Origin of the sequence: Gracilibacillus phocaeensis, assembly GCF_900626275.1 — a bacterium.
Lineage (GTDB): Bacteria > Bacillota > Bacilli > Bacillales > Amphibacillaceae > Gracilibacillus > Gracilibacillus timonensis.
Genome location: NZ_LR131144.1, coordinates 1,295,725 through 1,353,395 on the forward strand (window position 1 = coordinate 1,295,725; position 57,671 = coordinate 1,353,395).

Sequence of the window (57,671 nt, forward strand, 5' to 3'; positions counted from 1 at the left end):
TTTGCGCAAAGGCGGAGGCAACCATGGTAACAATAATAACCAGCCATAAGGAGTCATTAACCGGATAAAAATATTGAAAGATAACGGCTACTACACTTGCTAACAAAATTCCCCCAACAGCCCCTTCAATCGTTTTATTTGGACTGATTAACGGCCATAATTTATGCTTGCCAAACGCCCTGCCAAAAAAGTAAGCGCCTGTGTCCGTTGATAGTATCACTAGAATAGCATAAAAAATATAAATGAGTCCATTTTCAACCCCACGTGTCTGCGTAAAGTAATAGAAACCCAAACCAACATAGATAGAAGCCAAGAGAAGAAATCCTGCGTCCTCGAAGGTAAATTTATTCTTAACAAGTACCGTGTAGCTTAATAATAATAAGACGAAGAACATCAATAATTCAGTTTTTGAGGTGAAAAACAGGTGATCACTCTGAAAAAGTAACGCCCATAAGAGCAGGACCCCTATAAAGGTGGGAATAGGATACTTTGTCATGCCGCGCATATGCAATAATTCCAAAAATCCAATCGTCGCTATAACATACATAATGACTTGAAATGGTATCCCGCCAAAAAATACAAAAGGAAAGAAAAACAATATGGCAATGATTGCTGTAATGATTCTAATTTTCATGCTAATTATTCACACCTTATATTCCGCCATATCGGCGTTTTCTTTGTTGGAAGTCCTCAATAGCTTCGGCAAACTTTTCCGGCCCAAAATCCGGCCACAATGTTTCTGTAAACCAAAGTTCCGAATAAGCAGATTGCCACAGCAGGAAATTACTCAGCCTTACTTCCCCACTTGTTCGAATCAGCAGATCGGGATCTTGATAATTACGCGTAAACAAATGTTCACTTAATGTATGTTCTGTGATATCTTCTACTTTATACTTTCCATCTTGTACTTCCTGGTAAATCTCTTTAATAGAATGAATCATTTCTCCTCGACTTCCATAATTGATCGCAATGTTTAAAATCAATCCGGTATTTTCCGCCGTACGTTGTTTCGCATTGACAATCGCTGCTTTTGTTTTGGAAGGTAATAAATCCACCTCACCAATCGTTTCGATTCTCACATTTTCCTCTATTAATTCTGGTAAATAGTGCTGCAGAAAATCAATTGGCAGTTTCATAATATACTCAACTTCTGAAGTTGGCCGTTTCCAATTCTCTGTCGAAAAGGCGTATAAGGTTAAAATATGTATTCCTGTGTGACTGGCTGTTTTGACAATTCGTTTGACATTATCCATTCCTTCTCGATGTCCGGCAATCCGAGGCAGCCCTCTTTTTTGAGCCCATCTGCCATTTCCGTCCATGATAATGGCCACATGCCTTGGTATATTTACTGGTTCAGACACAACTAATTCCTGATTTTCTTTTATTCTCTTAAAAGGAAGTTTAAACAAGCGCATAAGAGTTCCTCCATTTTCAAAAAAGCCATGCTTATCTATTTATAATATTCGTTTATCTGCGTATTTTCTCGGTGCAAACGTCCGTATGATCCTCACAATGGAAGGCTACTAGGAAAACGGACACGAACTCCCGATAAGTATCGCTTCATCTCTGCATAAGACACCTGCGTATTATGTTCTTCTGCCTAAGGGATCGAGTGGTGCGATAGGACCTTCTTCATCACCGTACACCTCGTCTGTCACTGGCTGACTCACTAGATAAGTGGAAAAACCCTCTTCTTAGTAAGAGGGCTTTTCCGCTTATCCTTTATTCTACCTTGTTTCTGCTCAAACTTCCATAATTTCTTGTTCTTTTTCTTTTGTTAAATCATCAATTTTCTTGATGTACTTATCCGTTTCGTTTTGTACATCCTCTTGATAGGCCCTTAAATCGTCTTCTGTAAGGTCGCCTGTCTTTTCATCTTTTTTCAATTGATCATTAGTATCACGACGAATATTGCGGATTTGCACCTTCGATTCTTCGGCATACTTGCCGACGATTTTTACTAATTCTTTGCGTCGTTCTTCTGTCAAGGCTGGGATAGCAAGACGAATGACATTTCCATCATTTGCCGGCGTGAGTCCTAAATCGGCTTTTTGAATAGCTTTATCCATATCAGAGATAGAAGATTTGTCAAATGGTGTAATCACTAAGAGACGTGCCTCAGGAACGGAAATAGAGGCTAACTGATTTAAGGGCGTTAAAGCACCATAATATTCCACCTGAATACCGTCTAATAAAGCTGGATTTGCTCGTCCAGCTCTGACTGTTGCTAAGTTTTTCGAGTAAGCCTTGGCAGCATGTTCCATTTTCTCACGGGTTTCTTTCAATAACTTTTCAGACATGATTAACTCCCCTTTATAATAGTTCCTATTGTTTCGCCCATTACTGCCTTTTTGATATTTCCTTTTTCAGAAATCGAGAAAACAAGTAATGGAATGTTGTTATCCATACATAAGGAAGAGGCTGTGGAATCCATGACACCTAGTCCTTCGTTAAGGATATCCAAATAGGATAATTGTTCATATTTCTCAGCTTCCTTGTGCAGCTTCGGATCAGCAGTATATACACCGTCCACATTATTCTTCGCCATTAAAATAACATCTGCTTCCACTTCAGCCGCCCTTAACGCTGCGGTAGTATCTGTTGAAAAATATGGATTTCCTGTTCCAGCAGCAAAAATAACGACACGTTTCTTCTCCAAATGACGAATAGCTTTCCGCCGAATATAAGGTTCAGCTACTTGCCTCATTTCAATAGAGGTCTGTACTCTGGTAGGGATGCCAACATTCTCCAAGCTATCCTGTAAGGCAAGTGAATTCATTACCGTTGCTAGCATCCCCATATAGTCAGCATTAGCACGATCCATACCCATTTCACTACCAACTTTTCCGCGCCAGATATTACCTCCGCCGACCACTACAGCTACCTCTACTCCTAACTCCACAATATCTTTTACTTGTTCAGCAACAGACTGAACGATTTTTGGCTCTAAACCAAAACCTTGCTCACCACTTAATGCCTCTCCACTTAGTTTAAGTACCACTCTTCTATAATTAGCGATTGCCATAATTACCTCCACTTATGTAAATTATTCTAAAACGTACGACCTGTTTCAATACTTCACAGTGTAAGAAAAGCATCTAGTGCTGGGTGCCCAACGCCTCTATCTTTGCGTTGGAATAGTCTCTATTATTATGCAATAAAACGCATATCTTTTCAAACAAAAGGGACACCGTGTGCCCCTTTTTTGTTTGAAATATAGAAAGGAGCAGGCAACACAACTTATCCATTCCAATGATGCGTGTTATTGCCCTTCCAGTCATTTATTACTTCTTGTTCACTTGGCTCATTACTTCATCTGCAAAATTATCCTCACGCTTCTCAATTCCCTCGCCTACTTCATAACGAACGAAAGACTGTACAGTTGCGTTATGATTAGCAGCCACTTGTTTTACTTTTTGGTCAGGATCTTTTACGAAACTTTGATCTAATAAACAGATTTCTTCAAAGAATTTGTTCAAACGACCTTCCACCATTTTTTCTACGATATGTTCTGGTTTTCCCTCGTTTAAAGCTTGAGTCTTTAGTATTTCACGTTCATTTTCTACGTCTTCTGCAGACACCACATCACGTGATAAATATTTCGGATTAATAGCAGCAACATGCATCGCTATATCCTTCGCTATTTGCTCATCGGTTGTACCTTCTAGAACGGTTACGACACCAATTTTTCCGCCCATATGGATATAAGCGCCAAATGCATCGTTATCCGTTTTGTTAAAGAGAGTAAAGCGACGTAGTGAAATCTTTTCACCAATCTTCGCAATATTGGAATTGATAAAGGCTTCTACATTCTCGCCTTCACCCTGAAATGGTTGTTGAAGTGCTTCTTCTACGGTTGCCGGTTTTTCAGATAAAATGTGTTTTGCCAAAGCTTCGGCTAGGTCCTTAAACTGATCGTTTTTAGTAACAAAATCTGTCTCACAGTTTAATTCTAATAAGACAGCTTCATTCCCTGAAACCTCGGCATACGCTGCCCCCTCTGCTGCAATGCGGTCTGCTTTCTTAGCGGCTTTAGAGATCCCTTTTTCACGAAGGAAATCGATTGCTGCTTCCATATTACCATCTGTTTCTTGAAGTGCTTTCTTACAATCCATCATTCCAGCACCTGTTTTTTCTCTAAGTTCTTTGACTTGTTGAGCTGTAATTGCCATATTAACTATTCCTCCCTTGAGTTATCGAAATACTGCTGAAAAAAAGGTGATAAAAGGTCCCCCTCTTATCACCAAACCTTTGCTTACTCTTCTACGGCTTCTGTTTCTGCTTCTTTTTCTTCTGTCACTTCTTCAGCCTCTGCTTCTTCTGTCACTTCACCTTGTTTAGCTTCTAAAATAGCGTCGGCCATTTTACCAGTAAGAAGTTTTACAGCGCGGATCGCGTCATCGTTCGCAGGGATGACATAATCAATTTCATCCGGATCACAGTTTGTATCGACAATACCTACGATAGGGATGTTTAATTTATGCGCTTCTGCAACGGCAATTCGTTCTTTTCTAGGGTCAATAATAAACAGCGCATCTGGAATCTTGTTCATTTCCTTGATTCCACCTAAAAATTTAACTAGGCGCTCTTTTTCTTTTAGAAGACCAACGACTTCTTTTTTAGGCAATACTTCAAAAGTGCCATCCTCTTCCATTTTTTCGATATCTTTCAAACGATTAATTCGTTTGCGGATCGTTTCAAAATTCGTCAATGTTCCGCCCAACCAACGTTGGTTTACAAAGTACATACCGGAACGGATCGCTTCTTCTTTCACGGATTCTTGTGCTTGTTTTTTGGTTCCTACAAAAAGCACGGTTCCGCCATTTTCAGCGGTTTCTTTCACGAAGTTGTAAGCTTCCTCTACCTTTTTCACTGTCTTTTGCAAGTCAATGATATAAATGCCGTTACGCTCTGTGAAGATATATTTCTTCATTTTTGGATTCCAACGGCGTGTTTGATGTCCAAAATGAACACCAGCTTCTAGCAATTGTTTCATGGAAATTACTGCCATGGTTATTCCTCCTAAATTGGTTTTTTTATCCTCCATTTGTGTCATTAGATACAAGGACTCGGATAGAGCACCACTTGTATCTTCCACAAACGTGTGTATTTAACACCGTCATTAAATATACCATAAGGAAAACATGCAATCAAGTGATTTATTTATTTTTGGAGAAAAGTTGGATAATTCGTCGTTGAGCTGTCGAAATAAAGCCTTTTCATTGCCTAAAATCCTAGTGAGGGTAGTGCAAAAGAAAAACCAACCGAGCAACTCTGCCTGTGCTTTTATTACTAGCAGGAGGGCGCCTTTCCGGTTAGATTGTGCTTCTCTCCCTCGTTGGAACCGTGCTGCAGAACTACCGCACACAGCTCTCCTCCATCTTCCTTCACAGCTTCTGCTATCCTTACAAGTTTTGTGTACATGATAGATATCCTGCTACCTCTGGGGTTTTTCGGGGCTCTATTTAACCTCCTAATTGTCGTTTCGATGGAAGTTGGTTTATTGGTATAATAGCTCCTTTTTATAAGGTGAGAAAGGATAGATTTTTGGCTGCGATAGGTGTTTAAGCTACTTTGATTTGGAAATAAACATCACTTCCATACAAGAGGCCGCTAAGGTGTATGATGCAAAGTAGCTTCGCAATTATTTTGAGAGAATGCGTGTGCTAAACAACCGCTTCGCCCAAGCCTTTCGCTTTTACCCACAGGGCATAAGTAAACAAGCGACTCAAACAAAGAACACCTTCATCGTGTTTCCTATACTTAGGCACAGCTCTCCAGCTAACTTGAAAAAAGAAAACCACTTGAAAAAGAAAAACACTTTTTCAAGTGGCTTTCTTTGGGGAAGCACCATACGTTCCTATTTACTTTGGCTTAGTGTTAATGCATCGAGGTTATTTATGATTAAACTTCAGCAATAACTCAATCTCTGTTTTTCCTTTGTTTAACTTTTTCGCTATCCCCTCTATGGTATAACCTTTATCTTGTAGGTGAAGGGCCTGGGCAATAAGTGACTGCTCGAGTTTGTCTTCTACCTGATCCACTTCAGTGATAGGCTGATAATCTGCTGTTAGCGTTTCGACAGCTTCATCAGGCTGTTCTGTTTCCTGATGAGGTGGTTGTTCGGCATTTGTGACAATTGGCTCCTTAGTACGACTGGAGGATTGTTCCGCTTCCAAACGCTCGATTAACGCCGCATTCTCTTCTTTAATTTCTACTAAATACAATGCTAAAGTATCCTCCAGTGAGCGAGACTGTTCCTTCATACGAAGTTCTGCTTCTTCTACTGCGTCTACCTTCTTCTTCCATTGCTTTATAATGATAAAGGTTACCAGGTGGATCAAAAAACTAATTAATAACAAAAAATAAATCATAGTCCGCTCCTATTTCATTAGATCAATCGTATGTCCTAAATAAGGGTGAGGCAACTGACTTGTCACATTTGCTGACTCGTCCCTATCTTCTCCAAACATCATTTGCTCGGATGAGACATCGTTCTGTTTGACTCGTTCGCTATTCGTCTGCTTTTGTACCTGTGTCCGCTTCTGTTTATCTTGCCAGGTAATTTGCTCTGTCAATTGCTGCTGCTCTGTTTGGGGTTGTTGTTGAAGCTGTTGCTGTATTCTGCCTGCTTCCTGTGTTCTCGGTAAAGCGATCTGCATTTCCACTGCTTTCCAGCTCATCGTTCTCCCCTCCTAATAAATAGCTTCTTTTATTTGCTTTTGCTAACGTCATGGTTTTATCTATAGTATACTGATATTACCTGCGACAAGCAAGCGTACTATGCTGTTATTCTAGCGATTGGTCATTCGTGATTTATTGCGTTGCGTCTTACCCTCTATTGCATGGATCACAATTTCTTTTTGCTTCAAATAGGCCTGGAAATGTCGATTTCTTTGTTGTAAAATACGTTTATATTTATCAAACGCTAATTCCACATTCTCAAAAGCTTCTTTGGTCACAATCAACTTTCGCTCTACCGGCTCGCTTCTTTCTGATTCTATCATGGCTAATTCTGTTTCAACATCCAATAACTGATCGGCTATTTTGTTCATCGTATTTCTTTGCTTCAAAAGCATAATTCGTTCTTTTGCTGGCAAATCTCCATCTACCTTTTTCTTTTGCTGCAACATATCACCTAGCTGCCTTACTTTGCGCAAATTGGCATTTAGTTCTGTTTCTTCTTTTTTTAAAGCGGTTACAAAGTCGTGGGATCGCCCATTGGAACGTATCACAATATTGGTCTTTGTATTAGCTGGATTTCCAAGAGTTGCTACCTCCATAGACTTTCCAGCAATACATTCGCCGCCAATAATACTTCCGGACGTACAAAAAATACTGCCTCCTGCCGTACAGAAGCTATGCAGGATATCCCGCTTCACCCTCAGATCTCCTCCCGCTGTAATCTTTGCCTGATTAATATAGCTTACCTCGACACTTCCCTCAGCGGTAATCACTGCCTTTTCCATGCCTGCGATACCATTATAGATTAGAATATTCCCACCAGATGTGATCTCTGATGCTTCTACCATTCCATAAATGGTAATATCACCTTTTGCCTTGACTTGATAGCCAGCAGGAACATTACCGGTAATAGTAACGGCTCCATTAAAGTCGATATTACCAATCTTTAAGCTGAGATCGCCATCCACTTGATAGCGCGGGTAAACATGCAGGCTGTTCTTTCTGACCGATAGCTGTCCAACAGATGTGGAACGAAACGTCTGATCTTGTTCAACAAATACCACACCATTTCCTGCCTTGCAAAAATAGGGTTTGCCCCGTTTTTGTTTTATAGCCTTATGGTATACATCAATTCCTTCTTCACCATTAGTGGCTGGTTCCAGTTGAGCTAGTACTTCATTCTCCTCCACCATAGGGATTTTTTTGACATCGCGAAAATTGGAGCGTTCTGATTCTAGCATCACACTGGATGTCGTGTGTTTCATGATTAATTTTCCATTCTCTCCATCAATAGGTGGTTTTCCTTGAGCAATAAGCAGCTGCCCTTCTGAGATAAGTTGACTTTTCCAATCAAGCTGCTCTAAATCAATGATGCCATATTTTATTCCGGCCTGTTTAATTAATCCATAGATATCTTCTGGCAGAAGATTATCATCACTATTTTTATCTTGCAAGCTGATTTTTGCGCTGAGTCGATCCTTTGCTACCTTAATGATTAACTTCTCCTGTCTATTAATCATAATCGTGTACCGTCCTTCTCCTTATTTTTGGAACAAACGACGAATTTTCGTGATAGCTTGCTTATGTATTTGGGAGATGCGTGAGGTTGTTAAATTTAATACCTTGCCTATCTCGGTGAATGTTAATTCTCTATCATAAAACAAATCTAGCACGAGCTGTTCCTTCTCATTTAACTGCTGTATACACTTCGCTAATTCTTGATAATCTTCCTGCTGCAGCACATGGGCATCTGGCTGCATTTGTTTATCATCTGGAATCAAATAACCGATCGATTCGCGGTTTTCCTCGGTAGTTGTTTTACTTTTTTCTTCCATTGATAATAAATGGGCAAAAAAACTATCCTTTAGTGTTTCTTCCACTTCCTCTTTCGTGATCTGCAGATAAGCAGCAATTTCCTCATTCGTTATTTCATGCTGCCGTTCTTGTTCCAGCCGTTCCATTGTTTGTTCCAATTTCTTTATTTTATCCCTTGTCGTTCGAGGAAGCCAATCTTCTTTACGTAAACCATCAATAATGGCACCTTTAATACGAAAAGAGGCATACGTATCAAATTTCAGTTCCCGGGTCGGATCAAACTTTAAAATGGCGTCATATAGACCAAACAAGCCTAGGCTGTGAATATCATCTCTATTTACACTTCTCGGAAGATTACTAGCAATTCGCTGCACATGATAATTAACAAGATACATATAATATTCAATCAATCGATTGGTATCTTCTTCTCGTTTACTATGAAGCCAGTTATCCCAAAGAGTCTGCTCAGAAGTTGTGTCTTTTACCATCGAATCACCTTCTTTCCGTTTTGCTTGTTATAGTACGTAACTTCTTATATTTGGCTGACGCCCCCGTGAACGGTGCGTATATCCATTATTCCTGTTTCAACATGGAACTCAATCGTTCTCCCTTTACTCCCACCTACATCTTGGGCGATCACCTTCACTTGATGCTCTCTCAGTTTGTTTTGTACGGCTTCAATATTTCTTTCTCCTATTTTTAACATATTCTGTTGAGGCTGCATGGAAAACATGTGAGCACCACCAGCGATTTTGGCTTTTAAATGAGCACGGCGCGCCCCCTTATCAAGTAGTTCCTTCATTAATAGATCAATAGCTGTATCGGCATACTTCATTTTGTTTATCGTAGGCTTCTTGGTTGTTGTGGAATTTGGAAGCATGACATGCGCCATTCCTGCCAGTTGTTTGTTGTAAATTACTACGCCTACACATGAACCTAACCCGGAGGTCTTTAAGCTATTAGGTACTTCTGTCACTTTCAAATCGGCAATGCCAACCTTTATAATCGTCTTAGTCAAGGTCATTATTCTTGAACTCCTAGTGATTGAAATATTTTCTCAAACGACTCCAGTTCAGGTAATAATAAAAAATGGCCCTTTACGGTGTCGTCCTGTTGATTGTTCTCTTCAATAGATGTATCAATAATAATGGCGTAGTCACTTTCTTGTGAGATTTCTACCAGACCCTGCATTAAAATAGCTGCTGCCATATCAGATAATAAGGTAGGTACCGTTGGCTGCATATTAATAGCGGTGAAATCTGATAAGGCAGACAAATAAGAGCCAGATAGAATATTTCCCACTTCTGAAACAGCGGAAAGCGCCATTTCATCGCTAGATACATCTTTCACTGGTACACCAAGGAGCTTTTCTGCGAGCGCATTAGCCTCTTCTGGTTTCAGAACAAAAAACATACTGCCTGGTGCTTCTCCTTGAATACGAAGACATACACTTACAATTTCTTGATCCGGCCCACCCACATATTCCATTAATTCATTAAAGCCTACAATTTTAATAGCTGGCACCTTCATATCAATTTTTTTGTTCAATAAGCCAGATAAAGCAGTTGCTGCATTTCCCGCTCCAATATTGCCGATTTCCCCCAGAACATCTAAATGATACGATGATAACTTATTGATATCTACCATAGGCCAGCTCCTCATTGCCACTTACCGACACTAATAACCCCATATCCATCACTTTTTCCATCTCTAAGATCATGATTAAACGCTTATCGATCTTGGCTACTCCCTTCATATAATCGACATCAACAGTACCGATTACTTGAGGGGTAGGTTCCATTTGTTCGGTAGGGATGTCCATCACATCATATGCCGCGTCCACTATTAATCCAGCCGCATAATCTTCCATATGAATGATGATAATCCTGGTGCTTTCTGTGGCTTCCAATGGAGACTGCATGCCAAAGCGCTCTCGCAAATCAACAATTGGTGTAATCACCCCGCGCAGGTTAATCACCCCTTTTACACAAGAAATAGTTTGAGGAACCCGTGTGATCGGTTGACTGCGCTCGATGGCAGCTACCAAATCGACTGGTATCGCATATTCTTCTTGCTCTAGCTCTACAATGATATATTTATTTATATCTGTCTGATTCATCATGCTCAACCTCCTAACTTATGAGTGAATTGCTGTCTATGATTAAGGCTACCTGTCCATCTCCCAAAATCGTCGCTCCCGATATAGCAAAGACATTTCCTAAAAACTCACCTAATGACTTGAGAACAATCTCTTGTTGGCCAATAAAGGTATCGACCATTAATCCGGCCATCTTATCACCTTTGCGGATGATAACAACAGAATAAAGTTCCGATTCTTCTTCATCCGCCGGCACTTCAAATACCTTTTTTAAATCAATTAATGGTACTACTTTGCCGCGGAAGTCCATCACCTTCTTATGGTGTGCACTGAGAATATCCGAGCGTTGTATAATAGCTGTCTCAATAATGGATGACAGTGGAATAGCATATTTTTCATCTGCTACTTCAACAAGTAACGCTGAAATAATCGAGAGAGTCAATGGTAATTGAATCGAAAAGAGAGAACCCTTTCCTGCTTCCGATTCGATCGTTAATACACCGCCGAGCGATTCAATTGTATTTTTCACCACATCTAAGCCGACTCCACGACCGGAAACATCACTAATTTGATCAGCAGTAGAAAATCCACTTGATAAAATAAGCTGATAGATTTCTTGATCAGCCATTTGTGCAGCATCTTCCGCTGTTATAACTTGGTTAGCTATTGCCTTATGGATTACCTTATCTTTATTGATACCCGCACCATCGTCAGAGATTTCGATAAAGACATGATTGCCACTATGATAAGCCTTCAATAATAGTTGACCAGTTTCAGCTTTGCCTGCCTCCACTCTTCTTTCTGGTGCTTCAATGCCATGGTCTAATGAATTACGAATTAAATGGACTAACGGATCGCCGATCTCATCAATGACGGTTCGATCCAGCTCTGTTTCTGCTCCTTCAATTTGCAAATCAATCTGTTTGCCTAAATCCTTGGAAAGTTGGCGAACCATTCTAGGGAATCGATTAAATACTTGTTCAACCGGAACCATGCGCATATTCAAGATAATATTTTGCAGATCATTGGAGATTCTTGACATTCGTTCGACGGTCTCTTGCAATTCGCTGTGCCTCAAGTTATGAGAAATCTGTTCCAATTGCCCTCGATCAATCACCAATTCTTCAAATAAATTCATTAAAGCGTCCAATCTGTCAATATTGACACGGATCGTTTTATTGGCGGTAGGCTTGGCCATTTGTTTTGGATTCTTAGCAGGAGCGTCTGCACTTTGTTCTGATGGCTGATTGGATGGCTCAGCTTCCAGTTCCTGCTGATTTCCATCTTGTTGATTGGATAGTGTAAATTCTCGAACGGATACTTCTTCGATCTCTGATACCTTCAATATCTTTTGTTCTACAAGGTCTGGAGTCTCTTCAGTAATCACCAACACATGAAAAGACAGATCAAATTTCTCATCCTCTAATTCTTGCACCGTTGGATCTGATTTGATGACTTCTCCAACTTGTTCCAACACCTCAAATACCATATAGACACGTGCGGCCTTCAACAGGCAATTTTCATTCAATTTCACAAAAACCTCTAAGTTATGGCAGTTTTTTTCTTGGGACTGGGTCAAAATAGCTTGTTCAAACTCATCGACTTGTTGAAACCAGGTCAGCGGCTGCTCGGCAGCTACTGATAAGGATTGGTCTTCGGGCACTGAAATGGGTTCTTTATTTTCAATCGCTTGCAGAGCAGTAACTAATGCTTGGACATCTGCCGCTCCATCGCCACCTTCCGCAATGTCTAACACCATCCCCTCTAATTGATCAACAGCTTGAAAAATAACATCAATCATGTCCGTATGAATCGATAACTGATGGTTTCGTACAGCGTCCAGCACATTTTCTAATTTGTGTGTCAAATTCGCAATATCTTGATAGCCCATGGTTGCTGCCATTCCCTTTAAAGTGTGGGCGGCACGAAAAATTTCGCTGATCGTATCCATATTATTCGGTTCTTTCTCCAGTACTAATAACTGATCATTTAATGATTGGATATGTTCTTTACTTTCTTCAATAAACACTTCTAGATAATCATTCATTTCCATATCTTTCACCTCTGTTTAGGGACTTTTTGTGCTAGTACCTCACTGATATGATGGATATCTGCTTGATAATTGATTAAACCTGTCTTTACGGCAGCTTGAGGCATACCGTATACAATACAAGTTTCTTCTGATTGGGCAATAGCTATCGTTTTAGGGTGTTTCTTCTTCAAGGTAATCAAGCCATTTGTCCCGTCACTTCCCATTCCAGTGAGTACGACAGCAATCGGATGACAAGAGCGTAAGTTGGCTACTGATTCAAATAGCATATCAACGGCGGGCTGATGTCCATTAACCGGATGACCTAGCTCGACCTTCGCCGTCCAATGGCTTCCTGTACGGACCACACTAAATTGTTTACCACCTTGTGCCAGGTAGACATGACCTTTCTCGATCACATCGCCATGCTCCACTTCTTTCACCTGCAACTTGGATAATTTATTCAGACGCTCGGCTAGTGATTTGGTAAAACCGCGAGGCATATGCTGAACAATCACAATCGGTGCCTGTAGATCGGCAGGCAGCTGGCTGATCACATCTTGCAGTGCTCTGGGACCTCCAGTAGAAGCTCCAATGGCAATAATCGGATCCGTCCCTTGGATCGCCTTAACGGAAAAATTATTTTTGCTGGAACTTGGCTGTCTAGATGGTAGCAGACGCTGCTGCTTCACTTCCACTGCTCGTTCTGCCTTCATAACGATTTCCTGTTCGATCTCTTTAATATTTAAGGAAATCGATCCCGACGGTTTAGCGATAAAATCAACGGCACCATGTGACATGGCTTCCACGGTTTTGTCAGCGCCAGCTTTGGTGAGACTGGAGAGCATGATCACCGGTGTTGGTCTTACTCGCATCATCCCTTTAAGTGTTTCGATTCCATCCATTACAGGCATCTCCACATCTAACGTGACCAAATCCGGTTTCCATTGTCTCAGCTTTTCCAGCGCATCCTTTCCATTTCTCGCTGTACCGCATACCTCTAAATATTCTGAGGTATTCAATATATCGGTAATCATTTTTCTCATGAATGCTGAGTCATCTACCACTAAGATCTGTTTCTTTGTCATCGCTATCTACCTCTCTTTGAATAAACTTTTAAATCGTTGAATAAATCCTGTTGCTGGCGATATCGATGAACCCTTGATCGGTTCGTCCAAATAGTGATTGACGATGTTCTCCATGGCCTTAGCTGCTCGTGATCGGTGATTATGTAGTACAAACGGTTGTTGAGCAATAACGGCTTTAGTGACTGCCTCATCATCTGGTATCGATCCTAGTGGTACCATGCGTTGTTGTAAGAATTGCTGGACAACTCGGCTTAAACGGTTTAACGTCTCTAGTCCTTGTCGTTGACTCCGTACACGGTTAACGATGATATGAAAGCTTAAAGGTTGCTCCATTAAGACATGTTTGATCATCGAATAGGCGTCCGTAATCGACGTTGGTTCCGGTGTCGTAACAAGTACACATTCATCAACCGTTAATATATACTGAATGGTTTCTCGCGTTACCCCTGCCCCCATATCAAAAATGATATAGTCGTATACCTTTACAACCTCGGTCAACTGTTGCATGAAGAAATTTAAATTGGCTTGATTTAATTGAAATATTTGGTTTAAGCCACTGCCTCCTGAAATATAATGTAGTGCATTTGGTCCTATCTCTATCATATCAAAAATCGAGACTTTTTGCTCAAATAATTTTTCGATTGAGTATTTAGAACTAATTCCGAGTAAAATATCGATGTTCCCCATTCCGATATCTAAATCAAATAACAAGACTTTCTTCCCTCTTTGACTTAACAATAAGGAAAAATTTAAGGCAATATTCGATTTGCCGACTCCTCCTTTGCCACTTACCACAGCTATCGTTTTCGCTTGTTGGGATGGCGGAGAGGTATCCATTAACTTTCTGCGCAATTGTTCTGCTTGATCGCTCATTTGTTTTGTCCACCAATAATTAAATCAGCTACTTGATCGATTGTCGCCTCTTCAATATCATCTGGCACATCCTGACCATTGGTAATATAGGCAAGTCCTAAATCATGACTCAGACACAAGTTTAAAGCGGCACCGTACGTCGTCGTTTCATCTTTTTTCGTTAATATTGCTTGTTTAATGGGTATCTTATTAAACTGTTGATATAGTTGTTCAATATCACTTGCTCTTGTGGTTAGCGATAAAACCAAATAAGTATTAACCTCATGCGTTAGATCGACTATTTTTCCAAGTTCTTCAATATAATGATCATCTCGAAAGTTTCTGCCTGCTGTATCTACAAAAATATAATCATAGTCTTTAAATCTTTCCTTCGCTTTTTTATAGTCTTCTAATTGATAGGCGACTTCAATGGGAACATCCAATATCTTGGAATAGGTTTTTAATTGTTCGATTGCTGCAATTCGGTACGTATCCGTCGTAATAAATGCCACTTTCTTTTTTTGATTTAAGACACACTCTGCGGCTAGCTTTGCGATAGTAGTTGTCTTGCCGACCCCAGTCGGACCTACTAGATGAATGATTTGCTGATCAAAGGCAGCTCCGCCAAAATTTCCTTTTTGAGCTAGACGATTCTTAATTTCAAAACCTATCTGTTGCCAAAGTTGTTCCTGTTCTATTTCATTAGCGCCCTTCCGTTTTTCAACGGCAGCAATCAACTCATAAGCAAGTGCTGCCTCTACCTCACTATCTAACAAATATTGATAGGCCTGTTGATAGGGCTCAGGAAATACCATGTCCTGTTTCTGTTGCTTGAGCATACTTTTCATTTCCTGTACTTCTTTCAATAGATGATCTTGAACCGGAACACTGGTTTTGCGCTCAGGCTGCTTTCTATTTGGAGACGGTGCCTTCATTGGTGTCTTTCGCGGCAGAACAGGCTGATCAACAGCTGCCAGCACCTCAATCTTTCGCTTTTTGAACAGCCCTAAAAAACCACCCTCGTAAACAACCTTTGAGTTTAAAATTACCGCGTCTGCACCTAATTCTTTTTTAACCATTTGCATCACTTCCGGCATGGTTGTTCCCTTCATTTTTTTTACCTTCATGCGACGTTCACCACCCCAATACTTTGGATTTCGGCCGTTGGTTCCAATTCATTATAAGAAAGTACTGTAACGTGAGGATAAAAACGGTCAAGTAATTGCTTGAAATACATTCTTATTGTTGGAGAACAAATGATGATCGGTGTGTCCTCTTGCAGACTCATATTTTCTACGTTTTGTGCTACCGATTGAATCACTTGTTGTTGTGTATCTGGATTCATCGCTAAATAACTGCCATACTCCGTTTGCTGGATATGGTCGGCGATTAGTTTTTCCACTTCTCCTGAGACAGTAATCACTTTGAGCTGTGGTTTGCCTTGCAGGACATCCTTGGTAATTTGAGCAGATAATGATTGTCTCGTATATTCACCTAATAAATCGGTATCGGTTGTCATTTTGGAAAAGTCCGCCAAGGTTTCAAAAATAACTGGAAGATTCTTAATGGCCACTTGTTCACGAAGTAATTTGGCAAGCACTTTTTGGATATCACCTACAGACAATGGTTCTGGTGTGACCTCATCAACCAAAATCGGATTGTTTTCTTTTAAATGATCGATTAGCTGCTGTGTCTCTTGACGTCCCAGTAATTGGTGAGCATGCCGTTTGATCAATTCAGTTATATGCGTGGATACAACCGATGGTGGATCTACCACTGTATACCCAGACATTTCGGCATCATCTTTGACCTCTTCTGTAATCCATTTAGCAGGTAAGCCAAAGGCAGGTTCGACCGTATCGATCCCCTCTAGGTCATCCTCTTCCATCCCGGGGCTCATCGCCAAATAATGATCAAGTAATAATTCCCCCGTTGCCACTTCATTTCCTTTTATTTTCAAACGATATTCATTAGGATTTAATTGAATATTATCCCGAATGCGAACCACTGGTATCACTAAGCCTAATTCAATCGCCAGCTGTCTTCTAATCATCACGACACGATCCAGCAGATCCCCGCCTTGATTAGTGTCTGCTAGCGGGATTAATCCATAACCAAATTCAAATTCAATCGGATCCATATTAATTAAGCCAATCACATTCTCCGGTGATTTCATTTCTTCTGAATCAGACTCGTCCAATTCTTCGATCGACGACGTTTCTTCCTGATTGGATCGTCTCGAGAGGAAGTAGGCACTACCAATAAGTACCAATGCAATCGCACTTGTAAGCATGAAGTTGATCGGTGTCACACCTAACAAAAAGATGGTACCACCAGCAATATAAAGCAGGGTGGGATATTGTAAGAGCTGTTTACTCACATTGGCACTTAAATTCCCGTCGGCAGCAACCCTTGTTACTACAATCCCAGTCGCAGTGGAAATAAGTAATGCAGGTATTTGACTTACCAGCCCATCTCCCACGGTTAAACGCATGTAGGTATCAATCGCTTCACCAAAGCTTAACCCCATTTGTGTCATCCCAATGATCAAACCAAAAATAATATTAATGAGCACAATGATAATCCCTGCGATCGCGTCTCCTTTAACAAACTTGCTGGCCCCATCCATGGCCCCATAAAAATCGGATTCATGCTCGATTTTTTCACGACGTTCTTTCGCTTGTTGTTCATTAATCAGTCCAGCATTTAAATCGGCGTCAATACTCATTTGCTTACCAGGCATGGCATCAAGCGTAAAACGGGCAGCAACTTCGGAAACACGTTCACTACCTTTGGTAATCACGAGAAACTGAATAATAACGAGAATGACAAAAACAACAAAACCAACTAATGGATTGTCACCAATGACAAAGGTACCGAATGTTTCAACAACGCCCCCTGCATCTGCTTCTGATAGAATGGAACGGGTAGTAGAAACATTTAACCCCAGTCGATACAACGTCAATAAAAGCAACAAAGAAGGAAAAACAGAAAACTGTAGTGTTTCTGTTGTATTCATGGCTACTAATATCACGATTAACGCTAGAGAGATGTTGGTCAAAATAAGTATACTTAACAGCCATCCTGGTAAAGGGATGACAAGCATGATGATAATGGATATAACGCCAAACAATACAGACAAATCTCTAGCCTTCATTTTCTTGCAACTCCTTTAAATATAACAAGCAGTCTATCCTTATACCTTTTTTTGCACACGGTAAACATATGCCAATATCTCGGCAACGGCTTGGAAATATTCTTCACTAATAATGTCATTAATCTCTACTTCATCGTATAATGCTCTTGCTAAAGGGCGATTCTCCACCAACACCACTTGATGGTTTCTCGCAATATCTTTGATACGCATGGCCACAAAATCAACACCTTTAGCAACAACATAGGGGGCTTCCGCCTTATTCTCATCATATTTTAAAGCAATGGCATAATGGGTAGGATTGGTAATCACGACATCGGCATTGGGTATTTCACTCATCATACGCTGCATCGCCATCTGCCTCTGCTTCTCTTTTATCTTAGACTTGATTAACGGATCCCCTTCGATATTCTTATGCTCATCTTTGATATCATGCTTGGACATGCGATTCTGCTTTTCGAAATCAAAGCGCTGATAACTGTAATCCAACACAGAAATAATTAACAAACCAATCGCACTGGCCAGCCCCATTTGTATCGTCATTTGGCCAAAGAATGCCAATGCTCCCTGTACATCTTTGCCTGCCAGCATCATCATTTCATCCCGATTGATCCAGATAATTGAAAAAGTAATGGTAGCAATCACCACAATTTTTAACATGGATTTGACTAACTCCACCAAGGCTCGGGCCGAGAAAATCCGCTTTGCCCCTTGGATCGGATTAATCTTATTTAATTTCATTTGTAAAGGCTCTGCCGAGAACAAAAATCCAATTTGCATGAGGTTAGATCCCAATCCGGCTATGATGGCCGCTAGCATAATCGGAGCCAGCGCCCAGGTAATTTGTGATAAAAAATCTAACAGCATTTGTTGCACTTCGGTAATCGTTACCTCGTGATGAATATACTCGGTGAACGAATCATGATAAATACCAGTCATCGATGTCTTGAGCAGATTCCCTGTTACAAACAGAATAATAAAGACAAAGAATAAGAGAATCGCCGTATTGACATCTTGACTCTTAGCGACTTGCCCTTTCTTCCGGACATCCTGCCGCTTTTTCGGGGTCGCTTTTTCGGTTTTCTCACCAGCGAAAAATTGTAAATCTAATGATAATCGCACGACGCTAACTTCCTCCCATCAAGCGCATCAACTCCTGCATCGCTTCTAGTGCAAATTGGAACAACTGCTTTACAATCATGATATAAAACGAGATAAAAACAAATAAGGTAATAAAAGATACCAAAATCTTTAACGGTAAACCTACTACAAATACATTTAGCTGTGGAACGGTTCTGGCAATCATCCCTAAGGCCACATCCACCAGGAATAAACAACCGACAATCGGAATAGCAAGTTGAAAAGCCATCAGAAACATTTCACTAAATATCTGCAGAATCACATCGATATTATCTAAACGAAATAACTGGTCAATGGGCAATTCACTAAAACTGTACATCACACCTGTTAACAATAAATGATGGCCATCCACCGTAAACAAAAACAGAATCGCTATCGTATAGAAATACTGACCAATTAATGGGCTTTGTGCCCCGGTTTGCGGATCGACCACATTCGCGATCGCAAACCCCATTTGAAAATCAATAAAGCCCCCTGCAATTTGAACGGCTGCCAAAATAAGAAAGGCAATCAAACCTAATAACAGGCCAACGACAGCTTCCTTTAACACGAGCAAGATAAACATACCATCTATCGCTATCTCGGGAAGATCCATCATATAAAACATAATCCAGGCAATAAAAACCGCCATACCAATCTTTAAAATGGTAGGAATGTTCCGATAAGAAAAAATAGGAACCGTAGCAAAAAAAGCTGTCAGGCGAACTAAGATAAGAATAAAGGCGGGTAACAGGTTCATATTTACAAACTCCAGCATCGCCTATCTCACAAACTGGTTCATATTTTGAAAAATTTCGGAAGCGAATTCCACCATGGTGGTCAGCATCCATGGTCCGAAAAATACAATCCCTAATAATACAGCAACAATTTTGGGTATGAAGGCCAAGGTCTGCTCCTGAATTTGAGTCGTTGCTTGAAAAATACTGACTAGTAAACCGACAACTAATGCAAGTAACAAGAGGGGGCCAGTCACCATCAATATTGTATAAATCCCTTTTTCTGCTAATGAAATAACGTTCTGCCCACTCATTTGTTACCATTCCTTTCCATCGCTGTCATAACGGCAAAAACCCATCTAGTAGGGAGCGGGTAATAAGATACCAGCCATCCACTAATACAAAAAGTAAAATCTTAAACGGTAATGAAATCATGACGGGCGGAAGCATCATCATCCCCATCGACATCAGAACACTCGCAACGGCCATGTCTATGACCAGAAAGGGGACAAAGATCATAAAACCCATCTGAAAGGCTGTCTTTAACTCACTAATAGCAAAAGCTGGTACCAAAGTGGTCAGAGGCACTTCTTCCAACGTATCAGGTCGTTCCATTTCTGCATAATTCATAAATAAGGCAAGATCCTTTTCCCGGGTGTGCTGTGCCATAAATTCCTTCATTGGCATACTGGCACTATCATAAGCCTCTTCCAGCGTGATTTCCTCATTAAAAAGAGGCTGCAGTGCTTGCTCGTTTACTTCTTGAAAAGTCGGCGCCATGATAAAAAACGTCATAAACAGTGCTAAACCTATCAACACTTGATTTGGTGGCATTTGCTGTGTGGCCAAGGAGGTTCGCACAAACGATAGTACAATAATAATTCTGGCAAAACTGGTCATTAAGATTAAAATACTGGGTGCAATTGACAAGACCGTTAAGAGCAGTAACAGTCGTACAGAAGTTGAGATATTACCGGCATCCGTACCGGAAAAGACATCAATCAGATGGATGATCATGATCTTGTTTTCTTCCCTTCCAGCGCGCAAATGCCTGGCTTCTATCGTCTTTCATTTTTACTAACTCCTTATTAAATACGGCCGTGAAAGGTTTCGACTGCTCTTCTGATTTCCCGGCTTGTTTATTTGGTTTCACCAGTTTTGTTTTTATCGTATCCCACGAACCGAACTCTGCTGGTTTTTGCTCTAATTGTTCAATGGTTTCCTTGTCAGTAATCTCCATTAATACCTCAATCGTGTCACTCACCCCGACTGCAAAATAACGCTGGCCAATTTTTATCGTTTGTACGGATTTGTTTGGTCCCAGTGAGATACCTCCATAGTTTTCTAGCACTTGACCTTGTTGCATAAATCCTTTTCTCTTCTTAAGAAACTTAGAGATAAGGAAGATCAGTCCTAATACGACCGCTAAGGCTATGACTAGGCGAAACAGGCTGCCAATGAAATTTGTGTTGTTATCTCCTATGAGATCCTCCTCTGGCTCATTTACAAGGGGCTCTTCTTCATCATTGTTGGATGGATCTTGTTCTTGCTCTTGATCAGAGCCCTGATTATACGAGTCGCCGACCATAGCCTTTGTTTCGATCGTAAAACAAGACAAGAACACAGCAATGATAAGAAGGATACTTACATGTATGATTAGATGGTTGGTGATTCGCTTCACTTGATTACCCCATTACTTTAGAAATAGCTTCAATCACTCGATCGGCCTGAAATGGCTTCACAATAAAATCTTTGGCACCAGCTTGAATGGCGTCAATGACCATCGCCTGCTGTCCCATGGCAGAACACATAATAACCTTTGCTTCTCCATTTAAACCTTTAATTTCTTTTAAGGCAGCAATACCATCCTTTTCTGGCATAGTAATATCCATGGTAACGAGTTCAGGTGTGAGTTCCTTATATTTCTCGATGGCCTCTTGCCCGTCTTGAGCCTCGCCGACAACCTCATAACCATTTTTCGTCAATATATCTTTGATCATCATCCGCATAAATGCTGCATCATCTACTACCAATACTGTTTTTCCCATTTCCATCTACCTCACTTATTCTCTATTTTAGTTGTTTTAATCGATCTTCTTTATTTACTATTTCCGTAACACGTACACCAAAGTTCTCATCAATAACAACTACCTCTCCTTTGGCGATTAATTTCTGATTAACTAGTATATCTACTGGTTCGCCGGCAAGTTTGTCCAGTTCAATAATAGAACCAGAGGTTAACTCTAAAATCTCTCGAACCGATCGCTTCGTTCTACCAAGTTCTACGGTAACCTTTAAGGGAATGTCCATCAGCAAATCAAGGTTCCGTTGTTCAGGAGACGGTGTGCTTTCCCCCTCAAAATTGGAAAAAGCGGCACTTTGTACCTGTGATGCTGGATCGTTCTGCTGGGCTCCCATTTGTCTTGGATGTTTTACCGCTGCCTTATCTTGCTGTGGCATTTCATTGGTTACAGTCACCTCGCTGCTTATTTCTTCTTCAACGGCTGGTGCGGACTCTGGTTCGGTTGCCGATTTCTCCGCTGTTGGTGGCTCCGTTTCTTCCATCATTGGCTCTTGCGCAGGATTCAATAATTCATTGACTAATTCCTTGGCAAACGTTACGGGTAGTAATTGCATAATAACCGAATCAATTAAGGTGCCAACTTTTAATTGAAAGGAGACTTTAATTAATAGATTATCGTCTGGATTTAACGATGGCGCCTCTTCATTTGCAACATCCATAATCGAGGTAAATGGCGGTGTGATGTCTACTTTTTTATTGAATATCGTCGACATGCTCGTTGCCGATGTCCCCATCATTTGATTCATCGCCTCTTGAACGGCACTTAAATGAATATCGTTTAACTCAGTGGAAGCTGGCTTGCCTTCACCACCTAGCATCAAGTCTGCTATAACTGCAGCATCCTTCGATTCCAACACAAACAAGTTTGTCCCGGTAAAACCCTCGGTATATCTCACTTCAATACCAACATAAGGTACTGGAAACTCCTTTTCCAAATCATTCTTGTTTATGGTATGAATGGTTGGTGTTGTAATCTCTACTTTTTGATTTAAGATCATTGACAAGGTTGTTGCGGAACTGCCAAACGATATATTCCCGATTTCACCCAAGGCATCGATTTCTAGCGATGAAAGGTATTGTTCAGTGGAAGGAGTGTTGTCATCGTTTTGATCTTCCTCATCTGTTCCATTTAATAACGCATCAATCTCATCTTGAGATAACATTCCATCGTCCTTCATATTAATCCCCTCCCTTTATTTCATCTAACACTTGCACAGCCATTTTTTTCTTTTTCTTTCCGGGCTGTACCAAGAATTTTGCTTGTTGATCCACAAACAAGGTGAGTTCTTGATCAATCGTTTGATTCAACACAACCGTATCCTGTCGATCTAAAAATAGAAAATCTTCTAAACTAATCGTTGTTTCTCCGAGTAAGACCGTTAAGTCCACGTTTGACTGTTTAATATTGGCGGCTATGGAATCATACTCCTCTGGCTTTCTTTCTTTATCAGTATCCTTTTGCATCCAGTAGTGTGCCGATAATTTAGGGATAATTGGTTCTAAGACGACATGCGGTATACAAATATTGATCATGCCGCTGCTATCACCAATCGTGGTATCCAGTGAGACAACGATGACTGTCTCATTCGGTGAAACTAACTGTAAAAATTGTGGGTTCACTTCAAAATCTTCCAGGATAGGGTCGATTTCCACAACGGACATCCAAGCCTCCTGGAGATTATCTAGTGCCTTTTCGAATAACTGAGACATGATCGTTGTTTCGATTTCGGTTAAGTTATCAATTTTATTGACACTATTCCCTTGGCCGCCTAGTAAGCGATCCAACATGGCATAAGCAATATTTGGATTAAACTCAAATATAATGCGGCCATCTAGTGGTGCAACACTATATACGTTTAAGATCGTCTTGGTCGGAATCGAGCGTATAAATTCTTCATATGGTATTTGATCTACCGAAGCAACAGCTATATGAACATAAGTCCTCAGCTGTGCGGAAAAGTAGGTAGACAGTAAACGGGCAAAGTTATCATGCATTCTACTGATACTTCTAATTTGATCTTTAGAAAATCGTAACGCCCGTTTAAAGTCATATACCTTTACCTTTTTTTCTTTTTCTTCTTCTTTTAATTGATTGGCATCCATTTCCCCAGATGATAAGGCGGAAAGTAGTGCGTCAATCTCATTTTGTGAAAGTACCTCATCTGCCATTCCGTTCACCTCCATTTCGGAGCTATCTCTATTGAATTACTTTATTAATTACCAAGACTTCAACAATGTTCCCTTCTTCCATATGGGTATTCATTGCTGTCTTCATCTCCGATTCCACCTCTGCCAGATTATGTTTAAAATCCTCCGCAGTCATGTTCACAGCCAGCTTGATAAATTCATTCTTGATTTGAAACTCTCGTTTTTCAATCTCTTCTAAACCATCCCTGGTATCAGTAATGAATTGGAATTGTATTAATACAAAATTACCATCCGGTAAATCGGTACGAATCTCTTCGGTGGTATAGGAATTCTCCACCATATCATCGATGTTCATCGCTTTTCCTGTATCCGATTCTTTGTTTAAAACGAAAAATATTGCCACTACTCCTGCAATGGTGATGACAAGCAGCATTGCAACTAATGTTTTGATTATTTTAGGACTCATGCTTTGGTTCACCTGCCCTTTGTGGAAGATGATATAAGCCAATCTCTTTATAGAAATCGGTCACCTGTTGTTTTACTTCCTGTTCTGACTCCTTCACAAAAACTTTCTTGTTGTTAACAAGTGTAATGGTCGTATCGGGTAATGATTCGACCCTTTCTATGTACATAGCATTGATCGTCAAACGTTGATTGTTTAATTTGGTTAACGTAATCATAGATTGGGAGGGTGAAGGTGCGATAGCCCTTCCCCCTCTTCCCCCTTTTTTTAAACTATCGTTTTAGGTTGACAAGTTCTTGCAGGATTTCATCTGAGGTAGTGATGATTCTGGTATTTGCCTGAAAACCACGCTGTGCCGTGATCATTTCGGTAAACTCTTCGGATAAATCAACATTCGACATTTCTAAAGCTCCGGAAACAAGGCTGGCCGTACCACCTGATTCCGGCTGAAAGAAGATACTGTCATTTTCTCCTGTTTCTATCTGACCATCATTCTGAGACTCTTGAAACATGTTTGCCCCGACTTTATCGAGACCACCCGCATTGGCAAATTTACTTAGTGCAATCTGACCGGCAATCCTTGTTTCCCCATTCTCTAAGTAAGTCACTAATCCATTTCCTTGTATGCTGATACTGTCCGCTCCATCTGGTATATTGATAATGCCCACATTTCCATGATCGATATCATCAATCGAGGATGGCTCCTCTCCTGTGGTAGTAAAACCCATTAAATATTGACCATTTGGATTAACAATATTTCCATCATTATCTAAGTAGAGATTTCCTGCTCTAGAATATTGCATTTCTGTATCACCAAGGTTGTCGACGGGCAGGTTACCCGCTATGTTTCTAGCAAAGACGAACATACCATCTCCTTCTAATTGCAGGTCTAACGGTCGTTCGGTTGTTTGACGATTACCTCCCGTATGGATGTTATCCACTGTACCTAATTGTACCCCTGTACCTACTTGCGACGGATTGACACCACCTCGAATATCAGTCGGTGCACTAGCGCCTGATATGGGTTGACTCATCATATCCTGAAAGGTGGCCCTGCCTTTCTTAAAACCAGTAGTATTGACATTGGCAATGTTATTTCCAACCACATCAAGCTTTGTTTGGAAACTTTTCATTCCTGAAATACCTGCATACATTGAACGTAACATAGATTCCCTCTCCTTTTTCTACTCCATTACACTGCCTCAGTCAATCAGCAGTGAAAGGCTTCCCGAATGGGTCCGGCCTAATCTAATAGAATAGTTCCGTTTATATTTGTGAAGATCTTACTACTCATTTCTTGTTTACTCATCGCCGTGATCACTGTCTTATTTTGTGCATTAACGATTAAACCGGCATCATCGAGCAATACTAACGATTCTTTTACCCCTTTTTTCCTTGCCTCTTCTAGTTTGTCATCGATCTCCTGCCACTTCGTCTCATTGATGTCAATGTTTCTTGCCTGTAGACGCTCGCTGGCATGTTTACTAAGTTGGAGCGTCTGTTCCGACTGTAGCATCTGCTTAAAGGACGCTGACGACGATTTAGCTTTTGGTGGAGTGCCTGGCAAAATAGGAGGATGATAGGCATGAATTTTATTCTCCATCGTCGGGCTCCTCATGCTCTTCCGTTAGATCGGAAATCTTGAGAATTTCGTCGGTATATATCTTCGTCCCATTTTCTAATTCAATCACCGCATACCCTTGATTTTGCGAGATCGAACGCACGACACTATCTACTATTTCCTTAGGCTCTGCTACCTCGCCTGTCTCCTCATCAATTTGATAATAAGAGACTTCTTTGCCAATCAAATGACTGTATTGAATCACTGGGGAGACCATTTGGTTTTGAACCAGCATTTCCATAGAGTTGGACATATTCATCATTTGTTCCAATGAAGAAAAAGTGGCCATTTGTGATATAAATTCCTTATCATCCATTGGATTTAAGGGATCCTGATTTTGCAATTGTGTCATTAAAATTTGTAAAAATTCATCCTTGCCAAGTTGGCTGGAGGGCGAAGACTGCGCCTGATTCTTCAAATAATAAGACGGATCGATTGCTGTCATCCTATTCACCTACACTTTCATTTCCATTAACAGTTCATGAAAATCTATTTCGTTATCATCAGAAGAAGCCGACTGCTCTTCATGATCTGAGCCTTGCTCACCTTGCTCCTCTTCATATGACTCCTGCTCTTGGGTGAGTTCATCACTAGATGGCGTCAGAAAAGTTTCTTGTTTTTCGACAACGACTTGTTGCGGACTAAACAAATGGCGTAATTGCTGGATATTCGTTTCCAATAACTCTTTCGCTGCTTGTGAATGTACTAACATTTTCACCGTCATCTCACCATTCATTTGTACTAATCGTACCGTGATCTCTCCTAAGTGCTCTGGCTTTAATTGTACGGTTAATTGTCCATCACCATTGGCTAACTGCATAAAATTACTTTTTTGCATCACTCGCTGAAATTGCTGAATTAATTGTTGCTGCACGGTTCGTTCTTCCGATTGGGTTTGCTGCAAGTGGATCACGTATTGTTGTACCTTTGATGATGATTGACCAACTTGAGACTCCATGATTCGCGGTTGTTGGTCCACCCAATTTGTATGCTCTAAGGCCTTCTTCACCCATTTACTGATATCCTGTGCCGTGATCTCTTTGGCATAGGAACGCTGGAGTGAGGAATCCTGTCGGTTTTGATAGTTGGTTATTAGCCTTTCCCAGATCTGTTTTTCTTGTTCTGTTAACTTAGAACCGATAAACAGTTGCATCCCTTGTTGGTTCGCAGGCTGAAGTTGTGACCACTGTTTCAATAATTGCAACATTTGTCTAGACGATTCAAAGGAAACTGGCTGATCTCTCCATTGATGGAGAAATTGTATGATCTTGGATCCGATCACCTCTAGATCCGCTTGGTTCTTTTCTGATACAAGTGTCATGGTTGGAAAAACAAGATCCTCTGACTCGATAGCTGGCGTTTTCGTCGGTGCCAGATTGGTTGTCTCAAATGACTCGGCCCATCTTTGTAGCTGATCGGTAAGTTGAACTGCCGATCCCTCTATTCCTTCATTAGCACGGAACCATTCTTCCATCTTTGACAGTAATTTATCTTGAGATATCAAAGCTTGAATCGCAGAGCGGAAATCTTCTACATCCGGTAAGTTGATACTCTCCCGACTTGTTTGTCCTGGATAGAGGCTCTCCAGCAAAGATGACCATTTTTCCTCATGGATGTGAGGATCATCGTCTCCTTCCTCTTGAGAATTCATTTCTTTCAACAAGGAAAGCAGTAAATCCTTTACGGTAGAAATGGGGGCTGCAGGTGAGTCTTCTAATGGCTTTTCATTGGTCGGAAGGAATATCTGTTGACCACCAAGCACTTCACGAAAGCTCATCACTTTGTCCGGTACGGCAGACGGCAGCGTTAAGAATTCCCTCATACCTAGTTGTAAACCTCCATTGAATACTTCCATCGGATTCATCATGTCACCTCCTTTCAAGCAGATTTTTAACACGATAGGCAGCTCTATTCTGCCGCTAACATACTGGCATAATTGGCAGCTACTTCTGACTCCATCACCGCCATGATCTCCCCACGTGCTTCTGCGTCCATCAAGGTCAATAGGGGAATAGCTACCTCATCAGCAAGATTTTCAATAATTGGAGCTGCTTCTTCAGGTTTCATAGCTAGGAAGGATTCAGATAATTCTTCCAGATTGTCATCCTCTTCTTCTGGTGTTTCTTCACTGTTGCCCAGTTCCACACTCTCTACCGATGCCTCTGCTAATTCCTCTTCTAAATCGGTAACGGTACCTTGACTTGTCTCCAGCTCTACTTCCAGTTCCTCTACTCTTGCTTGCAATTGTTCAATCGATTGATCTCTGTTTGTCAGCTGGTGTTGATAGTAAGCTTCGTCGTCGGTTGTAACATATTCACTCAAAAATGGAACTTTATTAAGCGTCTCTTTTGTATGTTTCATCACATCTACGCCCATTACCGATAAAATAATCACCGTGATGATAGCTGCAAAAATCAATGGGACAACAATCACCATCAACCATTGAAACATACCTGCCTTTTTCTCTTTCTGTTTAGATGAATTCTTTGCCATATCTTCACCTGTCCTTACCTATGCATAAACTGCCGCAGTGATATTTCGTCCATTACGAAAGCTTCCTTACGTTTTTCCATTTGATGAAAAGCCACCTTCTTTTTCTCAATTAACTTGTCGATTTTCTTGACCTCGATATAATCTTCCGCTACTCGCTCTTGTAACGACTGCATCTTTGTTCTCGCTTGATTTACCTGTTGTTGCAGCGTGATAATAGATGGCGTTAAGAAATCCAAATATTGATGATAAGAGCGTAGTGTCTCAATCGGAACAGATTGGGATAATGACTGCTTATATGCCTGTTCTATATCTTCTTTCTGCTTTAATAGATCATACAATTGTTCAGCGCGTTGTTCGAAATCTGCTACTGCTTCTCTAAACGCTAATTCTGTTTGATCTTTTTCGTTATCCCTTATCCGTTTGATTTTTTCATAACCATGCCACTCTTCCATCTGTCACTACCCTTTCTCTAACAATTTCTGCATTTGTTGGAGCACTTGATCTGGCTCTGCCGTTTCCTCTACCTCTTGTTTAAGAAAATCCATGATAGCTGGCTGCAGTTGAATAGCTTGATCGACTAATCGATTGGAGCCCTTTTTGTATGCCCCAATTTGGATTAATTCTTCATTGTCTTCAAATGTCGCTAATATCTGTCTCAAAGATTGTACAATCTGCAGTTGTTCCTTCGAGACAATCTCATTCATTACCCGGCTGACGGAGTGTAAGACATTGATAGCTGGGAACTGACCTTTTTCTGCGAGCTTCCGATCCAATATAAAATGACCATCTAAAATCCCACGTGTCGTATCGGCAATCGGTTCATTAAAATCATCGCCATCCACTAACACTGTATAAAACCCTGTAATCGAACCCCTCTCGTTCGTTCCCGCCCGCTCTAGCAAAGACGGCAACAGCGCAAACACGGATGGAGTATATCCCTTGGTGGTTGGAGGCTCTCCTATCGCCAGCCCGATTTCCCTTTGTGCCGTAGCTACTCTTGTGACGGAATCCATCATTAAATTGACGCTATACCCCAAATCCCGAAAATATTCACTAATCGCAGTTGCCGTATAGGCTCCTTTGATTCTCATCAGGGCGGATTGATCAGAAGTAGCCACCACCACAATCGACTTTTTCAATCCTTCTTCGCCAAGATCTTTCTCGATAAATTCTTTCACTTCTCGTCCTCGTTCGCCGATTAAGGCAATCACATTGATGTCTGCCTCACTGTTACGAGCAATCATCCCCATTAATGTGCTTTTTCCAACACCGCTTCCCGCAAAAATACCAACTCTCTGACCTTTACCTACAGTTAGCATGCCATCAATCGCCTTTACACCAATGGGAATGGTCTCACGAATCCTTGGCCGCTCCAAAGGATTGGGAGGTGATTGTTCTGTCGGATACTCTATTAATCCTTTCGGCAGCGGGGCGCCATTCAAATAAGCACCAGTGGAATCAACTACTCCGCCAATCAACGGGCGTCCAATCTTGATTTGCAAGAGCTGTTTCGTCGCTTCTACCAAACAACCTGAGGCAATATCATGCACACTTGTGTAAGGCATAAGTAACACCTTTTCTTGATAAAATCCGATGACTTCTGCTCGAATGCTCTGTCCCATCTTTTTTGTATGGATCAGACAGACTTCCCCAATCCGAGCTTCAGGACCCCTTGCTTCAATTAACAGTCCAATCACTCGGTCTACCTTGCCATATCGTTTGTACGTGTCTATTTGTTCTAGTTCACTCCATATTTTCGTGAGATTCACGTGTCATTTCCTCCGATATTTGAAAAAGACGTTTTCTGATTTCATCAAGCTGACTATCAATCGAGGCGTCCACTTTTCCTGATGGTGTTTCGATCATCACTTGATAAGGATTTTTATCCTCCGCTGGGTAGATCATAAAATCTGTTTTATGATGAACGATCGCCTCGAGTTCATCTTTGTTCTCGATAAATAAAGGATATACACTATTTGGAACAAACAATTTAATTTGTGGATGGTCCTTTACCTGAGCAATTAATGACTTTGCCACTGGAATAAATTGTTCTTTATGAGACTTGAGTTCCTCATGCAATACTTTTTCTGCCACTGCTAATGCAATCTGCAGAATTGTCTCATCGCTTTTCACTACGATCTCACCATATTCTTGCTTTGCTATTTGCAACGTATCGTTTGCTTGTACAAGCAGATCTTGATATTGCTGTTGCCCATCTATCTCTCCTTGGGAATAGCCGTGCTGATAGCCCTCCTGCTGCGCTTGTTCTATGTATCGGGATCGTTCTTGCTCCCATTGAGCTTTTTGTTCTTCGATCGCTTGATTGGTCTCTTCTTTTTTCTGTTTCATATGTTGTTCTAATCGATCAAGTTCTGCCTGTTTATTGGTGATTTGCTTCTCCAAATCCATCGCCGTGTCGGCAGAAGACTTTACGGATGATTCGGGTTTTACCTGCACCTTTTTCAATTGAATTTCTCTTGCTGGAAGGGAAAAATTAGACAATAATATCATCTCCTCCACCACGCGCGATCACAATTTCACCAATCTCTTCCAACCTACGAATAACTGATACAATTCTTGATTGGGCTTCTTCAACATCTCGCAAGCGAACAGGTCCCATAAACTCCATTTCTTCTTTAAATGTTTCTGCCATCCTAGTAGACATGTTTTGGAAGACAACGTCCTTCACTTCATCACTTGCTACTTTCAAGGATAGTCTTAAATCATCATTTTCCACTTCACGAATCACTCGCTGGATAGCTCGATTATCCAGAACCACAATATCTTCAAATACAAACATTCGTTTCTTAATCTCTTCTGCCAGTTCTGGATCATCAATCTCTAAGGAATCCAAAATTGTCCGTTCTGTACTGCGATCCACTCCATTTAACACTTCAACTACTGCTTGAATACCACCTGTTTGTGTATAATCTTGAGAAACCGTAGTTGACAGCTTTCTTTCCAAAACTTGCTCCACTTCGGCAATGATTTCCGGGGATGTTGAATCCATAATGGCAATCCTTCTAGCGATATCCGCCTGCACCTCCGGTTGTAATTCCGATAATATTTGAGCCGACTGTTCGGCGTCTAAATAAGATAAGATAAGGGCAATCGTCTGTGGATGCTCATTTTGTATAAAATTGATGATTTGATTAGGCTCTGCCTTTCTAGCAAAATCGAACGGCCTCACCTGTAAGGAAGAAGTCAGACGATTTAAGATATCTTGAGCTTTCTCTTCTCCTAATGCCTTTTCAAGTACCGTTTTCGCATAACTGATACCGCCCTGTGAAATATAATCCTGCGCCATTGCTATCTCATGAAACTGTTCAAGAATCTCTTCTTTTTGACTGCCTTCCACCTTCTTCACAGAAGATATTTCCAGCGTCAATCTTTCCATTTCCTCTGGAGTCAAGTGTTTAAAAATCTGGGCAGAAACATCTGGGCCTAAAGAAATTAATAAAATAGCTGCCTTCTGTTTTCCTGTTAACACCTTTCTTTTAGCCAAAAATATTAACCTCCCCTAATCTTCCGTTAACCAAGATCTTAATAGTTTCGCAAATTCTTCTGGTTTTTCCTTTGCATATTTCTCTAACTGTTTCCTTCTCATACCTTCATCTGAGTCATCTGTATGAGTAATCGGCGGAACGTCTTGCTCTTGTGACGCACTTTCTGTATGAGCAACTGGTGTCGTCGTTTCTTCCATTATTTCTTCATATTCCTGTTTCCTGCTCCTTCTCCACATCCAAATGACAAAAATAATCGCTAATAGCACGGCCCCTCCCAGTATGTATAGCCATGTTGGAATGCCAGGTGCCGCTGCTGTTGCTGCAGGAGTCTCCGTACCTTGAAAAGGTTGAAAAACAATCGAAACCTTCTCTTCCGGTTGGAATTCACCATATGATTTATCAATGGAAGTAGAGATAATCGAATTCAGAATCGAAGCCACGCTTTGTTCAACGGCCTCCTGTTCTTGTGCCGTTAGTTGTTCCACTTCACCATTCTCCAGAAGACGCTGATTATCAATTGCTACTTGAATACCTAAGTCCCTAATCTTATATGGACTCTCAACAATATCACGCTGGATGCGGTTCACTTCGTTATTTACGGATTCTTTGACTAATTCATAGTCACCCACATTGCCATTTTGACCGGCCGGATAATTGGCGATCTCACCCTCGCCAACCCCTGCAGCTCCTTCCTCCGGTTGTTCACCGGTAAAGGACTCCGTTATGGTTTCCACGCTAACTGGCAGTGTATCATCGTCCTCATTAACAGGCTCGACTAGTTCCTCCACACGTTGTTCTTGTGTAAAATCAATATCTGCCGTAGCGGAGATAGCCACCTTATCCATACCAATCATGGAACCAAGCATGCGCTGAACATTTCGTTCCATATCTTGCTCAATATCACCCTTGATCTGCTGTTGTGACGTATAGGTAGAATCTGCTCCAAACGTGCCTTGATTGTCCAAGTCGACATACTCAAAGTTTTGATTCATGATCACTATGTCGTCGGTAGATAGGTTTGGCATGGACTTCGATACAAGATGATACAATGCATTAACCTGACTTGGTTCAAATTGATAGCCCGGTGCCGTTTGAATAACAATCGACGCCGATGACGGCTGTTGCTCCTCTGCCATAAACACTGGCTCTGGTGCCACATTCAAGTTCACCTCTGCCCCATTAATTCCATCAATTTGAGAAATAAGGTTGGCAATTTCCGTTTGCATGGCATCGGTTCGCATCACTTCAAATTCGTTATCTGTCACTCCCCACGAGCTATTCTCAGCAAAGAAAGAGTAGTCGATATTGCCACTATCCGGAATGCCCTGAGCAGCAAGATCTACTAACAGGGAATCTGCCATTTCTTCAGGCACTTCCACTCCAGTGCCGGCCTCGGTAATCTGGTAATCTACATTCCTAGCGTCAAGTTCCTCTGTGATTTGTCCCACTTCTTGCAGGGATAGATCATTATAAAGAACGACACGATCATTTTTTGATGTTGTAAGCACCGTCCCCAAGATAATCACTGCTAATACTAAGCCTATTCCACCAAATAGGAATATTCGTTGCTTGTTAGAAAGTGACTGGTAGGACTTAGACAGTCGTTCCTGGGTCTGTTTTAGTTTTTCCTTCATTTTCTGCCCCCAAAATCATTTCTTACACTTGCATTCTCATTACTTCATTATAAGCGTCTACTGCCTTGCGCTGTACTTCTACCCCTGTTTGCAGGGTGATACTAGCTTTTTGGGCAGTAATCATGACATCATGTAAATCATCTATTTCGCCCGACGCTAACGCCTGCGTTTTTTGATCAGATGCTGCTTGAGCTTGGTTGATTTCTTCAATTGCCTGTTTTAACTGCTGAGTAAAGGCCTGCTGAGACTCTCCTACAGTAGGAGAAGCAGCAGGTGTCGATTGTAGTTTGGTTTGAATATTGTCTAGTGAATAGATGTTCATTTTTTGTCACGTCCTTCATTATGTATTATTTACCAATCTCCAGTGCCTTCATCAACATCGTTTTGGAGGCATTGATCGATGTTACATTTGCCTCATAGGATCTGGTGGCACTCATCATATCGACCATCTCTTTTAAAGGATCAACATTTGGCAAGGCAACATACCCTTCTTCATCCGCATCTGGGTGGTTTGGATTAAACACCATCTTAAACGGTGCCTCATCCTCCGTTATTTGCGATACTTTCACTCCATTATTCACTACTCGGCCGGATCCTTGTGCTTGAGAAAGGGTAGAGGCAAAGGTTTGACCATTTTCTCCTAAGACCGTCATTTTCCTTTGATATGGTTGATATTCACCATCTTCGTTTACTGTTGCTCGAGTGGTATCCGCATTGGCTATATTAGAAGAAATCACATCCATTCTCAGTCTCTGAGCAGTCAACCCACTTCCACTCGTATTCATTGCCTGGAATATTGACATGTTAATTTCCTCCTCTAATTACGCTTTGCATACTACTAAACTTTCCATTAATTCTATCTACTAATGCCTGATAATAGATTTGGTTCTTGGCCAATTCTGTCATCTCATGATCAATATCCACATTATTCCCATTGTGATTATAAGTAGTGTTATTATTGGTAGTGATACGAAAGCTCTCTTGGTCTGATGCAAAAGGCAGATGACGTTGATCCGTTCGTTTGGCTTGAAAAGGTTGTGACATTTCCGAGTTTAATATATCTTGAAATGCGACGTTTTTCGATTTGTAATTGGGCGTATCCGCATTCGATATATTATTCGCGATTGTTTTGTTTTTTAATGAAGCATAGTTTAATGAATGTTCTAGTTGTTGAATGGTACCGCCAAATAAATTCATCATTTGAGTCCTCCATGTTTATTTCCGTCTAAGACTAATGTAATAAAACCATTTATCAAATATTGTAAGGGAAAAAAGGTTTATTGTCTATGACTATTCGTCATATTTTTACGAAAACATTACATTTTTTTATCAAATCGACACTTTTTCACCATGATTCGCAATAAAACAACCTTGAAAATATGACTTTATTCCTAATGTATTTAGAAAATCATGTATAAAGTAGGGGGAAGTTTTCAGGAAGGTGATTTCTAATGAATAGCTTTTGTTTGGTAAAATATAGTGTATTTTTAATCGAGCTTATCCATATTATGATAATGGTTGTTGATCTATTTCAAAATCAAAACATTTCAATGGCTATTGCGCTTCCATTAATAAGATCAACCGGGCAAATTCCGCCGGCCCCACGGTGGCGAGAGCGTTCTTTGCTCGAGTCGCTTGTTGACTTATGCCCCGCGGGTAAAAGCACAGCATATTCTCAGAGCGCTCGTTTAGCACAAAAAAACGGTCAAAGGCAACGACCAAAAGTGATTACTTTACATAATCCGCCTTATCGGCACCTGAATTCGTTTAAGGTCAAAATCGTTCCAAAATCTATTACGGCAAGACTGATATACTTTTTAATATCATTAAAAAACGGATGAAAAGGCACTCGATTTCTTTGCCTTTTCACCCGTTTATTGGGAACAAACAGAACCTTCACCTTTTACAATCGTTCACCTAGGACTGTTGTTCGATCGCTTCCTGAAATTTATCATTTAAAATTTTAATATAGGTCCCCTTCATCCCCAATGAGCGAGACTCAATTACACCTGCGCTTTCCAGTTTACGCAGTGCATTGACAATAACTGAGCGAGTGATGCCTACACGATCGGCGATTTTACTTGCCACCAGCAATCCTTCCTTATCTTCTAGTTCCTCGAAAATATGGGCAATGGCTTCTAGTTCACTATAAGAAAGAGAACGTATCGCCATTTGTACAATAGCGGCACTTCGGGCTTCTTCTTCAATAGCTGCAGATTTTTCATGAAGAATTTCGATCCCTACCACCGTGGCAGCATACTCTGCTAAAACGAGATCATCCTCACCAAATCCTGTTGATAAACGGCTGAGTATCAGCGTTCCTAGCCGATCACCACTGCCTATAATCGGCACAATGGTTGTTAAGCCTTGTGCGAATAAATCCTTATTTTCCACTGGAAAGGCAGTGTGTTGACTGTTAATATCCAGATTGGTTGTTGTTTTCGTAATTTGAAATAAATTTTCCGTATACTCTGTTGGGAACTGCCTTTCTTCTAACATTCGTTTCATACGTTCATTTTCAATTTGCTGATTAATAGAAAAACCCAACAATCTACCGGTACGGCTAACGATAAATATATTCGACCCAATAACGTCTCCCAACGTATGGGACATCTCACTAAAGTCTACCGGATTTTCCTTTGCCTTTTGAAGTAGTGTATTAATTTCCCTTGTCTTTTCTAATAGCTTCATCTTTTCACCATCCAGTTTATAAAATAAATTGACTGAGGTCTTTATTAGTAGCAATCGACTGCAGTTTTTCATTCACATAATTTTCGGTTATTTCTATATTGCCAACTCCGATGTCTGATGCTTCATATGAAAGTTCTTCCAACAACTTCTCTAAAATCGTATGCAATCTCCTTGCCCCAATGTTATCCGTCTCTTGATTCACTTGATAGGCTATTTCTGCTAAGCGATCGATTGCTTCAGCTGTAAATGAAATCGTGATACCTTCTGTTTCTAGCAAGGCTTCATATTGTTTAAGCAAAGCATTAGACGGCTCACGTAGAATTCGTTTGAAATCATCCACCGTAAGCTTTTCGAACTCAACCCGGATCGGAAAACGTCCTTGTAGCTCTGGAATCAAGTCAGATGGTTTCGACATATGAAAGGCCCCAGCAGCAATGAAAAGAATATGATCGGTTTTTACCGGGCCATATTTCGTGACAATGGAGGAGCCTTCTACGATTGGCAAGATATCACGCTGTACACCCTCGCGAGACACATTGGCAGATTGTTCCTGTTTTACCGCTACTTTATCCATTTCATCAATGAAGATAATCCCCGATTGTTCTGTTTTCTCCAAAGCTTGTTGAGTCACTTGGTCCATATCGATTAGTTTTTGTGCTTCTTGATTCGTTAACACTTCTCTTGCTTCCTTGACAGGGAGCTGACGATTTTTCTTTTTCTTAGGGAAAAGCTGCCCGAAAGCGTCCTGCATATTCATGCCCATTTGTTCCATTCCGGACCCCTGCATCATGTCAAACATATTAGGCGGCTGTTCTTCCACTTCAATCGTTATAACACGATCTTCTAGCTCTCCTAAATCTAATAAACGCTTCGTTTTCTTTCTCTGTTCCTTAATGGAATCCTGCTCTTGGGTATCATCATTTTCTGTATCCTCTTGCTGATTAGGGTTCATAAAAATTTCAAAAGGATTCTTGGATGAGTTTTGCTTCTTTTTGGAGGGGACTAGTATTTCTACAATTCGTTGGTTTGCCTGCTTCTCTGCCTTATCCTTCACCTGTTCTGCTGCTTCTTCTTTGACCATTCGGACAGCGGTCTCCACCAAGTCACGAACCATGGATTCCACATCACGTCCCACGTAACCAACCTCGGTATATTTGGTTGCTTCTACCTTGATAAATGGGGCTCCGACTAATTTTGCTATCCTTCTGGCAATTTCAGTTTTACCTACCCCTGTTGGGCCGATCATTAGTATATTTTTGGGAACAATTTCATGGCGCAGTTCTTCCGTCAACTGCATACGGCGATAACGATTTCGCAAAGCCACCGCTACCGATTTTTTGGCTTCTTGCTGACCAATGATATATTCATTAAGTTTGGTTACAATCTGTTTTGGTGTTAAATTCATCGACATCTCTTTCACCTCGCATTATTGGATTTCTTCTACTATTAATTGATCATTGGTAAAGACACAAATCTCACCTGCTATTTCTAAAGAAGCCTTGGCAATGTCTTTCGCTTCCATCTCTGGTGCATGCCGTTTCAATGCTCTGCCTGCACTTAGCGCGTAGTGACCGCCCGAACCAATTGCCAAGATACCATCATCTGGTTCAATCACTTCTCCAGTACCAGAAATTAATAGCAGCTCTTTCTTGTCCATCACAATTAGCATCGCTTCTAATTTTCGTAAATATTTATCATTTCTCCAATCTTTGGCAAGTTCTACTGCAGCCCTTGACAGGTTACCATCATGTGTTTCCAATTTAGCTTCAAAACTTTCAAATAAGGTAAACGCATCAGCTACTGATCCTGCAAATCCTGCGACCACTTGATTTCGAAACAAACGCCGTACTTTCTTGGCGGTATGCTTCATTACCACCTGATTTCCAAATGTCACCTGACCATCTCCGCATATAGCAGATTTTCCGTTATGCTGGATAGCGAATATGGTGGTTGCATGAAATGAGTCCATTTTTTCATTCCTCCTATTTATGTGCCCTTGGATGTGCCTGATGATAGACATTCTGAAGCCGGTCACTCGAGACATGTGTGTATATTTGTGTTGCTGATAAATTGGCATGCCCCAATAACTCCTGAACGGCTCTTAGGTCCGCCCCATTGTCAAGTAGATGGGTCGCAAAGCTGTGTCTCAATTTATGTGGGTGCAAATCAACGGTTAATGCTGCATCCTCTACGATACGATTCATAATCATTCGAACACCCCTGGCACTTAATGGGTTTCCCTTCGCATTCAGAAATAAAACATTGCCTGGCTGGCTATGTTTACCAATCAATCCATCCCGGCCATGCTCCATATATTCAAGCAACGATTGTTGGGCGAATTGTCCGAAGGGGATATACCTTTCTTTGTTACCTTTCCCTGTTACCAATATCGTTTGCAGATCCATATCCACACTTGCCAAATGTAATTGCACACACTCACTCACGCGAATACCTGTACCATATAATAACTCTAATAAGGCTTTGTTTCGTATTCCAATAGCGTTATCAGTAGTAATAGAATGGAACAAAATGTCCAATTCTTCGGCATACATAATATCAGGGATAGCTTGATCTGTTTTCGATAATGGTAATTGAGCAAATGGATTAGTCTGCACTATCTCTTCCCTCATAAGGAATTTATAAAAGGAGCGCAAACTAGAAATCTGACGGTTTACCGATCGTTTTGATAACCCTCCATGGTACAATTCCGTTAAATAAGTTCTTATCATCAAATAATCTACATCTGTTAATTCTTCCATCTTTTCTCTGGTCAAAAACTGAAAAAAATGTTCAATGTCTCTTTGATATGCTTGTATCGTCAGTTGGGAAGCATTCTTTTCAATCTGTAAATATTCAAGGAATAACTTCCAGTATTTATCATAATCCATAGGTCACCTCTTAATGCGTTAAAATAGTAACACAATCCTAGCTAAACTTCAATCAACTTCATTTTTCACCATATGCCTTGTTATTATTCTAACATGCATTGCCAGATAATAAAGCGTTCTTGCTTAACTTCACAAGATTGTTAATAGTTGAACAAACAAGTGATCAGCTATGTGTTGGAGGATATTATAAAAAGAATGATGTGTGCATTTTCGCTTAGGCCGCTGAGCTGTGATAGATACGATTATATACCTTCTCTAAAAAAAAACGAAACCCCGTTGCAATGGGGCTTCACTTTGATTAACCTTGTTCTTCTTCTTTATAGTCACAGTTCGAGCATTGTACTTGAACCTTTTTCTTGCTTTTCTTTTCTACTAGCATAGAATCACACTTAGGACAGTCTCTACCCACTGGTTTATCCCATGAAATAAAATCACATTCTGGGTATTTATCACACCCGTAAAAAGTTCGTTTCTTTTTGGTTTTTCTTTCTACAATATTCCCATCTTTACACTTGGGGCATTTAACCCCAATTTCTTTTAAGATCGGCTTGGTATTTCGGCATTCAGGGAAATTGGAACAGGCCAGGAATTTACCATATCTGCCCATTTTATAAACCATTTCATGACCACATTTTTCACAGGTAATGCCGGCAGGTTCATCACGTATTTCGACCTTCTCCATTTCTTGATGCGCCTTTTCCAGACGTTTATCAAAACCTTGATAGAATTGATCTAATATGCTAATCCATTCGGTTTTTCCTTCTTCAATGGCATCTAAGTCATCCTCCATTTTCACAGTGAAGGCAACGTCAATGATTTCCGGGAAAAACTCTTCTATTAACTTCGTGACGATTTCTCCTAATTCAGTCGGAATGAATCTCCTATTATCCAAGGCTACATAACCACGGCGCTGAATGGTATCTAACGTTGGTGCATAAGTAGATGGGCGACCAATACCTTTCTCCTCCATCGTTTTTACCAGTCTTGCCTCCGTATATCGTGGAGGCGGCTGAGTAAAGTGTTGATTTGGTGTGATTTTACTCGTCTTCACTGTTTCTCCAACCTCTAAGTTAGGCAACCATTTATCCTTCTTCTTATCTTGGTCATCTGAGCTTTCAATATAAACGCCCATAAAACCTTTGAACTTAATCTTGGAGCCAGAAGCCCGAAACTCTACACCATTGTTCGATAAATGAACCGTCATCGTATCCATTACCGCAGGCGCCATTTGACTGGCAATAAATCGTTCCCATATTAGCTTATATAATCTAAACTGATCTCTGGATAAAGTTTGTTTTAATGAATCAGGAGATCGAAGGGCATTGGTTGGCCGAATCGCTTCGTGTGCGTCTTGCGCCCCTTCTGCATTTTTCGCTTTTCTCGACGAACCACTATATTCTTTTCCATAATTTTTTTCAATATATTCTTTGGCTTGTGACTTGGCAGTATCGGAAACCCTGGTCGAATCGGTACGCATATAGGTAATCAACCCTGTTATACCGCCTTCTCGCTTGCCTAGATCTATCCCTTCATATAATTGCTGTGCCACCATCATCGTTTTTCTAGCGCGAAAATTCAATTTCCGTGCCGCTTCCTGTTGTAAAGAGGAGGTGATAAATGAAGGAGAAGGATTCCGTTTTCTTTCCCTTTTATTTACTTTATCAACGACAAACCCTTTATCATCCATCGTTTGAAGGATTTTATCAACATCTTCTCTTGAGGAAAGCTTCTTTTTCTTACCATCAACGCCATAAAAACTTCCCTCAAAGTTTTGCTTGCCTTTGAGAAAATCAGCGTCAATACTCCAGTACTCTTCCGGCTTGAAGTTTTTGATTTCGTTTTCGCGATCAATGATCATCTTTACAGCAACCGATTGCACTCGTCCTGCACTTAATCCTTTTTTCACCTTCTGCCATAACAAAGGACTGATGTTATACCCTACTAAACGATCCAAAATTCTTCTGGCTTGTTGTGCGTCTACCAAGTCCATATTTATCGTTCGAGGATGTTTGAATGATTCTTTTACAGCGTCTTTAGTGATTTCATTAAAGACAACCCGACATTCACTATCCACATCCATATTTAAACTATGGGCCAAATGCCATGCAATTGCCTCACCTTCGCGATCGGGGTCGGCTGCGAGAAATATTTTGTCCGCTTTTTTAGCTGCGGTTTTCAGTTCCTTCAATACCGGCCCTTTTCCGCGGATCGTAATGTACTTTGGTTCAAAATTATTCTCTACGTCTACACCCGTTTGACTTTTTGGTAAGTCACGGACGTGTCCCATTGATGCCTTGACTTTATACTTTTTTCCTAGATATCTTTCAATTGTTTTTGCTTTTGCTGGTGATTCCACAATGACTAGATATTGTGCCATATATTCCATACACTCCCAAGAGGTAATATCAATTCTTTTTTGCTTACATTTCAATGCGTGTTCAAAAGCTGATAGAAAGAACCAAAAAGTTCCCCACATTGTCCATGCAAAAATTCGATACGACATTTTTATTTGACTTTTTGAACAACCTCAATAAATAAGATAAATCTTCCCTATTATTAAATACTTTACAAGCATTTGTCAAACGAGAAAACTATATTTATTGGATTATTTTTATTTTTCTTCAGGAAAACGAGGGAATTGTCGGCACCTCTATCCAAATATCCATGCTGTCTTGAACAAGTTTTGCCCCGTCTTTAATCAAGCGATTACAGCCATTACTTGTTTCCGTTAAAATAGATCCTGGCATTGCAAATACTTCCTTCCCTTGTTCTAATGCCTGATCTACCGTAATCATCGTCCCGCTTTTTTCCTTTGCTTCCACGACTAGTGTCCCAAAACCTAAGGCACTAATTAATCGATTTCTTTCAGGGAAATAGTATTTTTGTGGTGAAAAGTCAGGGGGATATTCGGATACAATTAAGTTTTGCTTGGCCAATCGATGAAAAAGGGTCGTATGCTTTTGAGGATAAATATGCTGAAAACCTCCTCCTAAAACAGCAATGGTCTTGGCATGATTGTCTAATGCCAATTGATGCGCCAAACCATCAATACCTGCTGCCATCCCGCTGACAAGGAGAATATCTTTTTTTAATAAGGGTAATAATACCTGCTGCATGGTTTGTCTGGCAAACCTGGAAGGGTATCTTGTTCCAACCACGCTTAAGTTAGGGTAATGTTGGAGAAGTGATTTATTTCCATGAAGATATAAAACGAGAGGAGGATCTGGTATTTGCTTTAGATAAGAAGGAAATTGAGGGCTCCATATCGTTAGAATCTGATATTGCCGAGCAAATCGGACAATTTTCTCCTTGATATCCTGATTGTTTAATCGCTGTAATAAATGATGGGCTCGTTCACTGGACAGTTGCAACCGTTCTTGCCACTCTGCTGATTTCCACTGATAATAAACAGTTAATGCTGGGTCTTGCTCTAATATTTGCCTGATCATTTGACGATTGTTATAGCAAACATAATGCAAGTGAAGTAAGCGCCATTCTCTTTTATCTATGCTAACCACCACACTTTCTTTATAATTTTGTTCCTCATTAGGTATATGCTTATGTGGAATTGGTTACCACATAAGCTTTTCGTACGTGCTTATGTGGTAACCAATCCATGCTCATTTTAGTGTGTTTTACATTTATCGTAAAGACCTTTTTCCTGAAGCACATTCAGTAACGTTTCTCCCATTACAGCAGGGGTCTCAGCCACTTCAATACCACAGGCGTTCATCGTTTTAATTTTTTCTTCTGCTGTACCTTGACCACCGGATATAATCGCACCAGCATGCCCCATACGCTTACCTGGAGGTGCAGTACGCCCACCTATAAATCCGACAACCGGCTTTGTCATATTGGCTTTCACCCACTCGGCAGCCTCCTCTTCAGCGGTTCCACCAATTTCGCCAATCATAATGACAGCTTCGGTATCTGGGTCCTCATTGAAAGCCTTTAATACATCGATAAAGTCGGTACCATTCACTGGATCGCCCCCAATACCAACGGCCGAGGATTGACCAAATCCTTTTTCGGATAATTGATGAACTGCTTCATAAGTTAAGGTACCAGAACGAGATACCACACCAATGTGTCCTTTCTTATGAATATAGCCCGGCATAATACCGATTTTGCATTCTTCTGGGGTGATAACGCCTGGGCAGTTCGGTCCCACTAGACGGGTCTTTTTCCCTTCCATATAACGTTTCACTTTTAACATATCCATTACAGGAATATGTTCCGTAATACAAATGACAATATCCAATTCGGCATCAACAGCCTCCATAATAGCATCAGCAGCAAACGGGGCAGGTACATAGATGACCGATGCATTCGCACCTGTAGTCTGAGCAGCCTCCTCCACCGTATTAAATACGGGTACCCCTTCGACTTCTGTACCGCCTTTCTTTGGCGTAATTCCTCCGACAATCTGGGTACCATATTCTAGCATTTGTTTCGTATGAAAAAGTGCAGTTGAACCAGTAATCCCCTGAACAAGCACCTTGGTATCTTTATTGATAAAAACACTCATGTTAATGGATCCTCCTTTTTCTCTTGAATGATGAATGGTTATGCCTGATGCACAAGTGCAACAATTTTCTCGGCACCATCTGCCATTGATTCTGCAGGCGTAATATTAAGACCGGAATCTGCAAGGATTTGCTTGCCTGCTTCTACATTGGTACCTTCCAAGCGGACAACTAAAGGTATCGTCAAGCCAACTTCTTGAGTTGCCTGTACTACCCCTTCGGCAATAACGTCACACTTCATAATACCACCGAAGATATTGACAAAAATCCCCTTGACATGGTCATCTGAAAGGATGATTTTGAATGCTTCGGTTACCTTTTCAGCCGTTGCACCGCCCCCAACATCAAGAAAATTAGCGGGATCTCCATTATAATGTTTGATAATATCCATGGTAGCCATGGCTAAACCGGCCCCATTTACCATACAACCAATGTTACCATCTAAAGCAATATAGCTTAGGTCATACTTGGAAGCCTCAATTTCTTTCTCATCTTCTTCATCTAAATCACGAAAAGCCGCGATATCTTTTTGACGGAAAAGGGCATTATCATCAAAATTCAGTTTGGCATCTAGCGCCAACACCTCTCCATCACCTGTCGTTACTAATGGATTGATTTCGGCAATCGAACAATCCTTCTCGACAAATAGCTGATATAAGCCCATCATAAACTTAACCGCTTTCGATAAATAATCAGCGGGAATATTTATGTTAAAAGCAAGACGTCTTGCTTGATATGGTAACAGCCCAGTAACAGGGTCGATCACTTCTTTAAAAATTTTCTCTGGTGTTTCTGCCGCTACTTCTTCAATTTCAGTACCGCCTTCTTCTGATGCCATCATGGTGACACGTGAAGTAGCTCGATCCAATACCACACCGACATAGTATTCCTTTTGAATGTCACAACCGGCTTCGATGAGCAAACGCTTTACTTCCTTACCTTCTGGACCGGTTTGATGTGTGACTAAGGTTTTTCCCAGAATTTCATCTGCATATGTACGCACTTCATCTACATTTTTGGCAACCTTCACACCTCCAGCCTTACCTCTTCCGCCGGCGTGAATTTGCGCTTTCACTACACTGACAGCTGTTCCTAATTCCTCTGCAGCTTGTACAGCTTCATCGACTGTAAAAGCTACTTTTCCATCAGGTACAGCGACACCATAGCTACGCAATATCTCTTTGCCTTGATATTCATGAATATTCATCTTTCATCCTCCCATCAATTAATCACTGCATTCTCATTGTATAAAAAGATGCAGGTCATTGTCTAGAAAATACTACAAATAATTATGATGTCGAATGTTACTTATCACTTCGATACTTGTTTGTCCACTTGATAAATATAAGCAAATACCTCTGCAACTGCTTGATATAGCTCTTCTGGTATCTCTTCGTTTATGTGCAGCTCCGATAACAAAGCGACTAAAGTGGGATCCGACTGAATCGGAACATTATTTGCCTTTGCCCGCTCCATGATCTCTTCTGCCAGATAACCTTTTCCAGCGGCCACTACTTTGGGCGATTGATCGGTCGCTACATCATATTGCAAAGCTGCTGCCTTTTTACGATAGTTATCTTCTGTCATATCCGATAATCCACTCCTTCGTTAGGATACGTTTGCCGCTCCGTTCTAGCGGGCTGTGCTGGGACTGTTTGAGAAATTGGCTTATGGGTGACCGTAGTCAAGCGATAATCTATCATCTCCAGTTTATCCTTTAATAGTGGCTTAAACTGCTCCATTAACGGCTTAATGCGTTCTTCGTCATTGTAGACGGTTAGATGAACCATTCGCTTTTGAACCGACATAGCTATCATTGTTTCTCCCAAACTGCGTAGTTGTAAATGAAACAGAATTTTACAAAAATCGGGATCGATTTCGTCGCTACCCTTGCGCTTTTTCCCTTCAAATTGCAGCTTGATATCACCAGCCAATCCTAATCTGTCACCAGGGATGTACATCGGAATTTGCAATAGCCCTTGTGCAGGATCATGCGTCATATGAATTTGCAAACCCGTTAGACTTTGAACTAACCGCTGTACTTGATTTCCCGCTACGTCCGGTTGTTGCTGCTGCAAAAGCATAAGCTGTTGTTTCACGGATAAATCTTGTTCCCTGTACGCTGTTTCTTGCAGGGATGTTTGCTGCAAAAATGGTCGGATGACTTGTAACATCGTTTCTTTTGTAAAACCACTGTTTGCTTGAGCCGCCATTTTCAATTCTTGAACCATAGTCTGTTGATTGGGAGTTAATGACGACGTTTCTATCCCTCTTATCATGGTTGCCATTTGTTCGTTTTGACGAGAAGGGGCTGGAGACTGCAACAACCACTCGACAAAAAAACGTTGCTGGTCTGCTGGCAGGCTTTGCTGTAAATGCTGCAAAACTTGTCCAAAACGTTGCGAGGGGTCACCTTGCTGTAAAAGTCCTGTCGAAACAAGTATCGAACGACTCGATAACGCACCCGAACCAGGCTGTTGCAGAGACTGAGCGATTTGAGACTCGTCCTGTAAGCCACTCGATTGGACAAAATGCTTTAGTAAATTTATCATGGTATCTTTCGTAGCAGAGAGAGACGTAGGGTACGCTTGATCCATTTGTAATAAAAAGGTACGCAAGATTTGCTGATCTCCTGCTGATAACTGATTTTGGCTAAGGCGCTGCAGAATTGAGGCTGCTTGCTGATTAAAGCTAGCTGACGATGTTTGTAGTATTCGCTGTAACAACTGACGCTCCTCTGTAGGAATACGTCTCAACACTTCTGAAAAGATCCCTTGATTGGCAAATGCTTGTTTCATTGTGGCAGTGGCGTCTGGATCATGCCGCAAGCGACTAACCATGTGTGCTAAACTTTGCTGTTTTTCTGCTGGAAGCTGTTGATTTAATAGGTTCTGCAGTTGATCAACAAAAGGTCTTATTTGCTGCTCACTCACTGGTTTGCCAGCGGTTAATTGTGCTAATACAGATTCTTGTGTTGGCGCTAGCCGACGAACCATCAACGATAATAATAAAGAGTTTGACGCTAAGAATTGCTGCAGGCGAGCATTGGCTTGTTCACCACTCTCTGATTGATAGATCATCAGTTGTTGTGTTAATGCTTGAGCTAATGACGGTTGCCCAGTTTGGCTGCCTATTTGTTGTAGCACTTGCTGAATTTGTCGAGCTAATGAATTGGATTGAAAGCTCTGCAAACTTTGAAAGGTCGCCTCTGTTAGTGGCAGCTGCTGCTTTACCATTTGCAACAGTAACTCTCGATTGGCAGTGCTGTTCCCTTTTTGTTCTAGCAGGTCCGTTATCTGTCGTAATTGCTTAGAAGTAAAGGGGATTTGCTGTTGAATCAATTGTTGGATCAGGGGTTTAGCTGGGCTGTTGGATGATAAACCGATCTGTTGTAATAATGGATTGCTGAGTTTTCCCTGCGTATTGGCCGGTACTTCACTTACCTTTTTTAAATGAACCATTTGATCGACGGCCGTTACTTGAAACAGATAGTTTTGCTTGGCGGTGAGTGCCGTCTCTATACGGGCTACTATCCTTGTCCCACCCAATTGAATAGCAGCTCGTTGCTGAGGATAGATCTCCAGTACCTTCCCAGTCAACAATTGCCCAGGTCGCATCGGCGGCTGTGCCGTTGTTTTTTGTGTACGATTGCTGCTTGATAAAGAAGGAAAAGATGATGTGTATCCCATAACTTAACCCCTTTCTTCATTATTTCTCAAGAAAACGTGTGACAAGCAAATCTTTGCTCGCCTTAGTTCCTGATAATACCTTACTTGATCCATTCGTGTGAATGGATCAAGATCACCTATCCGATCCATGAGAAATGATTTCAATCCACCTAGGTCAAAATCATTTCAAGTCCTATTATGCCAAGGGTTATATACGTTCTTTGCTCACAAGAAAAATGTTAGCTTACGAATGAATGAAACTTTTCCTATGATAAGGTGTTTTGCCATCACGTTGAAGAGCCTCGATATGCTGACGTGTTCCATAACCACTGTTTTGATCAAAACCATAAGCTGGGAATTGCTGATGTAAGTCGTGCATATAGGCATCTCTTGCCACTTTGGCAATTACACTAGCTGCAGCAATCGATACACTTTTCTGATCTCCTTTAATAATCGCCTCCTGTGTGACAGGCAGGTGATCTAACTTAACAGCATCAATCAAAGCATGTTCCACCTTATCTAAGTGGGTAATGGCTTGGTGCATCGCCTTTTTAGCGGCATTTAAGATATTGATTTCATCGATAATTTCTGCGTTGATCACAGCAATATGGTAATCAACGGCATGTGTCTTAATATAGGCAGCAAAGCTTTCTCGTTTACTTTTGGAGAGTTTCTTAGAATCGTCCAAGCCCAATAATTGAAAATCGGCTGGCAGGATAACGGCAGCAGCAACTACAGGTCCTGCTAATGGTCCTCTGCCAACTTCATCTACACCGGCAATATAGGTCATTCCTTTAGCTCTCCACTTCTTTTCGTAGCCAAGCATTTCCTCAAAATGTGCCTGTTGCGCCTTCACTTGTTCCTGGCGTTTGCTATATTGCTGTAACAAGCGCTGTACTCCTTTTCGTTCGTCTTTATGTAATTGTTCCACCACAGCAGAATCGATCGTTTCTCCGGTTAAATAATCTCTAATTTTTGCAATTGTCCAATTAGACGTCAACATTTTCATCCCCATTTCTTTTATTATCGGTTTCTACATAAAAAAATAAAGGAACTGATTCGAATTTCAGCCCCTTTATTTATCCGATTCTATTTGGTCTGGATGTTCTAGCGTGATCCTGCCAAAATGACCTAACCTAATATCTTGCAGGATAACATCGGTAGTCTTTTCTATATTTACTTTTCCACCCGACTCTAGACATCCTCGTTTGCGTCCGATTTGCTCAAAGATAGCCAACAGGTCCTCTTCTTCCAGAGACAACTGATACCTATCTTGTAATCGCTGTGGATAGGCCGTTTTCAAATAGTTAATCACGAAGGCCGCAATATCTTCGAGTGGGAGTATTTGGTCCTTAATCGTTCCAATAGCTGCTAAACGTAACCCTACCAATTCCTCCTCGAATTTTGGCCAAAGAATCCCAGGAGTATCCAATAATTCAAAGTCTTTTTTCACCTTTATCCACTGCTGACTTTTCGTAATACCTGGTTTATTTCCTGTTTTGGCTATTTTTTTATGGGCCAGTCGATTAATTAAAGTGGACTTACCTACGTTAGGAATACCGATAATCATCGCACGAGCCGGGCGAGGTCGAACTCCTTTTTTCTCAAGGCGTTGCATTTTGTCTTTTACCATATCCTTAGCAGTTGCAATAACGGCTTGAATCGCTTGACGTTCATTTACGTCTACCGCCACAGATACAATACCTTGTCCCTCAAAATGAGTCAGCCATTCCCTTGTCACTTGCTCATCTGCCAGGTCCTGCTTCATTAATACCATCATTTTCGGTTTCTGATTGAGTAACTGCTGCATCATAGGATTTTGTGAGGAGTAGGGAGCCCTAGCGTCAACTAGCTCTATCACAAAGTCTACTAGCTTTAATTTTTCCTGTACTTCTCTTCGTGCCTTTGCCATATGACCTGGAAACCATTGAATTGCCAAAAATCACACCTCTATCCTTTCCAATTATCGTACCAGACCGATATTATCTAACGGCCAATAGGTGAGACTGGCGACACCTTCTATTTGATCGATTGGTACAAAACCGATATGTCTGCTATCGGTAGAATCTGGCCTATTATCTCCTAACACAAAGACATGACCGTCGGGCACTACCTCTTCATTCCCTGGTATGTCTTGCATCGTAAAGTTTGTTGTATAGTTAAATTGTTCATCCGCAACTTCCTGCGCAATAAACGGTTCTGCAACAGGCTCATCATTGATATATAATTGATCATCTTGATAAGCAATCGAATCACCTGGCAATCCAATTACTCGTTTAATATAGTCTTCCCTTGCAGTAGCATGGAAAACCACCACATCAAAACGATCGGGGTCACTAAACATTAACCCTATCTTATTGACAATCAGGCGATCTTTATCTATTAATGTAGGAAGCATGGATGGCCCATCTACTACGATCGGTACGGCAACAAACAATCGCACTATAAAAACAACGATAATAGTTATGACGATTGTTTTCACCCAGTCAACCCAGTCCTGCTTTTTTTTCGACATGAAGATTCCTTCCTTTTATCACAGCCACAGCGCTAAATTCATCTCCAGCTTACCATTTGAAGGAGCATCGTAATGAATAGCTACCGCCAACATATATATGGAGCTATTTTGTTTGTTCCGTATAGTTATATTAGTTTATGAAAAGTTTACCCAGTTGAACACGCACTTCTAAAATTTACCCTTTTAATTGATAAAAAGGAGCCTGACTACTCAAGCTCCTTTTACATCATAGCGAATTAACGAATTTCTTTAATACGCGCAGCTTTACCACGTAATTTACGTAGATAATAAAGCTTAGCACGACGAACTTTACCACGACGGCTTACTTCAATTTTATCAATCCGTGGTGAATGCACTGGGAATGTCCGTTCCACCCCTACACCGTAAGAAATCTTACGCACTGTAAATGTTTCACTGATTCCGCCGTTCTGACGTTTAATGACTACACCTTCGAATACCTGGATACGCTCACGGTTACCTTCGACAACCTTTACGTGCACCTTTACGGTATCACCAGCACGGAACTTTGGTAAATCAGTTTTCAACTGTTCTTTAGTAATTTCTTCGATTAATTGTTGCATTCTCTCACACTCCTTCCAACCAATGTTCTTAACGTTCAAAATACGCCAGCGGAGCACCGTTTATTACCTTAAGCGTTCACTTAAGCACAACTATCAATATAGCACATCCTATAAGATATTTCAACTATTTTTCATGGTTTTGTTTTTAAACAGTAGGGTTTTTAAAAGGCTTAAAAGTGCACTTGGACCTTTGTGACTATGATAAAGCTTTTTCAAGCATCTCATACGTTCAACATGATAAGCAAATTAATGGGAGAACTGACTGCTTGTTTTCACTCTTTCCATTCCTCTAACCAGACACGTTCCTGTTCGGTTAAGGCAACATCTGTTAATAAATCTCTCCGTCGTAAAAAGGTTCGCTTTAACGCTTCTTTCCGGCGCCATTCTTCAATATGGGCATGGTTACCAGAGAGTAATACATCAGGAACTTTCAAACCACGAAAATCCGCCGGTCTGGTATAATGAGGGTGTTCTAGTAACCCCGTGGAGAACGAATCTTGCATGGCCGAATCATCGTTACCTAGCACACCTGGGAGCAAACGGATTACACTATCGATCACAACCATCGCACCAAGCTCACCGCCAGTGAGCACATAGTCACCAATTGAAATCTCATCAGTTACAAGTTCCGTACGTATCCGCTCATCATACCCTTCATAATGACCGCAAATGAAAATAAGCTGCTCTTCTTTCGCCAATTCTTCTGCCTTTGCTTGGGTATACGGCTCACCTTGAGGACACATCAGGATGACTCTTGGTGTAGCCGTTGTTTTCTCTAGTTGCTGGACCGCATCAAAAACAGGTTGTGGCTTTAATACCATACCAGCACCGCCACCATAAGGATAATCATCTACCTTATGATGTTTATTATCAGTGAAATCACGAAAATTAGTAATCTGATAGTGAAAGGCTTCTAATTCTTGAGCTCTTTTTAAAATAGACGATTGGAACACACCTTCAAACATCTCTGGAAATAAAGATAAAACATCGATTCTCATTGGCTTAATAACCCTTCCATTGGTTCGATGATGATTTCCTGCTCTTCCACATTGACTTGTTTAACTACCTCTTCAATATAAGGGATCAAATGCTGCTTGCCTTGTCCGGAAACAACCCATACATCATTAGCTCCTGGCGAAAGTATCTCCGTTACTTTACCAATATACACCTCATCTGTGGTATGGACTTTACAGCCGATAATTTCGTGATAGTAAAATTCATTTTCTGCTAAATCACCTAGTTGTGCTTTATCGATGACTAATAGCGCATTTTTTAGACGTTCCACATCATTAATATTATCCCAACCTTTAAAATGTAATAAATCAAAGTTTTTGTGGTTGCGATGCCCATCAATGGTAACTTGCTGCATGGTATCCTGTCCCTCTGTTTGGATCCAAAGGACATTGCCTTGCTCAAACCGCTCTTCAAAATCGGTTATGCGCAATACCTTTACTTCGCCTTTTATTCCATGCGTATTAATGATTTTCCCTACTCTAACATACTCCATTTTTACTGTAACCACCTATTTATGTAATTTTTATAATAATACCATCTTTGACGGTGATTGATTTCTGTTCATTAAGCTCGTGCCAGCTCATGCCTTCTTCGATATCGATCAAGGCTTCGATCTCACCATCTTCCACTTCACTGTCTAATGGCAGACTATCCAATTGTTCTAATTTATATTGATACCACTTAATGTGGTCTTTTCGACTGTCGATTCGTTTCTTAAATTTGGCAGCTATCTCATCTTTGTTGCCTGTCGATTGCTGTTCTAATTTCTTCTGTTCAAACTTCAGCTGATCACATTCTTGTTCCAGTTTAAAAATTTTGAATTGATATTCTTCTTCTAGCTGTTCTTTGCTTTGGTCGGTTACTACTTTTCTCACTGCGATTTTTTTTATAATTTTCATCTTTTTCCGCCTTTCTCTTAGTGATGAAAAAATGAGCGGGGATCAATAAGGTAATAAAGTATAACAACTTTAGCACCACTTCTGACTAACCGTTCCAATAAAATGGATGGTGCGAAATAACCTTACAATTTCAACTTTCGCACTTAAGAATAAATGTGAATATTTTGCCATTCTAGGATAAAACGGCTTCATCATTATAGTGCTTGTTTTTTGGTTAAGTAATCCTTCATTCTTTGTCATGACGTTGAACTCTTGCTTGCGCATAACCGCTCTGGCCAACCATTACGCTTTCCATGGGGACGGCTTCAGCTAACTTGAAAAGAAAACCGCTTTTCAAGTGGATCTTCAGCTCGCCCTGTTCCCATAGGAGTCTACATGGTTGGCCTACGCTGAAATATAGTGCTACACTGTATGTGAGAAGGAGCAGCTTGTTCGTATGGAACGAAATGGTAGCTTTTTTTCTTGGTTACACAATCGTTCATATGCTGTACATGTTTGATGGAATGATTTCCATTATAACGGCAATGTTACGTGATCAATAGCACGGCTTCCAACTACAGAAAGCATATTATCTTTTATATTGAAAAAATGGACATGGTCCAGCTATAATACATATATCTTTTTTCTAAGTTGATGAGGACATACTAGGTCTTTGTTTAGCGAATCTTTCTTACACCCACCAGATGAACAGCGGCACCAATATAGACAATCCTCTACTAGCGAAGACCGACCGTTTTGACTCCTGTAAGAAAAGCGGAAAGCGTCGGTTAAAAACGTAACAACTGGACCAAAGCAACGAAGATAAAGGAATCACCGTGAGCTTGCGAACGGATGATGACTTTCGCCCAAGGGCACGATGAACAGGACGTTCAAGTATCGGCGTTGGTCACAGGACGTGACCGATTTTAGCCGATGAAAGGGCGACTAAGCTTCTGTCTTCGCCAATCAGCAAGTCTTCTTTATCGTAGGGCGCTGTCAGGAAGTTGTCTAGTTTTTGACGCTTATAGCTAGACAAGGGATCTATATAAGTTGAACTTATCGTTTGATCCATGAGACATTTTTTGAGCATTTCCTAACACAGACAAACAACCAACTTTACCACACGGAATAAACGATCTAGCTATTTCACATAACTCACCTTATTGGCAGTGAATGTACTAGTAAAAGAATAGCATGTCTCTTTACCAAAGCGCAAGCAATGAATCCGTTTTTCTTCCAATCAAGAAACGTCAGTCAGCCAACAAACGGGCTTTCAACCGCAAAAGAAAAGAGGGACCATTTTGTGCAGGTTCCCTCTTACATAATATCCAAAAATATCTTTTTGTTATTAGATTTCATACCAGCTGCATAAACAACCGTACGAATTGATTTGGCAATGCGACCATTCTTGCCGATCACCTTTCCAACATCCTGCTCGTTCACTTGAAGATGATAAACAATCTTGCTTTCTTCTTCCTGCTCCGTCACAACAATGTCATCCGGATGATCCACTAACGGTTCTACAATTGTTTCAATCAATTTTTTCATCGAATCACATCACTTTATGATTGGATTTTTGATTCGTGGAATTTTTTCATGATGCCTTCAGTGGAAAAAATGTTACGTACTGTATCACTTGGTTTCGCGCCATTAGCCATCCAATCAATTGCTTTGTCTTCATCTAATTTCACTTCGGTCGGATTTGCTACCGGATTATATGTGCCAATCTGCTCGATAATACGTCCATCACGTGGAGAGCGAGAGTCCGCTACAACGATACGATAGAATGGATTTCTTTTTGATCCCATACGTCTTAAACGAATTTTTACTGCCATTATTAACACCTCCAAATAAAATTCTTACACAAGATAGAATTGTAACAGATTATTTTTTGTCTGTAAAGGGTTTTTACCTTACATGAATGGAAAATTTAATCCCTTCATTTTTTTGTTCTTTTTCCCTTTCTTTCCTGGCTGGGTATTGGTCATCTGCTTCATCATTTTCTTCATCTCATCAAACTGTTTTAACAAACGGTTGACCTCGGAAACAGAACGGCCAGAACCTTTGGCAATACGCTTCCTTCTCCCAGCATTAATTACACTTGGATCTTGCCGTTCTTGGGCGGTCATCGATTGAATAATTGCCTCTACATGGGAAATCTGTTTCTCATCAAAATCGACATTCTTTAATCCCTTCATTTTATTAGCACCAGGGATCATATCAATCAGTTCATCTAGTGGTCCCATGTTTTTCACTTGACTCATTTGATCTAAAAAGTCATCAAATGTAAACGAGGCAGAGCGCATTTTCTGCTCTAGTTCCTTCGCTTGTTTCTCATCGACGTTCTCCTGCGCCTTCTCGATTAAAGACAGGACATCTCCCATTCCAAGGATACGGGAAGCCATTCGTTCTGGATGGAAAACTTCTATTTGATCTAGCTTCTCTCCCATACCAGCGAACTTAATGGGTTTATCTGTCACTGCTTTAATGGAAAGAGCGGCACCACCGCGCGTATCACCATCCAGCTTGGTCAGTACGACACCTGTAACATCAAGCTGCTCATTAAAACTCTCTGCTACATTGACGGCATCTTGCCCAGTCATCGAATCGACCACCAAGAATACCTCGTTGGGATTGACATTCTGCTTAATCTGGATCAATTCATCCATCAAATCATTATCCACATGCAAGCGACCTGCTGTATCGATTAAAACATAATCAAGATGTTCTTGCTTGGCATAATCCATTGCCTTATTCGCAATATCAACTGGATTAGCATCGGTACCTTCCGAATAAACAGGCATACTTAACTGCTTGCCTAAAGTTTCTAATTGATCAATTGCTGCAGGACGATAGACGTCGGCGGCAACTAATAATGGTTTGCGATTATATTTCTTACGTAACAGATTGGCCAATTTACCAGTGGTAGTCGTTTTACCTGCCCCTTGCAAACCTACCATCATAATCACCGTAGGCGGCCGATCCGCAACGGCAATTTTACTCTCGTCACCACCCATTAGATTGGTGAGTTCTTCCTTGACTACTTTAATAACCTGCTGTCCTGGTGTCAAGCTTTCCATTACTTCTTGACCAACAGCCCGTTCTTTTACTTTTTTGATAAAATCTTTCACTACCTTAAAGTTAACGTCTGCCTCTAATAAAGCAAGACGAACTTCTCTGGTCATTTCCTTGACATCTTGCTCATTTACCTTCCCTTTACCCTTGATTTTCTGAATGGTACTCTGCAGGCGGTCGGCTAAGCCTTCAAATGCCATAATGTCGCCCCCTATTCCATATCATTGATCTGTTCTAGCTTTTTTTTCAATGTTACATTATGCTGTTGGTCCGCTAACTCCAATATTTCCTTTAGCAGTGTCTGACGATCTTGAAATTTCTGATACAGCCCAAGTTTCTCCTCATAATTCTCCAGCATCTGCTCTGTACGTCGTATATTATCATAGATGGCTTGTCGAGATACATTGGAACTTTCGGAGATTTCCCCTAATGAAAAGTCTTCTAAATAATACATTTCCATATAATTTCGTTGTTTTTGTGTTAACAACTTTTGATAAAAATCATATAGAGCGTTCATCCTTGTTGTTTTCTCTAACATAGAAGGACACCTCGTTAAGTAAAATACCTTTACACTTCAGTCTACCTATTCCTTATCATGATTGTCAAGCTATAGGGCTACTCTTCTTCCTCCAGTAAATCTGCGAACAATCCGTAGACAAAGGCATGGGGATCAAAAGTCTCCAAGTCTGTCATCTTCTCTCCTAGCCCGACTAATTTTACCGGTGTACCTAATTCATTTCGAATCGCCAGTACAATTCCACCCTTGGCCGTACCATCCAGTTTCGTCAATACAATACCAGATACATCGGTAGCCTCGGCAAATGTCTTTGCTTGGCTTAACGCATTCTGCCCTGTGGTCGCGTCTAATACCAATAAGACTTCATGTGGAGCGTTCGGTATCTCCCGTTCGATGACACGCTTGACCTTAGACAATTCATTCATTAAGTTGACCTTGTTCTGTAAACGGCCGGCTGTATCACATAACAAAACGTCGACACCACGGGATTTTGCCGCACGGATACCGTCATAAATCACAGCTGCGGGATCACTGCCCTCACTATGTTTAATCACATCCACTCCTACACGGTTCCCCCATTCGCTTAATTGCTCGATAGCTCCCGCTCGAAAGGTATCACCTGCTGTTAAGAGCACCTCTTTCCCTTCTTCTTTCAGTTGATGAGCGAGCTTACCAATGGTCGTTGTTTTACCAACACCATTGACACCGACGAATAAAATCACGGTTAATTCATCTTGCTGTATATTTAGTGAGGTATCATCTTCACTGTCTCCTTCACCTTGGTAAATATCCACTAGCTTTTCAGAGATGACACCTTTAACTTCCGAGGTATCCTTAATATTACGTCTTTTGACTTCCATCTCTAGCTCCTCGATTAAATCCATCACCGTCGTCACACCGACATCCGCTGCAATAAGAATTTCTTCTAAATCCTCGAAGAATTCTTCATCTACTTTTCGATAGCGAGCTACCAAGTCGTTAATTTTTTCGGAAAAACTTTTGCGTGTTTTGGTCAATCCTTCTTTATACTTATCGGAAACTTCCTCTTGTTGTTCCTTTGATGTGAATTTTTCCTTCCACTTTTTCAAAAAGCTCAAACTAATTCCCCCTTCAACTTATGCTTCCAGTAATTCAGGTGCTTCCTCCAGTTTAACCGAAACCAGACGTGATACACCTGATTCTTGCATCGTTACCCCGTATAGAACATCTGACTCTTCCATCGTACCTTTGCGGTGGGTAATCACGATAAACTGGGTATGTTTACTGTAATTTTTTAAATATTGAGCAAAGCGAGCCACGTTTGCTTCATCTAAGGCGGCCTCTACCTCATCCAATACACAAAATGGTACAGGCCTTACCCGCAGAATAGCGAAAAGCAGGGCGATAGCCGTCAAAGCTCGTTCTCCTCCCGATAGTAGACCGAGCTGCTGCAGTTTCTTACCAGGCGGCTGTGCAATAATATCTACACCTGTTTCTAATAATTGCTTGGGATCGGTGAGCTTTAATTCAGCATGTCCACCACCAAATAAGCGCTGGAATACGATGCTAAATTGCTCTTTGATTTGTGAGAAAGTTTCATCAAATCGGCTTGACATTTCTTCATCCATTTCAGCAATGATCTCGTAAAGCGTCCGTTTGGCATTCACCAAATCGGTCTGTTGTGTCGTCAAAAATTCATGGCGTTCTTTAATGCGATCATATTCTTCAATGGCACCAATGTTAACGACACCCAGTTCATCCATTGATTTTTTGATTAATTTCACTTGCTGTTTGGCCTGCTCCATATCATCTGGC

General features: G+C 40.9%; 64 protein-coding genes (2 of these 64 only partly in view). All 64 read right to left on the reverse strand.

Annotated elements, in window-relative coordinates; genetic code table 11:
• Nucleotides 1-634, reverse strand: the 5' portion of a protein-coding gene (locus E0E32_RS13965; protein WP_066193771.1) for a phosphatidate cytidylyltransferase. The gene continues 149 nt to the left of window position 1, outside the view; 634 of the gene's 783 nt are visible here — the first part of the coding sequence; it begins with the start codon at nt 632-634; its stop codon lies off the left edge, out of view.
• 16 nt (nt 635-650) lie between these two features.
• Nucleotides 651-1,415, reverse strand: coding sequence for an undecaprenyl pyrophosphate synthase (gene uppS / locus E0E32_RS13970; protein ID WP_066193775.1), 765 nt, complete (start codon nt 1,413-1,415; stop codon nt 651-653).
• 327 nt (nt 1,416-1,742) lie between these two features.
• Entirely contained in the window at nt 1,743-2,300 is a 558-nt protein-coding gene (gene frr, locus E0E32_RS13975; RefSeq protein ID WP_066193777.1) for a ribosome recycling factor, read from the reverse strand.
• A gap of 2 nt (nt 2,301-2,302) precedes the next feature.
• Nucleotides 2,303-3,025: a UMP kinase gene (pyrH, locus tag E0E32_RS13980; RefSeq protein ID WP_066193779.1), complete on the reverse strand. Its 723-nt coding sequence runs from the start codon at nt 3,023-3,025 to the stop codon at nt 2,303-2,305.
• Nucleotides 3,026-3,284: 259 nt separating this feature from the next.
• Entirely contained in the window at nt 3,285-4,172 is an 888-nt protein-coding gene (gene tsf / locus E0E32_RS13985; protein ID WP_066193782.1) for a translation elongation factor Ts, read from the reverse strand.
• A gap of 83 nt (nt 4,173-4,255) precedes the next feature.
• Nucleotides 4,256-5,011, reverse strand: a complete 756-nt coding sequence (gene rpsB, locus E0E32_RS13990) for a 30S ribosomal protein S2 (protein WP_066193785.1) — start codon at nt 5,009-5,011, stop codon at nt 4,256-4,258.
• A gap of 883 nt (nt 5,012-5,894) precedes the next feature.
• Complete coding sequence (locus tag E0E32_RS13995; protein WP_066193799.1) at nt 5,895-6,374, reverse strand: hypothetical protein; 480 nt, start codon at nt 6,372-6,374, stop codon at nt 5,895-5,897.
• Nucleotides 6,375-6,383: 9 nt separating this feature from the next.
• The gene (locus E0E32_RS14000) at nt 6,384-6,683 is read right to left on the reverse strand and encodes a hypothetical protein (protein WP_130860001.1); all 300 of its coding nucleotides are present in this window, start codon (nt 6,681-6,683) and stop codon (nt 6,384-6,386) included.
• Nucleotides 6,684-6,794: 111 nt separating this feature from the next.
• Nucleotides 6,795-8,204, reverse strand: a complete 1,410-nt coding sequence (locus tag E0E32_RS14005; protein WP_130860002.1) for a flagellar assembly protein A — start codon at nt 8,202-8,204, stop codon at nt 6,795-6,797.
• Nucleotides 8,205-8,225: 21 nt separating this feature from the next.
• Complete coding sequence (locus E0E32_RS14010) at nt 8,226-8,987, reverse strand: FliA/WhiG family RNA polymerase sigma factor (protein ID WP_066193811.1); 762 nt, start codon at nt 8,985-8,987, stop codon at nt 8,226-8,228.
• A gap of 44 nt (nt 8,988-9,031) precedes the next feature.
• The gene (locus E0E32_RS14015) at nt 9,032-9,523 is read right to left on the reverse strand and encodes a chemotaxis protein CheD (RefSeq protein WP_066193816.1); all 492 of its coding nucleotides are present in this window, start codon (nt 9,521-9,523) and stop codon (nt 9,032-9,034) included.
• The gene (locus E0E32_RS14020; protein ID WP_130860003.1) at nt 9,523-10,146 is read right to left on the reverse strand and encodes a chemotaxis protein CheC; all 624 of its coding nucleotides are present in this window, start codon (nt 10,144-10,146) and stop codon (nt 9,523-9,525) included. Before E0E32_RS14020 ends, E0E32_RS14015 begins: the two co-directional genes overlap by 1 nt.
• Nucleotides 10,130-10,621, reverse strand: coding sequence for a chemotaxis protein CheW (locus E0E32_RS14025; RefSeq protein ID WP_066193823.1), 492 nt, complete (start codon nt 10,619-10,621; stop codon nt 10,130-10,132). The genes E0E32_RS14020 and E0E32_RS14025 overlap by 17 nt, the downstream gene beginning before the upstream one ends.
• A gap of 10 nt (nt 10,622-10,631) precedes the next feature.
• Entirely contained in the window at nt 10,632-12,650 is a 2,019-nt protein-coding gene (locus E0E32_RS14030; protein ID WP_130860004.1) for a chemotaxis protein CheA, read from the reverse strand.
• A gap of 5 nt (nt 12,651-12,655) precedes the next feature.
• Nucleotides 12,656-13,714 carry a protein-glutamate methylesterase/protein-glutamine glutaminase gene (locus tag E0E32_RS14035; protein WP_130860005.1) on the reverse strand — a complete coding sequence of 353 codons (1,059 nt, stop codon included), beginning with the start codon at nt 13,712-13,714 and terminating at the stop codon, nt 12,656-12,658.
• A gap of 6 nt (nt 13,715-13,720) precedes the next feature.
• Entirely contained in the window at nt 13,721-14,587 is an 867-nt protein-coding gene (locus tag E0E32_RS14040) for a MinD/ParA family protein (protein ID WP_130860006.1), read from the reverse strand.
• Complete coding sequence (gene flhF / locus E0E32_RS14045; RefSeq protein ID WP_066193834.1) at nt 14,584-15,693, reverse strand: flagellar biosynthesis GTPase FlhF; 1,110 nt, start codon at nt 15,691-15,693, stop codon at nt 14,584-14,586. Before flhF ends, E0E32_RS14040 begins: the two co-directional genes overlap by 4 nt.
• Nucleotides 15,690-17,723 carry a flagellar biosynthesis protein FlhA gene (gene flhA / locus E0E32_RS14050; RefSeq protein ID WP_066193838.1) on the reverse strand — a complete coding sequence of 678 codons (2,034 nt, stop codon included), beginning with the start codon at nt 17,721-17,723 and terminating at the stop codon, nt 15,690-15,692. Before flhA ends, flhF begins: the two co-directional genes overlap by 4 nt.
• Nucleotides 17,724-17,762: 39 nt before the next feature.
• The gene (flhB, locus tag E0E32_RS14055; RefSeq protein ID WP_130860007.1) at nt 17,763-18,842 is read right to left on the reverse strand and encodes a flagellar biosynthesis protein FlhB; all 1,080 of its coding nucleotides are present in this window, start codon (nt 18,840-18,842) and stop codon (nt 17,763-17,765) included.
• Nucleotides 18,843-18,846: 4 nt separating this feature from the next.
• Nucleotides 18,847-19,617 (reverse strand): flagellar biosynthetic protein FliR, encoded by a 771-nt coding sequence (gene fliR, locus E0E32_RS14060; protein ID WP_078060140.1) that lies wholly within the window; start codon nt 19,615-19,617, stop codon nt 18,847-18,849.
• 3 nt (nt 19,618-19,620) lie between these two features.
• Nucleotides 19,621-19,890: a flagellar biosynthesis protein FliQ gene (gene fliQ / locus E0E32_RS14065; RefSeq protein WP_066193846.1), complete on the reverse strand. Its 270-nt coding sequence runs from the start codon at nt 19,888-19,890 to the stop codon at nt 19,621-19,623.
• Between the two features lie 25 nt (nt 19,891-19,915).
• On the reverse strand, nt 19,916-20,593 hold the full coding sequence (fliP, locus tag E0E32_RS14070) for a flagellar type III secretion system pore protein FliP (RefSeq protein ID WP_066193849.1): 678 nt from the start codon (nt 20,591-20,593) through the stop codon (nt 19,916-19,918).
• Nucleotides 20,574-21,257, reverse strand: a complete 684-nt coding sequence (locus E0E32_RS14075; protein ID WP_066193852.1) for a flagellar biosynthetic protein FliO — start codon at nt 21,255-21,257, stop codon at nt 20,574-20,576. The genes fliP and E0E32_RS14075 overlap by 20 nt, the downstream gene beginning before the upstream one ends.
• 4 nt (nt 21,258-21,261) lie before the next feature.
• Entirely contained in the window at nt 21,262-21,624 is a 363-nt protein-coding gene (locus E0E32_RS14080; RefSeq protein ID WP_066193854.1) for a response regulator, read from the reverse strand.
• 22 nt (nt 21,625-21,646) lie between these two features.
• Nucleotides 21,647-22,837 (reverse strand): flagellar motor switch phosphatase FliY, encoded by a 1,191-nt coding sequence (fliY, locus tag E0E32_RS14085; RefSeq protein ID WP_130860008.1) that lies wholly within the window; start codon nt 22,835-22,837, stop codon nt 21,647-21,649.
• 1 nt (nt 22,838) lies between these two features.
• A complete protein-coding gene (gene fliM / locus E0E32_RS14090) occupies nt 22,839-23,828 on the reverse strand; it encodes a flagellar motor switch protein FliM (protein ID WP_066193860.1) in 990 nt (329 codons plus the stop codon).
• Nucleotides 23,829-23,856: 28 nt separating this feature from the next.
• Nucleotides 23,857-24,273, reverse strand: coding sequence for a flagellar basal body-associated FliL family protein (locus tag E0E32_RS14095; RefSeq protein ID WP_130860009.1), 417 nt, complete (start codon nt 24,271-24,273; stop codon nt 23,857-23,859).
• A complete protein-coding gene (locus E0E32_RS14100; protein WP_066193865.1) occupies nt 24,263-24,487 on the reverse strand; it encodes a flagellar FlbD family protein in 225 nt (74 codons plus the stop codon). The genes E0E32_RS14095 and E0E32_RS14100 overlap by 11 nt, the downstream gene beginning before the upstream one ends.
• 55 nt (nt 24,488-24,542) lie before the next feature.
• A complete protein-coding gene (gene flgG, locus E0E32_RS14105; RefSeq protein WP_066193868.1) occupies nt 24,543-25,436 on the reverse strand; it encodes a flagellar basal body rod protein FlgG in 894 nt (297 codons plus the stop codon).
• 77 nt (nt 25,437-25,513) lie between these two features.
• Nucleotides 25,514-25,873: a TIGR02530 family flagellar biosynthesis protein gene (locus E0E32_RS14110; RefSeq protein ID WP_066193870.1), complete on the reverse strand. Its 360-nt coding sequence runs from the start codon at nt 25,871-25,873 to the stop codon at nt 25,514-25,516.
• Nucleotides 25,863-26,336 carry a flagellar hook assembly protein FlgD gene (gene flgD / locus E0E32_RS14115; protein ID WP_066193873.1) on the reverse strand — a complete coding sequence of 158 codons (474 nt, stop codon included), beginning with the start codon at nt 26,334-26,336 and terminating at the stop codon, nt 25,863-25,865. The genes E0E32_RS14110 and flgD overlap by 11 nt, the downstream gene beginning before the upstream one ends.
• A gap of 9 nt (nt 26,337-26,345) precedes the next feature.
• Nucleotides 26,346-27,755 carry a flagellar hook-length control protein FliK gene (locus E0E32_RS14120; protein ID WP_165445036.1) on the reverse strand — a complete coding sequence of 470 codons (1,410 nt, stop codon included), beginning with the start codon at nt 27,753-27,755 and terminating at the stop codon, nt 26,346-26,348.
• 44 nt (nt 27,756-27,799) lie between these two features.
• Entirely contained in the window at nt 27,800-28,384 is a 585-nt protein-coding gene (locus tag E0E32_RS14125; protein WP_066193877.1) for a MotE family protein, read from the reverse strand.
• Between the two features lie 14 nt (nt 28,385-28,398).
• The gene (gene fliJ, locus E0E32_RS14130; RefSeq protein ID WP_066193881.1) at nt 28,399-28,836 is read right to left on the reverse strand and encodes a flagellar export protein FliJ; all 438 of its coding nucleotides are present in this window, start codon (nt 28,834-28,836) and stop codon (nt 28,399-28,401) included.
• A gap of 6 nt (nt 28,837-28,842) precedes the next feature.
• Nucleotides 28,843-30,153, reverse strand: a complete 1,311-nt coding sequence (fliI, locus tag E0E32_RS14135) for a flagellar protein export ATPase FliI (RefSeq protein WP_130860011.1) — start codon at nt 30,151-30,153, stop codon at nt 28,843-28,845.
• Nucleotides 30,128-30,886: a flagellar assembly protein FliH gene (gene fliH / locus E0E32_RS14140; protein ID WP_066193886.1), complete on the reverse strand. Its 759-nt coding sequence runs from the start codon at nt 30,884-30,886 to the stop codon at nt 30,128-30,130. Before fliH ends, fliI begins: the two co-directional genes overlap by 26 nt.
• Nucleotides 30,879-31,889, reverse strand: a complete 1,011-nt coding sequence (fliG, locus tag E0E32_RS14145) for a flagellar motor switch protein FliG (RefSeq protein WP_066193891.1) — start codon at nt 31,887-31,889, stop codon at nt 30,879-30,881. The genes fliH and fliG overlap by 8 nt, the downstream gene beginning before the upstream one ends.
• Before the next feature lie 15 nt (nt 31,890-31,904).
• Nucleotides 31,905-33,524: a flagellar basal-body MS-ring/collar protein FliF gene (gene fliF, locus E0E32_RS14150; protein ID WP_066193893.1), complete on the reverse strand. Its 1,620-nt coding sequence runs from the start codon at nt 33,522-33,524 to the stop codon at nt 31,905-31,907.
• A gap of 22 nt (nt 33,525-33,546) precedes the next feature.
• Nucleotides 33,547-33,846 (reverse strand): flagellar hook-basal body complex protein FliE, encoded by a 300-nt coding sequence (fliE, locus tag E0E32_RS14155; protein WP_066193898.1) that lies wholly within the window; start codon nt 33,844-33,846, stop codon nt 33,547-33,549.
• Nucleotides 33,847-33,871: 25 nt separating this feature from the next.
• On the reverse strand, nt 33,872-34,327 hold the full coding sequence (gene flgC / locus E0E32_RS14160) for a flagellar basal body rod protein FlgC (RefSeq protein ID WP_066193901.1): 456 nt from the start codon (nt 34,325-34,327) through the stop codon (nt 33,872-33,874).
• Between the two features lies 1 nt (nt 34,328).
• Complete coding sequence (gene flgB / locus E0E32_RS14165; RefSeq protein WP_066196571.1) at nt 34,329-34,721, reverse strand: flagellar basal body rod protein FlgB; 393 nt, start codon at nt 34,719-34,721, stop codon at nt 34,329-34,331.
• Nucleotides 34,722-35,441: 720 nt separating this feature from the next.
• Complete coding sequence (gene codY, locus E0E32_RS14170; protein WP_130860012.1) at nt 35,442-36,215, reverse strand: GTP-sensing pleiotropic transcriptional regulator CodY; 774 nt, start codon at nt 36,213-36,215, stop codon at nt 35,442-35,444.
• Nucleotides 36,216-36,231: 16 nt separating this feature from the next.
• On the reverse strand, nt 36,232-37,626 hold the full coding sequence (hslU, locus tag E0E32_RS14175) for an ATP-dependent protease ATPase subunit HslU (RefSeq protein ID WP_066193910.1): 1,395 nt from the start codon (nt 37,624-37,626) through the stop codon (nt 36,232-36,234).
• A gap of 15 nt (nt 37,627-37,641) precedes the next feature.
• Nucleotides 37,642-38,184, reverse strand: coding sequence for an ATP-dependent protease subunit HslV (gene hslV, locus E0E32_RS14180; RefSeq protein WP_130860013.1), 543 nt, complete (start codon nt 38,182-38,184; stop codon nt 37,642-37,644).
• A 13-nt stretch (nt 38,185-38,197) separates the two neighbouring features.
• Nucleotides 38,198-39,103 carry a tyrosine recombinase XerC gene (gene xerC, locus E0E32_RS14185; protein ID WP_130860014.1) on the reverse strand — a complete coding sequence of 302 codons (906 nt, stop codon included), beginning with the start codon at nt 39,101-39,103 and terminating at the stop codon, nt 38,198-38,200.
• A gap of 298 nt (nt 39,104-39,401) precedes the next feature.
• A complete protein-coding gene (gene topA / locus E0E32_RS14190) occupies nt 39,402-41,480 on the reverse strand; it encodes a type I DNA topoisomerase (protein ID WP_130860015.1) in 2,079 nt (692 codons plus the stop codon).
• A 244-nt stretch (nt 41,481-41,724) separates the two neighbouring features.
• Entirely contained in the window at nt 41,725-42,552 is an 828-nt protein-coding gene (gene dprA, locus E0E32_RS14195) for a DNA-processing protein DprA (protein WP_286171928.1), read from the reverse strand.
• A 176-nt stretch (nt 42,553-42,728) separates the two neighbouring features.
• A complete protein-coding gene (gene sucD / locus E0E32_RS14200; RefSeq protein WP_066193924.1) occupies nt 42,729-43,631 on the reverse strand; it encodes a succinate--CoA ligase subunit alpha in 903 nt (300 codons plus the stop codon).
• 38 nt (nt 43,632-43,669) lie between these two features.
• Complete coding sequence (gene sucC / locus E0E32_RS14205; RefSeq protein WP_066193927.1) at nt 43,670-44,836, reverse strand: ADP-forming succinate--CoA ligase subunit beta; 1,167 nt, start codon at nt 44,834-44,836, stop codon at nt 43,670-43,672.
• A 104-nt stretch (nt 44,837-44,940) separates the two neighbouring features.
• Entirely contained in the window at nt 44,941-45,216 is a 276-nt protein-coding gene (locus E0E32_RS14210) for an EscU/YscU/HrcU family type III secretion system export apparatus switch protein (protein ID WP_066193929.1), read from the reverse strand.
• Nucleotides 45,213-47,318 carry a TP0910 N-terminal domain-containing protein gene (locus tag E0E32_RS14215; RefSeq protein WP_130860016.1) on the reverse strand — a complete coding sequence of 702 codons (2,106 nt, stop codon included), beginning with the start codon at nt 47,316-47,318 and terminating at the stop codon, nt 45,213-45,215. Before E0E32_RS14215 ends, E0E32_RS14210 begins: the two co-directional genes overlap by 4 nt.
• A 223-nt stretch (nt 47,319-47,541) precedes the next feature.
• On the reverse strand, nt 47,542-48,306 hold the full coding sequence (gene rnhB / locus E0E32_RS14220; protein ID WP_350308628.1) for a ribonuclease HII: 765 nt from the start codon (nt 48,304-48,306) through the stop codon (nt 47,542-47,544).
• A 66-nt stretch (nt 48,307-48,372) separates the two neighbouring features.
• Entirely contained in the window at nt 48,373-49,236 is an 864-nt protein-coding gene (gene ylqF, locus E0E32_RS14225; RefSeq protein WP_066193935.1) for a ribosome biogenesis GTPase YlqF, read from the reverse strand.
• 24 nt (nt 49,237-49,260) lie between these two features.
• Complete coding sequence (gene lepB, locus E0E32_RS14230) at nt 49,261-49,812, reverse strand: signal peptidase I (RefSeq protein ID WP_066193937.1); 552 nt, start codon at nt 49,810-49,812, stop codon at nt 49,261-49,263.
• A gap of 236 nt (nt 49,813-50,048) precedes the next feature.
• The gene (rplS, locus tag E0E32_RS14235; RefSeq protein WP_066193940.1) at nt 50,049-50,393 is read right to left on the reverse strand and encodes a 50S ribosomal protein L19; all 345 of its coding nucleotides are present in this window, start codon (nt 50,391-50,393) and stop codon (nt 50,049-50,051) included.
• 272 nt (nt 50,394-50,665) lie between these two features.
• Nucleotides 50,666-51,391, reverse strand: a complete 726-nt coding sequence (gene trmD, locus E0E32_RS14240; RefSeq protein WP_066193943.1) for a tRNA (guanosine(37)-N1)-methyltransferase TrmD — start codon at nt 51,389-51,391, stop codon at nt 50,666-50,668.
• Nucleotides 51,388-51,900, reverse strand: coding sequence for a ribosome maturation factor RimM (rimM, locus tag E0E32_RS14245; protein WP_066193946.1), 513 nt, complete (start codon nt 51,898-51,900; stop codon nt 51,388-51,390). The genes trmD and rimM overlap by 4 nt, the downstream gene beginning before the upstream one ends.
• A gap of 19 nt (nt 51,901-51,919) precedes the next feature.
• A complete protein-coding gene (locus tag E0E32_RS14250; protein WP_130860018.1) occupies nt 51,920-52,306 on the reverse strand; it encodes a YlqD family protein in 387 nt (128 codons plus the stop codon).
• Between the two features lie 1,296 nt (nt 52,307-53,602).
• Complete coding sequence (locus E0E32_RS14255; protein WP_066193951.1) at nt 53,603-53,833, reverse strand: KH domain-containing protein; 231 nt, start codon at nt 53,831-53,833, stop codon at nt 53,603-53,605.
• Nucleotides 53,834-53,847: 14 nt separating this feature from the next.
• A complete protein-coding gene (gene rpsP, locus E0E32_RS14260; RefSeq protein WP_130860019.1) occupies nt 53,848-54,120 on the reverse strand; it encodes a 30S ribosomal protein S16 in 273 nt (90 codons plus the stop codon).
• A 78-nt stretch (nt 54,121-54,198) separates the two neighbouring features.
• Nucleotides 54,199-55,560: a signal recognition particle protein gene (gene ffh, locus E0E32_RS14265; RefSeq protein WP_066193956.1), complete on the reverse strand. Its 1,362-nt coding sequence runs from the start codon at nt 55,558-55,560 to the stop codon at nt 54,199-54,201.
• An 11-nt stretch (nt 55,561-55,571) separates the two neighbouring features.
• Nucleotides 55,572-55,898, reverse strand: a complete 327-nt coding sequence (locus tag E0E32_RS14270; protein ID WP_066193959.1) for a putative DNA-binding protein — start codon at nt 55,896-55,898, stop codon at nt 55,572-55,574.
• 77 nt (nt 55,899-55,975) lie between these two features.
• Entirely contained in the window at nt 55,976-56,974 is a 999-nt protein-coding gene (gene ftsY / locus E0E32_RS14275) for a signal recognition particle-docking protein FtsY (RefSeq protein ID WP_130860020.1), read from the reverse strand.
• Nucleotides 56,975-56,992: 18 nt separating this feature from the next.
• Nucleotides 56,993-57,671, reverse strand: the end of a protein-coding gene (gene smc / locus E0E32_RS14280; RefSeq protein WP_066193965.1) for a chromosome segregation protein SMC. It continues 2,888 nt past the right edge of the window; 679 of the gene's 3,567 nt are visible here — the last part of the coding sequence; its start codon lies beyond the right edge, outside the window; it ends in the stop codon at nt 56,993-56,995.

Bases quoted from the DNA above. Each gene is read 5' to 3' on its own strand.
- uppS (WP_066193775.1), bottom strand. From the start codon at position 1,415: ATGCGCTTGTTTAAACTTCCTTTTAAGAGAATAAAAGAAAATCAGGAA.
- frr (WP_066193777.1), bottom strand. From the start codon at position 2,300: ATGTCTGAAAAGTTATTGAAAGAAACCCGTGAGAAAATGGAACATGCT.
- pyrH (WP_066193779.1), bottom strand. From the start codon at position 3,025: ATGGCAATCGCTAATTATAGAAGAGTGGTACTTAAACTAAGTGGAGAG.
- tsf (WP_066193782.1), bottom strand. From the start codon at position 4,172: ATGGCAATTACAGCTCAACAAGTCAAAGAACTTAGAGAAAAAACAGGT.
- rpsB (WP_066193785.1), bottom strand. From the start codon at position 5,011: ATGGCAGTAATTTCCATGAAACAATTGCTAGAAGCTGGTGTTCATTTT.
- E0E32_RS13995 (WP_066193799.1), bottom strand. From the start codon at position 6,374: ATGATTTATTTTTTGTTATTAATTAGTTTTTTGATCCACCTGGTAACC.
- E0E32_RS14000 (WP_130860001.1), bottom strand. From the start codon at position 6,683: ATGAGCTGGAAAGCAGTGGAAATGCAGATCGCTTTACCGAGAACACAG.
- E0E32_RS14005 (WP_130860002.1), bottom strand. From the start codon at position 8,204: ATGATTAATAGACAGGAGAAGTTAATCATTAAGGTAGCAAAGGATCGA.
- E0E32_RS14010 (WP_066193811.1), bottom strand. From the start codon at position 8,987: ATGGTAAAAGACACAACTTCTGAGCAGACTCTTTGGGATAACTGGCTT.
- E0E32_RS14015 (WP_066193816.1), bottom strand. From the start codon at position 9,523: ATGACCTTGACTAAGACGATTATAAAGGTTGGCATTGCCGATTTGAAA.
- E0E32_RS14020 (WP_130860003.1), bottom strand. From the start codon at position 10,146: ATGGTAGATATCAATAAGTTATCATCGTATCATTTAGATGTTCTGGGG.
- E0E32_RS14025 (WP_066193823.1), bottom strand. From the start codon at position 10,621: ATGATGAATCAGACAGATATAAATAAATATATCATTGTAGAGCTAGAG.
- E0E32_RS14030 (WP_130860004.1), bottom strand. From the start codon at position 12,650: ATGGAAATGAATGATTATCTAGAAGTGTTTATTGAAGAAAGTAAAGAA.
- E0E32_RS14035 (WP_130860005.1), bottom strand. From the start codon at position 13,714: ATGACAAAGAAACAGATCTTAGTGGTAGATGACTCAGCATTCATGAGA.
- E0E32_RS14040 (WP_130860006.1), bottom strand. From the start codon at position 14,587: ATGAGCGATCAAGCAGAACAATTGCGCAGAAAGTTAATGGATACCTCT.
- flhF (WP_066193834.1), bottom strand. From the start codon at position 15,693: ATGAAGGTAAAAAAAATGAAGGGAACAACCATGCCGGAAGTGATGCAA.
- flhA (WP_066193838.1), bottom strand. From the start codon at position 17,723: ATGAAGGCTAGAGATTTGTCTGTATTGTTTGGCGTTATATCCATTATC.
- fliR (WP_078060140.1), bottom strand. From the start codon at position 19,617: ATGCTGGAGTTTGTAAATATGAACCTGTTACCCGCCTTTATTCTTATC.
- fliQ (WP_066193846.1), bottom strand. From the start codon at position 19,890: ATGAGTGGGCAGAACGTTATTTCATTAGCAGAAAAAGGGATTTATACA.
- fliP (WP_066193849.1), bottom strand. From the start codon at position 20,593: ATGATCATCCATCTGATTGATGTCTTTTCCGGTACGGATGCCGGTAAT.
- E0E32_RS14080 (WP_066193854.1), bottom strand. From the start codon at position 21,624: ATGGGAAAAACAGTATTGGTAGTAGATGATGCAGCATTTATGCGGATG.
- fliY (WP_130860008.1), bottom strand. From the start codon at position 22,837: ATGAAGGACGATGGAATGTTATCTCAAGATGAGATTGATGCGTTATTA.
- fliM (WP_066193860.1), bottom strand. From the start codon at position 23,828: ATGGCAGATGAGGTACTTTCACAAAATGAGATTGACGCACTACTTTCC.
- E0E32_RS14095 (WP_130860009.1), bottom strand. From the start codon at position 24,273: ATGAGTCCTAAAATAATCAAAACATTAGTTGCAATGCTGCTTGTCATC.
- E0E32_RS14100 (WP_066193865.1), bottom strand. From the start codon at position 24,487: ATGATTACGTTAACCAAATTAAACAATCAACGTTTGACGATCAATGCT.
- flgG (WP_066193868.1), bottom strand. From the start codon at position 25,436: ATGTTACGTTCAATGTATGCAGGTATTTCAGGAATGAAAAGTTTCCAA.
- E0E32_RS14110 (WP_066193870.1), bottom strand. From the start codon at position 25,873: ATGGAGAATAAAATTCATGCCTATCATCCTCCTATTTTGCCAGGCACT.
- flgD (WP_066193873.1), bottom strand. From the start codon at position 26,336: ATGACAGCAATCGATCCGTCTTATTATTTGAAGAATCAGGCGCAGTCT.
- E0E32_RS14120 (WP_165445036.1), bottom strand. From the start codon at position 27,755: ATGAATCCGATGGAAGTATTCAATGGAGGTTTACAACTAGGTATGAGG.
- E0E32_RS14125 (WP_066193877.1), bottom strand. From the start codon at position 28,384: ATGGCAAAGAATTCATCTAAACAGAAAGAGAAAAAGGCAGGTATGTTT.
- fliJ (WP_066193881.1), bottom strand. From the start codon at position 28,836: ATGGAAGAGTGGCATGGTTATGAAAAAATCAAACGGATAAGGGATAAC.
- fliF (WP_066193893.1), bottom strand. From the start codon at position 33,524: ATGAAGGAAAAACTAAAACAGACCCAGGAACGACTGTCTAAGTCCTAC.
- fliE (WP_066193898.1), bottom strand. From the start codon at position 33,846: ATGAACATCTATTCACTAGACAATATTCAAACCAAACTACAATCGACA.
- flgC (WP_066193901.1), bottom strand. From the start codon at position 34,327: ATGTCAATATTCCAGGCAATGAATACGAGTGGAAGTGGGTTGACTGCT.
- flgB (WP_066196571.1), bottom strand. From the start codon at position 34,721: ATGAATTTATTTGGCGGTACCATTCAACAACTAGAACATTCATTAAAC.
- codY (WP_130860012.1), bottom strand. From the start codon at position 36,215: ATGAAGCTATTAGAAAAGACAAGGGAAATTAATACACTACTTCAAAAG.
- hslU (WP_066193910.1), bottom strand. From the start codon at position 37,626: ATGTCGATGAATTTAACACCAAAACAGATTGTAACCAAACTTAATGAA.
- hslV (WP_130860013.1), bottom strand. From the start codon at position 38,184: ATGGACTCATTTCATGCAACCACCATATTCGCTATCCAGCATAACGGA.
- xerC (WP_130860014.1), bottom strand. From the start codon at position 39,103: ATGGATTATGATAAATACTGGAAGTTATTCCTTGAATATTTACAGATT.
- topA (WP_130860015.1), bottom strand. From the start codon at position 41,480: ATGGCACAATATCTAGTCATTGTGGAATCACCAGCAAAAGCAAAAACA.
- dprA (WP_286171928.1), bottom strand. From the start codon at position 42,552: ATGATCAGGCAAATATTAGAGCAAGACCCAGCATTAACTGTTTATTAT.
- sucD (WP_066193924.1), bottom strand. From the start codon at position 43,631: ATGAGTGTTTTTATCAATAAAGATACCAAGGTGCTTGTTCAGGGGATT.
- sucC (WP_066193927.1), bottom strand. From the start codon at position 44,836: ATGAATATTCATGAATATCAAGGCAAAGAGATATTGCGTAGCTATGGT.
- E0E32_RS14210 (WP_066193929.1), bottom strand. From the start codon at position 45,216: ATGACAGAAGATAACTATCGTAAAAAGGCAGCAGCTTTGCAATATGAT.
- E0E32_RS14215 (WP_130860016.1), bottom strand. From the start codon at position 47,318: ATGGGATACACATCATCTTTTCCTTCTTTATCAAGCAGCAATCGTACA.
- rnhB (WP_350308628.1), bottom strand. From the start codon at position 48,306: ATGAAAATGTTGACGTCTAATTGGACAATTGCAAAAATTAGAGATTAT.
- lepB (WP_066193937.1), bottom strand. From the start codon at position 49,812: ATGTCGAAAAAAAAGCAGGACTGGGTTGACTGGGTGAAAACAATCGTC.
- rplS (WP_066193940.1), bottom strand. From the start codon at position 50,393: ATGCAACAATTAATCGAAGAAATTACTAAAGAACAGTTGAAAACTGAT.
- trmD (WP_066193943.1), bottom strand. From the start codon at position 51,391: ATGAGAATCGATGTTTTATCTTTATTTCCAGAGATGTTTGAAGGTGTG.
- rimM (WP_066193946.1), bottom strand. From the start codon at position 51,900: ATGGAGTATGTTAGAGTAGGGAAAATCATTAATACGCATGGAATAAAA.
- E0E32_RS14250 (WP_130860018.1), bottom strand. From the start codon at position 52,306: ATGAAAATTATAAAAAAAATCGCAGTGAGAAAAGTAGTAACCGACCAA.
- E0E32_RS14255 (WP_066193951.1), bottom strand. From the start codon at position 53,833: ATGAAAAAATTGATTGAAACAATTGTAGAACCGTTAGTGGATCATCCG.
- rpsP (WP_130860019.1), bottom strand. From the start codon at position 54,120: ATGGCAGTAAAAATTCGTTTAAGACGTATGGGATCAAAAAGAAATCCA.
- ffh (WP_066193956.1), bottom strand. From the start codon at position 55,560: ATGGCATTTGAAGGCTTAGCCGACCGCCTGCAGAGTACCATTCAGAAA.
- E0E32_RS14270 (WP_066193959.1), bottom strand. From the start codon at position 55,898: ATGTTAGAGAAAACAACAAGGATGAACGCTCTATATGATTTTTATCAA.